Below are 57,671 nucleotides of genomic sequence, written 5' to 3' on the forward strand. Positions count from 1 at the left end.
AAGGAAGGTTGTCACCTCTGCACCTTCTTTCTCGGCATAGATAGGCTCGGCAGTGGCATAGGCTTGCTGTACGGTCTTCTTGTCGCTCAGGAACTGCGCAAGACTATAGCCATAAGGACGAAGCTGTTCGTCCTTGAAGCCAAAATCCTTGACCAGCCAAGGCCAGAATGAGAACTGGCCGTCCTTGGAAATCAGAATGGTCTGTGCATTGGCAAGCTCTTTGAAATCCTTGTATTCGCCTTTATGCGCCATTAATGCCTGTGGGTCTTTCTGATAGAAAGCCGCGACAACGGTCGTTGGGACGCCATTGGCGACATTGTTGAAAGACAAAAGCAGATTGCCAGTCAGCAGAAAGTCGAGACGACCGGCGGCAAGCATTGGACGGTTGTTGACTTGCGGTCCACCCATTTCGATATTCACATCAAGGCCGTATTTTTCATAAGTGCCATCAGCAACAGCCTGATAGAAGCCGCCGTGACCAGCCTGCGCCAGCCAGTTGGTGCCAAGTGTTACCTTATCAAGCGCATAGGCCACCTGTGCGGAAAGGCCCATGGAGAGAGCAGCGAGTGCTGTAACGAGTGTCTTTTTCATTTTAGTTCCCCTTAGTTAGTCTTTTGCTACCATGTCGGCTGTCCAGCCGCGCGTTTTACCGGGATTGAGCAGACCATAAGGATCGGCCTGTTTTTTGAATTCGATCTGCACGCTGTCGATCTCCTTCATGCCGCCATCTTCAATAGTGTAGGCGTGAGGATCGTAGATGTCACAGCCGTCTACCTGTTCCAGCTCTTCGATCAGGCGATACATTTCATCTCGGCCTTCAAAGCGTACAAGCGGCAGGGCGAAAATCTGGACTTCACCTTCAAGACGCGCCATTTCATGATGCATATATTGCTTGTCGCCATAGCGTTCGATCTGACGTGTCACCACATCGATGTCGAATGGTCGCGGATAGGCAACCTGCAAATAGGTCCAGCCCGGCTCTGCTTTCAGCGCCTGCAACGTGGTGTGATTCCAGCCACATTCATATGCAGGCTGAAGACCGGCTTTGTGAAGCGCATCCAGTGTCATCGAGAAGGAGACCTTGCCGCCAAATTCAGCGGTAAGTTGCTCGAAACGTGCTACCTCATCGGGAGCAATCATTGCAAAAACGGCGTCCTTGTCAGATGGGAAAAGATCACCAAACTTTGTGTAAAAGCGTGCAAAGCGACGATCAACCGTGGTCAGAAGATAGCAGTCAAGTTTTTCTTCGAGCGCCTTAAGGCAGAATTTTAACGTTGCTTCGTAACTATCGAATAATGCAGCAGTATGTACCCATTCTGTCGCTTTTGTGAGGCCGATTTCAAGTTCAAGAATGATACCATTTGTACCATAAGCATGCTGAACCTTATGAATATCAGAACCTTTGAGTTCGATAATTTTTGGCTCGGCCTCAACGGTCAGAACCTTGACCGAATAGACATTGCCATCGTCACGCAACATACCGTGGCGCAGTGAGCCAATGCCGCCAGAGCCGCCTGAGAAAAATCCGCCAATGGTGGCGATACGACGGGTGGACGGATACATCAGCAGTTCCTGACCGGTTTCACGCACGGCATCGTCGAGGCGTGAAATACGTGCGCCACCTTCAACGCGAACCTTGCCCGGTTCGATTGCGATAATGCGGTCGATCTTGGTCATATCGAGAATAATGCCGCCTTCGAGCGGAACGCACTGGCCATAATTTCCAGTGCCGCCACCGCGAACAGTGATCGGAATGCGAAGCCTTGCGGCAGCGGCGGCTATGCGGCGCACTTCATCCTGATCTTTTGGAATGACAACCAGATCGCCAAGATAATGACCGATATCCTCCGTCAGGATCGGGCTGTACCAGAAATAGTCGCGGGAGCGCAGTTCAACCTGTTTGGGGTCGTCATAAATGCGGATGCCTTCTATTTCGGCGCGAAATGCGGCCCAGTCATAGATGCGCTGTGGTGCGGCAGAATTCATGGGGTTCTCCGATTAAACTGGTTTGCCATCGCGCCAGATGACGCGGCGCGCCTGCGGACGGCTGATAAGGTCGTTAATGTCTGTGGCGTCATGCCAGATAAAATTCGCAGCCCCACCTGCCGACAGTTCCTTTACGCGGTTGCTTCCAATGAAACGGGCGGGCAGGGTGGTGATACTGTCGAGCCATTCATCCGGCTCAAGGTGGCAGACCGGGGCTGCGAGGCGTAGAACCGAAAGCGGATCGTAATCGCCATAGGGGTAGAAGGCGTCGCGCACATTATCGGAGCCAAGCATGGTGTCCATACCAGCCAGACGCGCTTCTTTAAGCGGTGCTATACCGCGAAGACGGGGCGATTTTCCGCCAAGCCTGTTTTGCAGATAAAGATTGGATGTCGGCAGCGATACAAGTGCAGTTCCTGCATCAGCTGCGGCAGTGAGAATGCGTTCCAGTTCTTCGGGTGAACGCAGCGAAAGCGAACAGGCATGACCGCAAAGAACACGGCCTGCCATATTATGACGCTTGGTTACTGCAACAATCAGCGAGAAACCATCGGCCTCGTGTTCAAGTCCTTCATCGACATGAAAGTCGAGCTTGAGATCATGTTTGACTGCGAGGCGAAACATGTCTTCGATCTTGGTTTCAAGATCAGCATTACGATAGAAGAAGGCGCCGAGAACACCATTGTCTTTTGCTACTCTTTCGGCAATGGCTGCACCTGCATCAGGCACAATATCGCCATGGATAAGAGCCGCAAGCTCGAGATCGATGCGGTCTTTCCATTCCTCGCGCAATTCAACCAGAATTGGCCATGCGGTCGGTATTTCTGGCATTGTCCAGTCGACATGGGTTCGCATGGCGCCAACGCCTTGAGCATAGGCAGCTGTCAAGCCACCGGTGGCACGTGTGCGAATGTCGTCGGCGCTCCAGCTTTCACGGTCGATGTTCATCAGATCAATGGCATCGAACAGACATTCAACTTTGGCGCTGCCACGCTTAGCAATGCGGTCAATGGTGAATGTCTTGTCGAGATGCACATGCACATCGGCGAAAAGTGGGGTGATAAAGCCACCATCTGTTGTTTGCGAATTTGTGAATGACACAATGCGTCCGCCATCAATGCCAATGTCATAATGACTGCTCATGCCAGCAATGGCGACGCCTTGGAGTCTATCAGCCTTCACAATCTTATCTTTCACGACGAATCTCGCTTTCATGCCAGCGCCCCAATACAAGGCGCGATAGCCAACTTGTGATCAGAAAAATCACAATGCCGAGCAGCGAAACGAGGAAAAGGGCTGCAAACATGCGTGGGATTTCGTTGCGAAAGCTCGATTCCAGAATGCGTGAGGCAAGGCCTGTGCTTTGGCCAGCACTGCCTGCAACAAATTCTGCCACCACAGCACCGATCAGCGAAAGACCACCTGCGATCTTCAATGCTGCCATAAAATAAGGCAGGGCACTTGGAGCAAGCAGATAGCGCAGGCGTTGCCATGGCGAAGCGCGGTAAAGCTTGAAAAGGTCACGCAGATTATGATCCGCACTGCGCAGCCCGATCACCGTGTTTGACAGGATCGGGAAGAAAGCCACAATCCATGCGCAGATCAGCAGCGCTGAAAACGTATCACGCACATAGATCAGGATCAGCGGTGCAATGGCAATGACCGGCGTCACCTGCAAAATGACGGCAAATGGAAAGAAAGCCATTTCGACCGGTCGTGACAGCGCGAAGATCATACCAAGCAAAACGCCGCCGACAATCGCACAGAGCAGCGAAATCAGCGTGAGCTTGATTGTGAACCCCATCGATTTCATCAGCGACGGGCCGTCTTTTATCAGCGTTTCACCGATGAGCGAGGGGGCTGGGATCAGGTAATGCGGCACATTATAATAGCGCACCAGGCCTTCCCAGATACCAAGAGCGATAATGATCGCCAGCGTTGGCATAATGATACGCAGATTGCGCTCTCTGCGGGCAAGGCGGTGTTGTTCAGAATTCAGAATGGGCAGCTCATTTTGCATCTGGCTCATTTTCCCACCTTCAATGATCAATGTCTTGCGACGAAAGCGTTGCGGTAAGCGCATCGGAAACCCGGGCACAGTCTTTTGCATAAGCATCCGTCGCACGATAATTTTCAGCGCGTGGATAACGACCTTCAATCCCAATATCCGCGACTACCCGACCGGGCCGGGCGGCCATGACGATAACGCGGTTGGAGAGATAGACAGATTCATAAACGCTATGCGTGACAAAGATCACGGTGAGGCCGTGTTCCTGCCAGAGCCGCAGCACATCATTGTTGAGTTTGAAGCGCGTCATTTCATCAAGCGCTGCAAATGGCTCATCCATCAACAGAAGGCGAGGGCGTGTGACCAGTGCACGGGCAATCGAAACGCGCATTTTCATGCCGCCGGAAAGCTCACGCGGATAGGCATTGGCAAAACGCGACAAACCAACCTGTGTGAGCACTTCTTCGACGCGCGGCGTGGCTTGCTTGCGGGAAATACCGGAAAGGCGCAGCGGCAGATAAACATTGTCAAACACGCTGGCCCACGGCATAAGTGTTGGCTCCTGAAACACAAAGCCGATGTCCTGCGCCCCGGCGGGACCCTTTCCCGGCATGTGGCCATTGACACGAATATTGCCTGCGGAGATGGATTCAAGGCCTGCGATCATCCGCAAAGCCGTACTCTTGCCACAGCCTGATGGGCCGAGAAAGCTTACGAACTGACCTTGTTCAATCTTGAGCGACATATCGCTGACTGCAATAACGCCCGTGCCATATTGCTTGTAGACGCCGTCAATATTGATCAGGGAAGATTGGGGTTGCGAGTTGGGGGCCACGCTCATCGTCCTTACCAGGCGGGTTGGTTATCAAGCCACGAGAGCGGCACGCGTTCGATCTCGGCCAGCACTTCGACCAGCCGTTGCGCAGCAAAGTCGATGGTCTTGCGGCCCTTTTCGGCAGTAGCAATCGATGCATCGCCTGCTGCACCGTAACTATTGATGTCCTGCACCTGCCAAGCGGGTTTTGCACCCCCACTCAGCGACAAATGCTTGTAATCAGAGGCAAGCGTTTCAGTCAGTGTATGAAAGTTCTGCGCTTTTGACATGTCCACCAGATCAGGGTGGAATTCGAGCATGACAGATGTTTCCATATCGCCTGCATGGATGCCGTGCTTAAGCTCGTGATCGCTATAAACGCCTTGTGGCATACCAAGGCCAAACCAGTTGACACTGAAGACCATCATATTGTGCTTGATACGCAATTCGCGAGCGACAATATCCATAATGGTGATCTGACCGCCATGACTGTTCAAAAGTGCCATTTTGCGCACGCCAGATGCTGCAACGCAGGCGCCGATTTCACACCACATGCGAATGAGTGTCTCGGCGCTAAATGTCAGTGTGCCGGGATAAAGGCTGTGCTCATTGCTCTTGCCGATGGCCTGAGTCGGCAGAAAAAGCGCATGGCTCTCCTCTGGCAGACGAGAGATAGTCTCTTTGACCATGCCGTCCACGATTGCAGCATCGACTGCAAGAGGCAGATGGGGACCATGCTGTTCAATTGCGCCGACGGGCAGAACCGCCACGATCTTATCACGCTCGAGGCGGGAAAACGCTTCGCTCGTGTATTCAGACCAATATCTTTTCAAGGTGGTGGCTCCTAATTCGTTGGGAGGCGGCAAAGCTTTTTACTAGTCAATCTGACCGATTGGTCAAACTAAATGTTTGAAAAATTGACGATGCGTGTAAATAAGATGTGAATCCGTGACGAATTCGCCACGCGACAGCCTGCCTCATGTTTATGATGCGCGGAAATTTCCGGAGGTCCTATGGACAACAGATGTATTATTATCGGTGCTGGTCATGCCGGTTCGCAAGCGGCAATCAGTTTGAGACAAGAAGGCTATGCAGGTGAAATCATCCTCATCAATGATGAGAAGGATATTCCCTATCACAAGCCGCCGCTTTCCAAATCCTACCTGAAAGCGCCGGAAGCCGGCATTCTCGTTCTGCGCCCGGAAAGCGCCTATCGCGATAATAATATTGAGATAGTTTTTGGCCACAGCGTTGAACATGTTTCGCCTGATAACAAGACCGTCATGCTTGATGATGGCAAAAAGCTGCAGTGGTCGGAACTGGTTTTTGCAACCGGTGCCCGTGCACGAATCCCCGATCTGGCGGGCGTTGATCTTGATGGCGTTGTCACGCTGCGCCGCCTTGATGATGCGCGGCGCATTGCTAAAATGATGCCAGATGTTGAAAATGTGGTGATTATTGGCGGTGGTTTTATTGGTCTTGAAATGGCGCATAGTGCTGTTGCGCTTGGCAAGAAAACCGTCCTGATTGAAGCTGCACCCCGTGTTCTGGGCCGTTCGGTTGCAACCCATATTTCTACACATGTTGAAACACGTAGCCGCGCGGCAGGAATTACGCTTCTCACAAATGTGGGAGTTGAATCCATTGAAGGAGAAAACGGTCGCGTTGCAGGGGTGAGAACGGCCAATGGCACAGTTTTCCCGGCTGATATGGTGGTGCTTGGTACAGGTGCTGTTCCGAATGTGGAGCTGGCTCTTGAAGCCGGGCTTGTTGTTGATAACGGCATTGTGGTGGACGCGCATATGCGTGCATCAAGTGAGCATATCTATGCGATTGGTGATTGCGTGAGTTATGATCATTTTCATGCAGGTCGTCGGGTGCGACTGGAATCGGTGCAGAATGCCACCGATCAGGCCAGGCATGTTGCACGCTCAATCGTTGGTCGGGCTACGCCGTTTCGTGATGTCGCATGGTTCTGGTCGGATCAGGGTGACATGAAGTTGCAGACCGCCGGACTATCCTTTGATGCCGACCGCCATATTCTGTCTGGCAATCCAGAAGACAATGCTTTTTCTGTTTTTCATTTTGCAGGTGATAAACTGGTGGCGGTCGACTCTATCAATCGTCCGGCTGATCATATGATGGCACGCCGGTTGCTTGCGGCTGGTATCAGCCCGAGTGAAGACGATATTGCAGCAGGCAGTATACGTTTCAAGGAATTGCTCGCAGCTGCGCCGAAAGTCTGAGGATATAAAATGACGGTTTTAAAACATCTGCTGCCTGACGATATGGCAGCTCCCTTTGCTGCCTATAGCCATGGCGTGAAGATAAGCGCTGGCACTGAACTCGTGTTCTGCTCTGGTCAGCTTGGTATCGCACCAGACGGTTCGGTGCCCGAAGATGCAGGCGAACAGGCTGCACTTTGCTTTGATAATATCCGTCGTATCCTGCGTGATGGCGCAATGGATCTTTCCAATGTTGTGCGTATCAACGCCTATGTAACGGATCGCGCTCATATGCGTGCTTATATGGACGTGCGCGACCGCTTGTTTCCGCAGCCTGCACCGGCTTCGACGCTGATGATTGTTTCCGGTTTTACGCGCGAAGAATTTAAAGTCGAAATTGAGGTTGTAGCAGCTAAATAGCTTGCTTATGTCCGGACCGATTGCACAAAAAAATAGCACCCGGCGCGGGAGGAGCGACGGGTGCCATTTAGGGGAAGACCGAAATGGGAGGAGGAATTTCGGTCTTTATATCACCGAGGAGAATGGGAGGAGGAAATACCCCGGTGAAAACTTTGAAACTTTATAACCGCATGGATCAAGCATTGCGGTTCATGCCAAAGGCAGAAGCCTTGTGGGGCGCGCTGTTAGCGAGCGGCAGCCTTGCGTGCAACGAATGGAATTTCCGAAGGCATAATGCCGAGGTCGTTCAGTTCGCGTGGGCTCAGGCGGCTCAGTTCGTTTACAGTGTTACGGTAACGGCGCCAGTTGTTGTACGAGCGGATCAGGTTCATTTCTCTCACCTAGTCAAAAATCAAATCTCTTTGTTACCCACAGCATATAGGCTTGAAGGATCGGGAAGTGGAGAGACAGATTTGCATAGCTGCTGTGCAATTAAGATCGATAATTGCATGTATTTTGCGCAGTTCGGCCATTTTAAAATCACAATCATGATTATAGTTGGCAGACAGCTCATTTTTTAAGTTGAATTTCTTGTCGTAAAAAACCGTTAAATTGTCGGCTACAGGCGATAATTCGGGATGACTCATGGGCTGGTTTCCTTTATGTGACTTATGTCGAGCGTCGAAGCATAATGCTTTTGCGTAGTCTGTCTGCGGGAGAGTGCCATTTGGCCGCCGAAGGGGAAATCGCCCGAAATCTCTCAGGTACAATGAACCGCAGACAGGGAAGGCAACTCTGGAAAGTCAGGGGAAACCCTGCGCCGAAGGTGTAAGTATAGCTTTATGGCTATGCGAGTCTCTCAGGCTTGAGACAGAGGGGCACGAAGCAGCCGCATTTTGCGGTTGTATACGTGCGACTCTGGAGTTGTTATGGGCGATACCGCACAATTGAATACTTTGCTGAATACCCTGCCATTGCAGGATCTGCATGAGAAAACTGGCGCACGCTTTGGCGGTTTTGCTGGCTGGAATATGCCGATCACCTATCCGCTAGGCGTGATGAAGGAGCATCTTCACACGCGTGAGCATGTCGGTCTTTTTGATATTTCACATATGAAGCTGATTGAAGTTTCAGGCAAGGATACAATTGCGCTTCTTGAGCAAACCTGTCCGCTTGATCCATCGGTTCTGAAAACCGGTCAGTCGAAATACACTTTCTTCCTCAATGACAAAGGCGGCATTCTTGACGATCTTATCGTCACTCGTCTTGGCGAAGACCGCTTTATGGTTGTTGCCAATGCGGGCAATGCGGATGCCGACATTGAGCATCTTGATGAAGCCGCAAACGGCAAAGACGTCATCGTCAATCCGCTTGATCGCGTGTTTCTAGCGATTCAGGGCCCGGAGGCTGAAAGCGTCATTAATGATCTTGGTCTTAAAGGTGCAGAACTCTCTTTCATGTGTGGCTTTGAGCCAAAGGCTGGCTGGTTCATGACCCGCTCGGGCTATACTGGCGAAGACGGTTTTGAAATTGGCTTGCCTGTTGATGAAGCACGCGCACTTGCCACAAAGCTTCTGGCTGATGAACGTGTCGAATGGATCGGCCTTGCTGCGCGTGACAGCTTGCGCCTTGAAGCCGGTCTTTGCCTGCATGGTCAGGATATTACACCGGAAACCGATCCGGTCTCTGCTGGTCTCACATGGGCAATCAGCAAGCCTGTGCGTGAAAAGGCAGCGTTTAATGGCGCCAAAGCTGTTCTGGATGCGCTTTCCAAGGGTGCAACCGCCAAGCGCGTTGGCCTTAAGCCGGAAGGCCGTCAGCCGGTTCGTGCCGGAGCAGAACTTTTTGATGAATCCGGTTTTCAGATCGGAACAGTCACATCGGGTGGCTTTGGCCCATCCGCAGCTTGTCCCGTTGCCATGGGTTATGTCGAGGCAAGCCTCGCAGTCCCCGGCACCCGTATTTTCGCTGACGTCCGCGGTAACAAGGTTCCCGTTGATGTGTCGGCACTTCCCTTCATACCGCATCGCTATCGCAAAGGATGATTTCCATGGCCAATATCCTGTTTACCGAAGATCATGAATGGATCAGCATCGAGAGTGGCATTGCCACTGTCGGCATCACGATCCACGCACAGGAACAGCTAGGCGACCTCGTATTTGTAGACCTGCCGGAAGTTGGTCGCACCGTTTCCAGAGGCGAAGGCGTTGTCGTCGTTGAATCGGTCAAGGCCGCTTCGGATGTTTATGCACCGGTCGATGGCGAAGTTGTTGAAGTTAACGAAGCCGTGTCGAGCGATCCGGCCCTTGTCAATCAGGCCGCAGAAGGCGAAGGCTGGCTGTTCAAGCTCAAGCTTTCCGATGAAGGCCAGCTCTCGGGGCTTCTCGATAAAGCCGGTTACGACAAGCTTGTAGGATAAACAAATGACGGAAACTGTTCTTCCCTTTGTTGCCCGTCATATCGGGCCTCGGGTGGACGACGAGCGTGCAATGCTTGCAGCGCTCGGTCTTCCTTCCATGGAAACGCTGATCACGCAGGCCGTTCCTGCCTCGATCCGCCTTAATCATGCGCTTGATCTGCCAGCCGCTTTGAGCGAGCACGCAGCTCTTGCAGAGCTTAATGAAATCATGGGCCGCAATGTGGTGAAGAAGAGTTTCATCGGTGCGGGTTATCATGGTGTGTATACGCCGCCAGTGATCCAGCGAAACCTGTTTGAAAACCCGGCATGGTACACGGCTTACACGCCTTACCAGTCGGAAATCAGTCAGGGTCGTCTGGAGCTTCTGTTCCACTTCCAGACGCTTGTGGCCGAGCTTACCGGTCTGCCGGTTGCCTGTGCATCGCTGCTGGATGAAGCTACTGCCATTGCCGAAGCTGTGGGCGTCGCGATCCGTCATCATCGCGACAAGCGCTCGCGCATTTTGCTTGCAGGCGATCTGCATCCGCAGAGCGTGGATGTGATCAACACCCGCGCAGAACCGCTTGGCTGGCAGGTTGACGCTGGAAGTGCTGTTGACGACAACACCGCTGCCGTCATCATACCATGGCCGGATACCCGCGGCGTCTATGGCGATTTCACCGCCTTGATTGCCGATGCAAAAGCCAAGGGAGCTCTGGTCATTGCGGTGGCTGATCCGCTGGCGCTCACCATTCTGGAAGCTCCTGCCAAATGGGGCGCTGACATGGCTGTCGGTTCCATGCAGCGCTATGGCGTTCCAATGGGCTTTGGTGGTCCACATGCTGCATATCTCGCAGTATCTGAGCCGCTGACCCGCATTATTCCGGGCCGTATCGTTGGTCAGTCGGTTGATGCACATGGGCGTGCCGCCTATCGTCTGGCGCTCCAGACGCGTGAGCAGCATATCCGTCGCGACAAAGCGACTTCCAATATCTGCACCGCGCAGGCGCTGCTTGCCAATATGGCTGCATCCTTTGCCATATGGCATGGGCCTTCAGGTCTTCAGGCTATTGCAACACGTGTCGCTACTCTTGCGTCGCGCTTTGCAACTGGCCTCAAAGCTGCGGGTATCGAAATCGCGGGCGATAGCCTGTTCGATACCGTCACAATTAAGGTTTCCGGCAAGGCGCAGGCCATTGCAGATGAGGCTGACAAGGGTGGGCGTCTCATCCGCGTCATCGATGCGGATTGGGTTGGCGTTACCTTTGACGAAACTTCAACCGAAGACGATCTTGCAGCACTCGCCGTTCTGTTTGGCGCAAAGCCGGTCGGCAATGATGATCTGCTTGTGCCATCCAAGGGGCGTGGTAAAGGCTTCCTGACACAGGATGTGTTCCATTCGCACCGTTCAGAAACTGAAATGATGCGCTTTCTGCGTCGTCTGGCGGATAAGGATCTGGCGCTTGACCGTGCGATGATCCCGCTTGGTTCCTGCACGATGAAACTCAATGCGGCAGCGGAAATGATGCCGGTGAGCTGGAATACGGTTGCCAATCTGCATCCATTCGCACCTGCGGAACAGACGACCGGCTATGCCAGAATGACCTCGGACGTCGAAGCATGGCTTTGCGAAATCACCGGCTTTGCAGGTGTATCATTGCAGCCCAATGCTGGCAGTCAGGGTGAATATGCGGGGCTTCTTGCAATTCGTCATTATCATCAGGCGCGTGGGCAAGGGCATCGCAATATCTGCCTGATCCCATCATCTGCACATGGCACCAATCCTGCCAGCGCATCGATGGCAGGCATGAGTGTTGTGGTCGTCAATTGCCGCCCGGATGGCGATATCGACATTGATGATCTGAAAGCCAAGGCTGAGAAGCATCGCGATAATCTTGCGGCGTTTATGATCACCTATCCATCGACCTATGGCGTGTTTGAAGAAGGCATCAAAGCTTTCTGCGAGATCATCCATGACAATGGCGGTCAGGTCTATTTCGACGGTGCAAATCTCAATGCACTGGTTGGCCTTGCGCGTCCATGCGATATTGGCGCTGATGTTTGCCACATGAATCTGCACAAGACATTCTGTATTCCGCATGGCGGTGGCGGTCCGGGTGTTGGTCCGATTGGTGTTGCAAAGCATCTTGTGCCTTACCTGCCGGGCCATATTGATCTTGGTTCCAAACATGCGGTTTCGGCCGCACCATTTGGCAGCGCATCCATTCTGGTCATTACGTGGATGTATATCCGCATGATGGGGGGCGCGGGTCTCAAGAAGGCAACCGAGGCTGCAATCCTCAATGCTAACTACATCGCGCATCGCCTGAAGGGCGCTTACCCGATCCTTTATACCGGTGCACATGATCGCGTGGCGCATGAATGTATCGTGGATACGCGCATACTCAAAGACAAAGCAGGCATCAGCGTGGAAGATGTTGCAAAGCGTCTCATCGACTATGGTTTTCATGCGCCGACCATGTCCTGGCCTGTTGCCGGAACATTGATGATCGAGCCAACCGAGTCTGAGCCGAAATCGGAAATCGACCGTCTATGCGATGCGATGATTGCCATTGCCAGTGAAGCGAAAAAGGTTGCCGATGGTGTCTGGTCAAAGGATGATAATCCACTGGTCAACGCTCCGCACACGGCGGGAGATACGCTGGCATCAGAATGGAATCATCCCTACACGCGTGAAGAGGCAGTATTCCCGGGAAGTGCCTTGAGTGGTGATTTTGACAAGACTGCAAAATATTGGCCGCCAGTCAGCCGCGTAGATAATGTGGGTGGGGACAGAAATCTCATCTGTTCGTGTCCGCCGGTTGCATCTTACGGCTGATAAGACTTTATTAAGCAACAGAACGGAGCGGTACTATATCGCTCCGTTCGTAATAAAATTTCCGTCCATATATGCCCGTTTTGTTTGTCGGCAATTGCATAATAATTATTTTTAAAGAGCGTCGTTGAATAGGAAATCCGTTTTCAGAGAATTGCTTTCAGCGATGTAAACCTATGCCTGTATAAAAGCGCTGTGATGATGTGGCGCAATTAAATTTTTTCTCTAAGTTTTTGAAATTTAGTCAAAAAAAGAGCCGGACTAAAAAGTCCGGCCAAGTTATGAAGGTGCCATAAAGGCTAACCTCCAGAGGGGAACACCTACCGCGCGCAATGGGAGGAGGCGCAAGCGGTAAGCACCTGTCATATGGACCTGTTGCGACCATTCTTCAAGCCCTAAAACACGAAATTTTTGATCATTTCGGAAAATTGTGAAACTTTTCACGATCATGTGTAACCGGTTCATCGGTTAATGCGTCGCTGTTTTGCAATTTTTGATCTGTCTGACAGATTTAAAGCGATAAAATTTCGGTAAATTATAGCTGCCTCCCCAAAGCGGGGGCCGGTTTTGGCGTAAAGACATATGTGAAAACAAAAACTTAAGGACTTTTTTCTGAATATGATATGATGCGGCATAGATTAGACATAAATCAGTTGTTTATCGACAATGCCTTTCCTTCATATCCCTATTAATTGCCAAGTAAATATATGAAATTATTAGAATAATTCTAAAACTTTACTGTAATATTCATGTTCATTTTTGTTGCGGTGCCACAGATAGAGTTATAAAAGACAGGTAATCGATAATGGCCTGATAATCTTCTGCAGGTGCTTAATGGCATTTCCTGCAAAGCATCTGGCGGTTTCATCCGGGGCGTATGTGACGGGGTAAAAACCAAAAGCGATTCCCTGCAAATGATTATGTCGGGCAATGTTCTGGTTACTGCATGGAGATGTTTCACATGCAGTTACAAGCGTACTGGATTGTTTTATAATGCTCGTGCCATTTTTAATTATGTTCCGTGAAGGCGTGGAAGCCGCGCTGATTGTTGGTATTATTGCAAGCTATTTACACCAGACCGGGCGCAGTGCGTGGATGCCGGTGGTGTGGATCGGCGTTTTTCTGGCGCTTGCATTGTCGCTGTTTGTGGGTGCCGTTCTGCAATTATTGAGTGCTGAGTTTCCGCAAAAGGCACAGGAGCTGTTTGAAGCTGTTATCGGACTGATTGCTGTTTTTGTGCTGACATCCATGGTTTTCTGGATGCGCAAGGCAGCGCGTTCTATCAAGGCTGAATTGCACCACTCAATTGACGCAGCCTTTGAAACGCCAACACATAAAGGATTCGGGCTTATCCTGATGGTGTTTTTTGCAGTGGCGCGTGAAGGGCTTGAGTCTGTCTTTTTCCTGCTTGCAGCTTTTCAACAAAGCGAAGGTGGCGCCGCTCCATTAGGTGCTTTGCTTGGTGTCATTCTCGCAGCACTTGTCGGTTATGCTATTTACCGCGGTGGGCTTAAGCTTGATTTGCGCCGGTTCTTCCGCTGGACAGGTGTTTTCATCCTGATCGTCGCAGCTGGAATTCTCGCAAATTCCGTTATGGCCTTGCATGAAGCAGGTATCTGGAACCACTTTCAGACGGTCGTTTTCGACACGAGTGAGGTGCTTCCACTCGATAGCACATTCGGTTCAATATTGGCTGGAATATTTGGCTATATTGCCACGCCGACTATCAGTGAAGTGGTCGCTTATCTGGCCTTCCTTGTGCCCGCTCTCATTCTGTTCCTGATGCCATCATCCGCACCGGCGCAAAAAGCGTCTGCCAAAGGTTCCGCGTAATTAAAGAGATTTCTCATGACCAAGACGCAAGACTCAAAGCCAGCCGCACCATTCTCCCGCACCCTTGTGCGAGCGGTGTTGGTGCTTGCCATTTTGTTGGTATTGGCAGCAGGAGCTGCTTTTTACTATGCATCCAAGGTTTCGGATAAATCGCGTCATGCAGATTATGACGATAAGATCCAGATTGTTATAAATGCCAGAAGCTGTGACCCGAATGAGCTGACAGTTCCTGCCGGGCGTAGCGTTTTTGAGATTTTCAACAAGTCAGATCGTTCGGTCGAATGGGAAATTCTCGATGGCGTTATGGTACTTGAAGAACGTGAGAATATTGCACCGGGTTTCAGGCAAACGCTTTCCGCCAAGCTTTCACCGGGTGAATATCAGATTACATGCGGGCTTCTTTCCAACCCGCGTGGCAAGCTTATTGTAACGCCTTCAGCAAGCAGCGAGGCTGAAAAAGGCAAGCTTCCATTGACCGCTTTCCTCGGGGCACTGGCTGAATATCAGATTTATCTTGCAAGCGAAGTGGCGGAATTCCAGAAAGCGGCAGGAGCATTATCTGATGCCGTCGCATCTGGTAATCTTGATGCAGCACAGGCCGCTTATGCCCCGGCACGCGAAACCTATGCCCGTATTGCTCCCGTTTCTGAATCTTTCTCCGATCTTGATACTGCAATCAATGCACGTGCAGATTTCTTTGAAAAACGCGAGCAGGATCCGGCATTTGGTGGATTGCATCGCATTGAGTATGGTTTGTTTGAACAAAAGTCGCTTGATGGTCTTAAGCGTGTTGCAGCAAGGCTTGTAGTGGATGCCGCAGGCCTGAAAGATCGTATTCGTGCGCTGCGTATTTCGCCTGACCGCATATTGGCAGGCACAGCATCAGCGCTCAATCGTTTTGCATCAACAGCCGGTGACACGGGCGATGATCGCTATGCGCATACCGATTTGCAGGGTTTCGCAGGGCTTGTTGCAGGCTCACAGAAAACGGCAGACATTTTGCGCCCGATCATTGTCAAAGTCGATCCCGGGATACTGGATGATGTTGATGCACAGCTGTCTGCGGTGAAGTCGCTGCTCGCGGCACAGCATGGCAAGGCATATGATACGCTTTCCATTGAAGAGAAGACAAAAATCAAAGTTGGCGCGACAGCTCTCGCTGACCAGTTTTCTAAACTCCGCGATCAACTTGGAGTGGATTAATGACCAAGAAATTTTTCAAAAAAGATAATGTAAAAGACAATCCGATATCGCCAGAGCGCCGTGCACTTTTGCTCGGTGCGGGTGCGGCAAGTGTTGCAGGTGTTTTGGCATCTCCGGCAGCCAATGCGCACTCGTCGAACAACACGCTATCGTCCGAAAGCGTGACCAATGCGCCTGAAAGCGACAAGCTAAATGAAGCGCAACCATTTTATAGCATTCACCAGCCGGGTATCGTAACTCCGCGTCCGGCTGCGGGACTTGTTGCGTCGTTTGATGTGCTTGCGCGTGACCGTGCCGATCTTGAGCGCATGTTCAGGCTTTTGACTGAGAGAGCTGCCTTCCTTATGAAAGGCGGCGAACCGCCCGCGCTTGATCCTAAATTTCCACCATCAGATTCCGGCATTCTCGGCCCACATGTGACGCCTGACAATTTGACCATTACGGTTGGTCTGGGTAATTCGCTGTTTGATGATCGGTTTGGGTTGAAACCGCACAAGCCGAAACAATTGCAGCGCATGACCGCTTTTCCAAATGATGCGTTGCAAAAAGATCTCTGCCACGGTGATCTGGTCATTCAGTTCTGTTCGAACACTGCTGATACCAATATCCACGCTTTGCGCGATATTGTGAAGAATATGCCAGATCTGCTCATGATCCGCTGGAAACAGGAAGGCTCGGTGCCTGTTCAGCCACCCCACTCGCCAAAAGCCAAAGAAAGTGCGCGCAATTTCCTCGGTTTCCGCGATGGTTCAGCCAATCCAGATGCGGCTGATAAAGCCTTGATGGATCGCATTGTCTGGATACAGCCTGGCAAGGATGAGCCGGAATGGGCGATCAATGGCAGCTATATGGCGGTGCGTCTGATCCGTAATTTTGTTGAGCGTTGGGATCGTACGCCACTACAGGAACAACAGACGATCTTTGGTCGTCTCAAGGATAGCGGTGCGCCCTTTGATGGCAAAACCGAAGCTGATGTACCTGACTATTCAAAGGATCCGGAAGGCAAGATTACGCCGATGGATTCACATATCCGGCTGGCCAATCCGCGAGACGCCAATGCCGAACAACATTTGATTTTGCGCCGTCCGTTCAACTATTCCAATGGCGTTACCAAAGCAGGACAGCTTGATATGGGACTGTTGTTCATTGCTTATCAGGCCGATTTGGAAAAGGGCTTTATCACTGTTCAGAAGCGTCTCGATGGCGAGCCTCTGGAAGAATATATCAAGCCAATCGGCGGCGGTTATTTCTTCACGCTACCCGGCGTGAAAAATCAGGATGACTTTTACGCAAGTGCTCTTTTGCAGGCGAGTGGGCCGCAGAATGCACGTGGGTGAAAGTTGTATCACAACGGAGAGGCAACTATGAAATATCGTCTTCCAATGCTCGCGTCAGTTTGTGCTGTCGCTCTTACCCTTGGCTTTGGCGTTGCCAAGGCTGAAGTTTCCCCACTCGATCTCGTTCAGCCAATTGCTGATTATAAGATCTATGTTCAGGATAATCTCGACGTACTTGTCAAAGATACCAAGGCTTTCACCAATGCGATCAAGGCTGGCGATCTGGCAAAGGCGAAAGAGCTATACCCATCGACGCGCACTTCTTATGAAAGAATCGAGCCGATTGCCGAGCTTTTCGCTGATCTCGATGCATCGATTGACAGTCGTGCAGATGACCATGAAGATGCTGAAAAATCAGAGGATTTCACTGGTTTCCACCGTCTTGAATATGGTCTTTTCGATCAGAACTCGACTGAAGGTCTCGATAAATATGCCGACAAGCTCTATGCCGATGTGGTTGAGCTGCAAAAGCGTATCAAGGATATGACCTTCCCGCCTGAAAAGGTAGTTGGTGGAGCGGCAGCTTTGATGGAAGAGGTGGCCGCAACCAAGATTTCCGGTGAAGAAGACCGTTATAGCCATACCGACATCTGGGATTTTCAGGCCAATGTTGATGGTTCGCAGAAGATTGTTGAACTCTTCCGGCCATTGATCGAAAAGGAAAATCCAGAGCTTTTGAAGAAGTCCGACGCCAATTTCAAAACCGTCAATGATATTCTTGTTAAGTACAAGAAGGGCGATGGTTATGAATTATATGACAAACTGACAGAGCAAGACCGTAAAGTCATGGCTGGCGCGATCAACACGCTGGCGGAAGATCTTTCGACATTGCGCGGTACTCTCGGTTTAAACTAAGCTTGATAAAATTCATGAAAATGGCGGGTAAATCCCGCCATTTTTTATTGATATTCCATGATCTTTTTAAAGAGATGTTGCTCGTTGAAAGAGGAGGTCATAGGCTGGGTTGTCTGAATTCATTGAGGAGAATGAGCCCATGACCAAGCTTTCAAGAAATACGTTAAGAGGCTTTAATAACGTAGATAAGCCTGGTTATGACCCGGCGCAATTAACACCGGGTATTGTGCATTTTGGCGTCGGTAATTTCCATCGTGCGCATCAGGCCATCTATCTCGATGACCTGTTTGGTCTGGGCCTTGATCACGACTGGGCTCTGATTGGCGCAGGTGTGCGTTCTGGCGATGACGCGATGCGTAATATATTGAAAACTCAGGATTGGCTGACGACGGTTGTCGAACAGGAGGCTGAGCATTCCAGTGCACGTATCACCGCATCGATGATTGATTATGTCACTATTTCGACTGAAGAGGGCAGGACGGCGCTGCTTGCCTATTTGACTTCTCCAGATATCCGCATCGTTTCCATGACGATTACAGAAGGCGGCTATTATATTAATCCGGCAAGCCAGAATTTTGACCCCGCGCATCCTGATATTGTTTATGACAGTGTTCATCCCGACAGGCCAAACACGGTTTTCGGCCTTATTGTGCAGGCGCTGAAACTGCGCAAGCAAGCCGAAATTGAGCCTTTCACGGTCATGTCCTGCGATAATATTCCTGGTAATGGCCATGTTACTGAAGATGCTGTCGTGGGGCTTGCCAAACCCAGTGATCCGCAATTTGCCGAATGGATCAGAGCCAATGTAGCTTTCCCGAATTCAATGGTTGATCGTATCACGCCTGCGACAGGTGAACGCGAACGCGAAATTGTGCTCAAAGAATTTGAAGTTAAAGATGCTTCGCCGGTCTTCTGCGAAAGTTTCAAGCAGTGGGTGGTCGAGGACAAATTTCCGACCGGGCGTCCGCGATTGCATAAAGTTGGCGTCATCTTCTCCGATCAGGTCGATGCTTATGAACTGATGAAAATCCGTATCCTCAACGGTGGACATGCGGCGATTGCCTATCCGGGAGGGCTTCTCGATATCCATTTCGTTCATGAAGCGATGGAAAATCCGCTGATCCGGCAATATCTGGCAAAACTCACCAAGGAAGAAATCATTCCTGAGGTGCCGCCGGTTCCAAATACCGTTCTCGATGACTATCGCCTGCTCATCGAAAAGCGTTTTGCCAATCCGAAGATCGGTGACACAATCCGCCGCCTGTGCCTTGATGGTTCAAATCGTCAGCCAAAGTTTATTTTGCCAACAGTCTCGGATCGTTTGGCACAAGGGAAGTCGGTGACTGGCCTTGCTCTGGTATCGGCATTTTGGTGCCGTTATTGCTATGGTACGACCGATAGCGGTGCTGTCATTGAAGCCAATGATCCTTTATGGGAGCGTCTGGTACAACAGGCGTCCCTTGCCAGAGATGAACCTGTCAGATGGCTTGAAATGAGCGATATTTTCGGAGCATTGGCCACCAATTCCACTTTTATCGATGCCTTCTCAGCAGCGCTCAAACGTATCTGGCAGGATGGTACAGCCAAAACACTTGAGCGCTATCTGGCAAATGAAGCTTTGTGAGATTTATAAAGCGCCCGGATAGACTCTGACCGGACGATTGTCCTTGACTGACTCCATCACAACAAAAGTCGAGGTACTTGCCACATTGGGCAGGCTCGATATTTTTTCGCCCAGCACCTCGCGATAGCGCCGGATGCTGGGTGTTCGTACTTTCAAAAGATAATCGAAAGAGCTTGCGATCATGTGGCATTCTTCGACTTCACGTATCTTGCGTACAGCAACATTGAAGGCAGTGAGGGCCGTTTCCCGCGTATCCGACAATTTCACAGTCGTAAAAGCAATATGATCAAGACCCAGTTTTTCGGGATCAATCGCTGCGCGAAAACCAAGAATATAGCCTTCTTCTACCAATCTTTTAACGCGTGCCTGACACGGCGTTTTGGAAAGTCCGACTTTTTTTGACAATTCAGTCATGGCAATGCGGCCATCATCGCTTAACACTTCAAGAATGCGGAGATCAAACTGATCCAGATCGTCTACACTATCTATCTTTCGCATTCTTTTTTCCCTTTGTACTCTTAATAATAAGATCATATTTCCTTTATAATAGCCAAACAAAGACAGAATGCAATTTGCACTAATGATAGGGTGCCATCATATAAGAACATAGTCGAACTGGGCTTTGAGCCTGTTTTTGCGAGCATTGCACCATGACTGAGAAATTATCCGCTCACACCACCCCTGTTTTCCAGAATTTCGCGCCCCCAATTCGCGAGCAAACGCCTCTGCGCAAGGCAATTACCGCCGCCTATCGCCGATCTGAAATTGCATGCGTGACAGCTCTGGTAGAGCAGGCAACCCTGCCTGAAGAAACGACAAGGCAGATCAAGGCGACCGCTCGCAAACTGATTGAAGCCCTGCGTGCCAAACACAAGGGTACGGGCGTTGAAGGTCTGGTGCATGAATATTCGCTGTCCAGTCAGGAAGGTGTGGCGCTGATGTGCCTCGCCGAAGCTCTGCTGCGTATACCGGATATGGCAACGCGTGATGCGCTGATCCGTGACAAGATTTCCACTGGCGACTGGAAATCGCATGTTGGCGGTGGTCGTTCGCTGTTCGTCAATGCTGCAACCTGGGGTCTTGTTGTCACCGGCAAGCTCACCAACACCGTCAATGACAGCGGTCTTTCGGCAGCGCTTACGCGCCTGATCGCCCGTTGTGGTGAACCGGTCATCCGCCGCGGCGTGGATATGGCCATGCGCATGATGGGTGAGCAGTTCGTCACCGGCGAAACCATCGATGAAGCATTAAAACGTGCAAAATCGCTTGAAGAACGCGGTTTCCGTTATTCCTACGATATGCTTGGTGAAGCAGCCACGACTGCGGCCGATGCAGAACGTTATTACAAGGATTACGAGACCGCGATCCACGCCATCGGTCGCGCTTCGGCTGGTCGTGGCATCTATGATGGTCCCGGCATTTCAATCAAGCTTTCAGCTTTGCATCCGCGTTATGTGCGTGCGCAGAGCGAGCGCGTCATGAGCGAACTTTTGCCAAAAGTGAAGGCGCTCGCAGCGCTTTCCAAGAAGTATGATATCGGTCTCAATATTGATGCTGAAGAAGCTGACCGCCTTGAGTTGTCGCTTGATCTTCTGCAAAGCCTGATTGAAGATCCAGACCTTGCTGGCTGGGAAGGTATTGGTTTCGTGGTGCAGGCCTATGGCAAGCGCTGCCCGTTTGTGCTTGATTTTATTATTGATCTTGCTCGCCGCAATAATCGTCGTGTCATGGTTCGTCTCGTTAAAGGCGCCTACTGGGATGCTGAAATCAAGCGTGCGCAAGTTGATGGTCTGGAAGATTTCCCGGTTTGCACCCGCAAGGTTCATACCGACGTTTCCTACATCGCTTGTGCCCGTAAGCTGCTTGGCGCCCGCGACGTGATTTTCCCGCAATTCGCAACGCATAATGCGCAGACCCTTGCCACGATCTATCATCTGGCCGGCCCGGACTTCAAAACCGGCTCTTATGAATTCCAGTGTCTGCATGGCATGGGCGAGCCACTTTATGACGAAGTTGTCGGACCATCGAAGCTGGGTCGTCCAGCCCGTATTTATGCACCCGTTGGGACGCATGAAACGCTGCTGGCCTATCTGGTCCGCCGTCTGCTCGAAAACGGTGCGAACTCTTCCTTTGTCAATCGCATTGGCGACAAGAGCGTATCGGTTGATGAACTGATTGCCGATCCTGCGCAAGTCGTTCGTTCAATGGCCGTGGTCGGTGCACCTCATGACCAGATCAGCCTGCCGGAGGACCTTTATGACATTCGTAAAAACTCGGCAGGATTTGACCTCTCCAATGAAGAAGAGCTGGCAGAATTGAGCGAAACGCTCAAAGCCAGTGTTTCACGTGTCTGGACTGCGGAACCGCAGATTGCGGGAAACAAGGCCAAGGGTGAAAGCCGTCCGGTTCTGAATCCCGGCGATCATTCAGATATTGTGGGTACGGTTACAGAAATTGCAGAAGCGGATGTTGCAGCCGCAATGACGGCAGCTCAACAGGCTGTTGCAAGCTGGTCCAAAACTTCGCCTGCTGATCGCGCAGCCTGTCTTGATCGTGCGAGCGACATCATGCAGCGCGAAATGGCAGAATTGCTCGGCCTCATCATGCGTGAAGCCGGCAAATCCATGCCTAATGCCATTGCAGAAGTGCGTGAAGCCATTGACTTCCTGCGCTATTATGCGCAACAGACCCGCCGTACGCTGGGCGCTGCGCATAAGCCACTGGGTCCGATTGTCTGTATCAGCCCGTGGAATTTCCCGCTGGCGATCTTCACAGGCCAGATTGCAGCAGCTCTTGTTGCAGGCAATCCGGTTCTGGCAAAGCCTGCTGAAGAAACCCCGCTGATCGCAGCACAGGGCGTACGTATTCTGCATGAAGCCGGAATTCCTGCTGATGTATTGCAGCTTCTGCCGGGCGATGGCCGCATTGGTGCGGCTCTTGTTGCAGCAGAAGAAACCTGTGGTGTAATGTTTACCGGATCGACCGAAGTTGCTCGTCTCATTCAGGCACAGCTTGCCTCGCGCCTGTTGCCAAATGGCAAGCCGATTCCGCTGATTGCTGAAACCGGTGGCCAGAACGCCATGATCGTGGATTCATCCGCTCTTGCCGAGCAGGTTGTATTTGACGTGATTGCTTCTGCTTTCGATAGTGCCGGTCAGCGTTGTTCGGCTCTGCGTGTACTCTGCTTGCAGGAAGATGTTGCCGATCGCATTCTGACCATGCTCAAGGGTGCGTTGAAAGAACTGTCAATTGGCCGCACCGACAAGCTGAAAGTGGATATTGGCGCCGTAATTACTGCTGAAGCTAAGGGCATTATCGAAAAACACATCGAGACGATGCGTGATATGGGCCGTAAGGTGGAGCAGATTCCGCTTGGAGCTGAAACAGGAAAGGGCACTTTCGTTGCTCCAACCATCATCGAAATCGACAGCCTGCGCGATCTCAAACGTGAAGTGTTTGGTCCGGTTCTGCATGTTGTGCGCTACAAGCGTGATGATATGGATCGTCTGATCGATGACATCAACGCAACCGGTTATGGTCTGACCTTTGGTCTGCATACACGCCTTGATGAAACTATTGCGCATGTTACTGAGCGTATCCGCGTTGGTAACATCTATATCAATCGCAACGTTATCGGTGCGATTGTGGGCGTCCAGCCTTTCGGTGGTCGTGGTCTGTCCGGCACGGGACCGAAGGCTGGCGGTCCGCTTTATCTCGGTCGCCTTGTTGAAACCGCGCCAATCCCGCCGCGCATGGCATCTGTTCATAGTGATACAGCGCTCAATGATTTCGCAAAATGGCTTGGCAATCGCGGCATGAACGAACTGGCGCAGGCCGCTCGTGAAACCGGCAGTGCTTCTGCACTTGGACTGAATATCGAGCTTCCGGGTCCGGTTGGTGAACGAAACCTCTATGCGCTGCATGCACGGGGCCGTGTTCTTTTGGCACCAGAGAGCGAAACCGGCCTTTATCGTCAGCTGACAGCCGCACTTGCCACCGGCAATGAGGCTGTGATCGACGAGACTTCGGGACTGCGCAATGTTTTGAAAGACTTGCCTGCGAGCGTCGCTGCGCGTGTTGTCTGGACAAAGGACTGGCAGTCAGATGCTCCTTTCGCCGGTGCGCTTGTTGAAGGGGAAGGGGATCGCCTCATTGACATCAACAAGAAACTGGCAGCATTGCCTGGGCCGCTGGTTCTGACGCAGGCAGCCAGTTCAGCGCAACTGGCGGCAAGCGCTGATTGCTATTGCCTGAGCTGGTTGCTGGAAGAGGTTTCGACCTCTATCAACACAACAGCCGCAGGCGGCAATGCAAGCCTGATGGCAATTGGCTGACAGCTCTCAAATGATTTATAAAGAGGCGGCCTTAGGGTCGCCTTTTTTAGTTTTCACGTCTGGTTGCATTGCTGTGCAAAACCGGCGCTGATATTTTTTATTGCTTTAAAAGCAAAATTTTTAAATCAAGATTGACACATAAGTTTTAAAAACAAAGACTATGCACAGCTTTGCAAAATACAATATTTTGTCTGTATCAGCCCCATGGGCCATGCATCTTCATTCCTGCTGACTGGAAAACACGCATGACGTTAGACTTTTCAAAAGAGCTTGCTGCACGTTTTAAGCTTGCGCAGGAAATCGCGCGTGAAGCGGGAGCGATGGCGCTCGATTATTTCGACAGTCGCGAAACACTGGTGATCGAAACCAAGCGCGATCCGCAGGATGTTGTGTCCATCGCCGACCGCAATGTCGAAAAACTGATCAATGATCGTGTATCGAAAGCTTTCAGTGACGACGGTTTTCTGGGCGAGGAATATGGCCTCAAGGCCGGCAGCTCAGGCTATATATGGGTGGTTGATCCCATTGATGGAACCAGTCCCTTTGTAAACGGAATGCCGAACTGGTGTGTTTCGATTGCGGTTCTCAAAGATGGCGAGCCCGTGATTGGTGTTATCAAAGCCCCATGTTTTAACGAGCTTTACGCATCTGCCAAGGGGCAGGGGGCAACGCTTAATGGCAGAAAACTTGTGCTTGATGAAACGCGCACAATTCGCAATGCAGTGACAGGAATTGGCGCCAATAATTACGTAACGCCGCAGGTGGTTGCGAAGGTTGTTGAAGATTTGCTTGAAGCAGGCGGCACATTCATCCGCAATGGCTCTGGGGCATTAATGATTGCCTATGTGGCCGCAGGGCGTCTGGTCGGTTATTTCGAGCCCTATATGCATGCATGGGATTGCATGGCGGGCTTCTGCCTCGTCCGCGAAGCCGGTGGCTATACGCATCCATTCCCAACACAAGGTGAGCAACTGACCAAAGGTAGCAAGGTTTTGGTTGCAGCACCCGGTGCGGTGGATGATTTGAAACAAGTGGCCCGACTGTAAATCACAAGCCCCGAAATCCCCATAGCTGAAAATCCGGGGCTTGTTTTTATGTGGATGGATTATCGCGCTTATAAATCCAGTCATGATCGGGGTGGTTTTTAAACCGCCATTTGCGGATCGGACCGGCCATGACGTTGAGATAATACATCTCATAACCATAGGGTGCGCCGCATGGATGATGCCCCTTTGGCACCAGAACAACATCGCCGTCAGCAACCGCCATGGTTTCATCAAGACTGCCATCTTCGGTAAAGACCCTTTGAATGCCATAGCCCTGCGATGGATTAAGGCGATGATAATAGGTTTCTTCCAGATAGGTCATATCAGGGAAATTATCTTCATCATGTCGGTGCGGCGGGTAGGAGGACCAATTGCCTTGCGGTGTGAAAACTTCTGTTACCAGGAGGCTGTCGGCAACGTCGCGGCCTTCCATTGCTATGTTGAATATATTGCGGGTATTTGCACCCTGTCCACGTGTATCAAAAGTCAGCCCTTCCGGTCCGAGCTTTTGCGCTTTGCGCCCCGGCTTGCCCGGCGCTGAGCAGACAGCAAGCACGCAATCGGTCGTAGCCACAGCATCCCATTCACTCTCAGCAGGCACATAAAGACAATGTGGAGCGAGTTTTTCAAACACGCTCATTCGTTCGCCCATTTCACCAAAATCCTCACCAGAGGCTTTGAACTTTGCCTTGCCCTCGACCAGCACCAGAATGACTTCCCGATCGCCGGTTGTCTCCGTTGCCGTTTCACCTGCTTTCAGACGATAGAGGCCAAAGCCGACATAGCCCCAATTGGCGCTTTCCGGTGTGATGTCATGAACCTTGCCATGCTTGCCATTGGGTTTGTGTAACAGATTGGCCATTGATCAGTTTCCCTTGTCTAACCCTGCTTCACGCGCAAATGCCTTGAGTGATTTCAGCCCCAGTGACTGATATTCAAATGGATTGCGCAGATCAGGATCCTGTTCAGCTTCAATGACCAGCCAGTCCTGATAGCCGTGCTGGGCCGCGATCTTTAGAACCGGTACGAAATCGACGCCGCCTTCGGAATCGCCCGGAACCGTGAATACGCCGCGACGCACAGCTTCCAGAAAGGACAGGCGCTGCTCGTGCACCTGTGCTGCAATCTCCGGGCGCACATTCTTTGTATGGATATGGCAAATACGTTCCATATGTCTCTTTGCAATGCGTTCAGGATCGGCGCCACCAAACAGGCAGTGACCCGTATCGAGCAGCAATCTGGCATGTGGGCCACTATGTTGCATCAGAAGGTCGATCTCGTCTTCGCTCTGAACAATCGTACCCATATGATGGTGATAGACGAGTGTTATACCTTGTGCGGCCGCATATTCTGCCAGTGCTTCTACGCCTGCGCCAAACTCTGCCCAGCGTGCTTGTTCCAGCACCGGGCGCTCTGAGAGCGGTTTGCTATCAATGCCATGAATGGCGTTTGATGTTTCGCAAACGATGATGACCTTGCTGCCCATGGCGTTCAGAAGATCAAGCGCCGGCTGCATTGCAGCCTTCTCATCCTCAACGGAACTGATAAGAAGGTTGAGCGAATGCCAGCCTGAAATGTAACGCAGATTACGAGGTTCGAGTACTGCTTTAAGTTCCGCTGCAACTTGCGGAAATTTATGACCTTTTTCGATTCCGTCGAAGCCGGTTTTTGAGGCCTCATCAAGGCATTGATCAAGGCCTATATGTGCGCCAAGGCTGCGATCATCATCGTTTGACCAGGCAATCGGGTTGGTGCCATAGAGGATCATCGGTCAGTTTCTTTCTCTGATCTGGGCTTCATAATTTTCACGTGCTATGCGTACCTGACTGCGGCTTGAGACTTCCGGCACAGCCACATCCCACCACCAGCCGCCTGTGTCAGGCGTAGAATAGGGATCGGTATCAATGACGATAACTGTCGTGCGGGCGCTGTTGCGAGCATTGGCCAGGGCATCTTCAAGTTCAGCAATTGAACCGACTTTTTGTGCATCAGCTCCCATCGCGGCCGCATGGGCTGCAAAGTCGATATTCGATGCATTCACATGGGTTGTGTGATCGAGCAGATTGTTAAATTCTGCACCGCCTGTTGCCATTTGCAAACGGTTGATGCAGCCATAACCGCGATTGTCGGTCAGTATGATCGTGATCTTGATGCCCATCATCACAGAGGTCGCAAGTTCGGAATTGGCCATCATATATGAGCCGTCACCAACCATAACGATCACATCACGATCAGGTTCTGCCATCTTGATACCGAGGCCACCTGCAATCTCATAGCCCATGCAGGAGAAACCATATTCCATGTGATAGGACATCGGGCGCCCGGCTTTCCAGAGCTGGTGCAGTTCGCCCGGCATGGTGCCAGCCGCGCACATGACGACGGTATTTTCTTTCGACTGGCACTGAACCGCACCGATCACCTGCATGTCGGTGGGAAGTGCGTTTGCATCACCGGGAGCAGCGGTAAACCGGTCTGCGGCTTCAAACCAGCGCGTTTTCAGCGTCATGTCGAGCGTTTTGCGTCTATAGTCCTGCAAGCCATTGGAAAGCGCTGCCAGTCCAACCTTTGCATCTGCGACAAGCGAGATCGCGCCGTGCTTGTGACTGTCATAGGGCTGAACATTCAACGATAGCAGCTTGTGGCCCGGTTGTTTGAACAATGCCCATGAACCAGTCGTGAAATCCTGAAAACGGGTTCCGACGCCGATAACCAGATCTGCACTTGCTGCTATAGCATTGGCACTGTCTGCACCTGTAACACCAACGGGGCCAAAATTAAGCGCATGATCCCATGGCAATGCAGACTTGCCGGCCTGTGTTTCAATAACCGGAATATTGTGGGTTTCTGCAAAGTTTTTCAGCGCTTCATGCGCAGCTGAATAATGCACGCCACCACCTGCAACGATAACCGGGCTCTTTGCCGCCTTGATCTCCGCAATGGCCGTTATAAGCTCATGTTCATCGGCTGGCGGTCGCCGCCAATGCCAGACTTTTGGAGCAAAAAACTCCTCCGGCCAGTCATAGGCCTCTGCCTGCACGTCCTGACACAAAGACAGTGTTACGGGTCCGCAATCGGCGGGATCCGTCATTGTGCGAAAGGCGCGGGGCAGGGCAGTCAGTAACTGTTCGGGGCGGGTGATACGATCAAAATAGCGGCTTACCGGGCGGAAACAGTCATTGACGCTCACTGTTGCGTCATTGAAATCCTCAAGCTGCTGCAAAACCGGATCGGGACCGCGATTGGCGAAGACATCGCCGGGAATGAACAGAACCGGCAGACGGTTTACATGAGCGAGTGCCGCCGCCGTGACCATATTGGTTGCGCCCGGGCCAATGGAGGAGGTGACAGCGCAAGCGCGTTTGCGACCGAGTTGTTTGGTATAGGCAATGGCTGCATGAGCCATGGTTTGCTCATTATGACCGCGCCACGTTACGAGCTCATTGCGGATGTCATATAATGCCTCGCCAATCCCAGCCACATTGCCATGGCCAAAAATGGCCCAGACACCGGCGATAAAGGGAACGCCTTCCGGCGTCATCTGGTTGGCCACATAGCGCACAAGAGCCTGTGCTGCTGTCAATCGAATGGTCTTCATTTTTCCTCCCAGAAAAATCTTTAACGCTTACGCAACCGGTCCCACAGATCGCAGAAACCGCGATAGCGCCTTGCCATTTCAGAAACAGCGTCTGCATCGCTTATTTTGCCTGCAAGCCACTGACGGGCGACTTCGCCCAAAATGGTGCGGCCAATGGCAAAACCTTTGACGAGATCAAAAGCTGCTGCAACTTCAAGGCTTGCTTCAAGCTCTTCGGCTGGCGCATCAAGGCCCAGCACGACAATGCCGCGCGTATGCGGATCATTGCGCATGATAGCGTCACATGTATTTTGCCAGGCTTGTTCTGTCGTCAGAGGCTCAAGTTTCCACCAATCGGGATAGACGCCAATCTCATAGAAACGCTCGATGACTTTTGCTGTGCTCATATCATCTACAGGCGCGACTTTTGACGGTATCACCTCCAGCAAGAACTCAAGTCGATTGCGCCGTGCAGCCGTATAGAGACGTTTTACCGTGGCTTCCTGTTGCGCTTTCACTTCGTCGCTATCATCAGGATGATAGAAGGAAAGCACCTTTACGACGTGCTCAAGCGGCCATTCAACAAGGCCACCGCAATCGGGGCCGAGTTCAGGTTCAAGCTCCAAGGGCCGTGACCCTGGCCATTCTGTCGGGCGTCCGATCCAAAGGCCAGTTCCAGCAGCGCGATAGAGTGCGTTGCGACCGAGCCGACTATCACAAAGGATGCCATAGCCGTTTTCTCCTCCTGAAACCTCTAATGCAGCATTGAGGCATAATTCTTTGAATTCACCTATTTTTTCATCGCTCGCACCAGCTTCACGTGCCATTTCTTCAAGCTGAATACGATGGTCAAATGCGAAGACCCGCATATGCGGCCAGTCGCCATTGCGGGTCGTTGACCAATGTATCTGTTCCAGTGCCTGATCGTTGCGCAATGCTTTATTGCGTATGCCTGTTTTGAAGAAATATTGCAGCTCTTCCCAGCTCGGATAAGCGGGTGTGCATCCATGGCGTGATACGGCGAAGGCGCCACAGGCATTGGCGAATTTCAGGCTGGTCGGCCAGTCTTCTCCCTTGAGCCAGCCACGCAAAAGACCAGACATGAAACCATCACCCGCACCAAGCACATTGAACACTTCAATGGGAAAACCTTCGCCGGGTTGTCCCTTGTCCAGACTCTCAGGAATGTCGCCTTCAAAGACCACAGCGCCCATTGGTCCCCGTTTGCAGACAAGCGCTGCTTTGGTGACTTTGCGAACTGCTTTGAGTGCTTCAAGCGTGTTGGTTGAACCGCCAGCAATATGAAACTCTTCTTCCGTACCGACGATGAGATCAAACAGGTTCAATGTTGATTGCAGCTTTGTGGTGACTGCGGCGGATTCGATGAAACGGTTCTCGCCATCTCCGTGGCCGGAAAGCCCCCAGAGGTTCGGACGATAATCAATATCCAGCACCGTGCGGCTGCCATTTTCCCGCGCAAGCCTTAAAGCTTTAAGCACAGCAGCTTCGGTGCGCGGGTGCGAAAGATGGGTTCCTGTTGCCAGCACACATCGTGCCTGAGCAATGAAATCAGGGTTAATATCATCTTCGCAAAGCGCCATATCGGCGCAGTTTTCACGATAAAAGATTAGCGGGAAATGTTGCTGATCGCGAATGCCCAGAATGACAAGGGCAGTCAGACGCTCGCGGTCGGTGACAATGCCACGTGTATCAACACCTTCCCGCGCCAGTTCGCGCAGCAGAAAGCGCCCCATATGCTCATCGCCAACACGGGTAATGAGTGCGGATTTAAGGCCAAGACGCGCAGTGCCCGCTGCGATATTTGTAGGCGAGCCTCCGACATATTTGTTGAAAGATGACATATCTTCAAGAAGGCCGCCAATCTGCGCACCATAGAGATCTACCGAAGATCGGCCAATTGTAATCAAATCCAGCCGCTTCATGCATTCCTCCATTGCGATACGCGCCATTCATTCTATTTCGTATTAAAATAGATTTATTATTCTATTTCAACCCAAAAGTAGAATATTCCATATTTTACGATGTTCGCCCTGTACCAACGGCGACGGCAAGCGTGATCGCGAGACATAGGGTTGCTGAAAGTGAACGGAATGCGCCGAAATCAACCTCAGAAACAAGCAGCGTGTGCTGTACGAATTTGTTCATTGGACTAACAATCGTGTCTGTTATGGCAACAACATCTATCCCGCGCTGGCTTGCATTTTCCGCCATGGCAATGGTTTCTGGTGAATAGGGTGAAAAAGAAATCGCAAGCAGTACATCTCCTTTGCGGATGGCATGCTGATTTTCCAGCTTGCCGACGGCGCTGTGCAACATTGCCGGAACCTGCATCTTTTCAAAAGCATAGGCCAAATAACTCGCAACCGGGAAAGCACGGCGGACCCCAATGATGTGAATTGTTTGGGCCTCTGCCAGCAGTTTGACAGCCTTTTCGAGCGTCTCAGCTTCAATCGTTTTCAACAAGCCTTCAAGGGAAGTGCGTCCTGCTTCTGTAAACTCTGCTAGCAAAGCTGGTGCGCTGCCGGATTCTGTTTCTCGTAAATGTTCAAGCCGGGTGGAGTAGTCCGGCCAGCCGCCTGCATAGGAATCGCGAAAAAGCTTCTGCATTTCCGAGAAACCGGAAAAGCCAAGTATCTGGCAAAACCGCATAAAAGCCGAACTCTGCACACCTGCGCCTTCCGCCATTTCCGCCACAGTCGAAACCGCAATCCGGTCCTGATAGGCGGCGACATAATCGGCGCATTGTTTGAGACGCTTGGGCAATTGATTTGCGACTTCAAGCAATCGAGATTCAAACTCTTTGATTGTACTGGGCGCTGTTGGAGCTGGCTGGGCTTCCATTGCTGTCCTTTCAGAAACGCTCTCTTGACATCCACTATATCACAATCTAGCAAAATAGAACAAATATTCTATTGCATGTGATGCCACTGCATAAGTTTGGAATAGCGAAACTGTTTTACCGGTCAATCAGGAGTTGGCCTTTCGGGAGGATAAAGGCAAATGGTTACACGTCTTGCTCTGCTTGGTGCTGGTCGGATTGGCAAGGTTCATGCAGGCGCTATTGCTGCTGATAAACGCGCAAAACTTGTTGCAATCGCAGATGCCAATCAAGAAGCGGCACAGGCCATTGCCGATGCGGTTGGTACAGAAATACGCAGCATTGAGGAGATTGAAAAATCAGCAGATATTGATGCAGTGCTGATCTGCACACCAACCAATACCCATGCGGATCTGATCGAACGTTTTTGTCGTGCCGGCAAAGCAGTTTTTTGTGAAAAGCCGATTGATCTGAATATCAAGCGCGTCGGTGCGTGCCTCAAAATTATCAATGAGACAGGTGGCAGGGTTATGCTTGGATTCAATCGCCGCTTTGATCCACATTTTGCCGCTGTTCGCAAAGCGATTGATGATGGACGGATCGGCAAGGTTGAAATGGTCACAATCACCAGCCGCGATCCGGGTGCACCGCCTGCTGAATATATTAAAGTGTCGGGCGGTATTTTCCGCGATATGACAATTCATGATTTTGACATGGCGCGTTTTCTGCTGGGCGAGGAGATTGAAACAGTTTCCGCATCGGCATCAGTTCTCGTCGATCCAAAGATTAGTGAACTGGGTGACTATGATAGCGCCAGCGTAATTCTGACCACGGCGTCCGGTCGCCAATGCGTGATTTCCAATTCGCGCCGGGCATCTTATGGCTATGATCAACGCATCGAAGTGCATGGATCCGAAGGCGCTGTTTCGGCTGAAAACCAGCGTCCGGTCTCTATCGAAATTGCATCAAAACATGGTTACACACGTCCGCCGCTGCATGATTTCTTCATGACGCGCTACACGGATGCTTATGCTGCTGAAATTGCCTCTTTCATTGATGCAATTGATAATGACAAGGCGCCAGCACCTTCTGCCGAAGACGGATTGCAGGCCTTGGCTCTGGCAGAAGCCGCACTTCTTTCGGTCAAGGAAGGCCGGGCTGTAAAAGTTGCGGAAGTTTTCGCATAAGCAATGCTTTTCGGTTGCCTTTTCTGGCAATCGACGGCGATATGCGGATATGGCTTATGAATTCAATACCTTGCCGCTCGATGAGCTTTTTATGCCCGTGGTACGTTCCACGGCTGCATTGACGAGGCTTGACGAACGGCTTGCGCAATCGCCGATCCGCGAGGGGATACTGGAGCGCATGCATCTCAATGATGCCGTTGCCTCCATGTGGCTTGAGGGCGAATTGGTTCATCTTGAAGATCTGGTTTTGCATGATGCATTGATGAATACGCATATGCCAAGTCATGCGCTGACGATTGCGCATTCTATGCTGCGGCTGCGTCGACAAATTGCAGGCCATGCAGCAGAATGGGCACTAAGCAGCGCAGGAATGCAACATTTGCTGGGGCGGAGCGTCGATTTTCAAGCTGAAGCGGCAAGGCAATATGATGAGCCTGAAGAAGGCGAAGCTGACCCATTGCTGGATGATGTTGATGCACTTCTTGCACGCACTGATGCACTTTTGAAGGGGCTTGTTCCGACGAAACCCAAGCCTCAGCACATTGAGGTTGATGCCCTTCTTGCCGATGATGACTGGAATGAGGATGAACGTCTGCAGGAATGGCGTGATATTTTTGAACAAACAGCACATTTGCCTTCATTGATGCGTGCCGCGATCATGCATGACAGCTGGTTTGATCTGGAGGTGGTGCAGCGTTCTTCATGGATAGGGCGCTTACTCACTGCGGCTTATCTGCGCCAGTCCGGCATTGCCGGCGCTCATTTACCGGCTTTGAGCATAGGTCTAAGAAGTAAAAGGCCTGATGATCGCCGCTCCAAAAACAGTTTAGTGCGCCTCAAAACCTTTTTCGCTTCGATTGAAGAAGGGGCAGAGGCAATTATGAAGGAACATGACCGCTTGATGCTGGCGCGTGAACAGATGCAACGTAAGCTTAAAGGGCGCCGTTCCAACTCCCGTTTGCCACAACTTGTTGATATGATGATACGCTATCCTCTGGTTTCAACGCAGATGATCGAAAAAGAGCTGGCCGTTACCTCACAGGGGGCGCTCAAACTGATCCTTGAGCTTAATCTGCGGGAAATGACTGGACGTGGGCGTTTTCGCGCATGGGGTATTCTCTAGATTTATTTTTTCATACAATGATCACGCAGATGAGTTGCAAATAGCTGATATTCGTTACGCCGCGCTGCATTTGCACGCCATACCAAAGCGAGAGAGCGGAAATTATGCTGTCCTTCATAAGGAACAACACTGATTTCGCTGCCACGTGTTACACCAGCTTTAATCGCCACTTCCGGCAAAAGAGTAACGCCCATGCCAAACTCTACAAGCTGCACCAGCGTCATAATACTGGTGGCATGAACGTCGCCACCAGTATGGGCGGGCTTTGACCCGATCGCCGCCATGACATGTTCGCGCAGGCAATGGCCGGTTTCAAGCAACAGGAAAGGCTGATCCTCAAGATCACTTGCGTCAACATGGTCACGATTGGCGAGTGCGTGGTCCCGGCGTACGGCCAGAAAAAATGGATCTTCACCGATTTCGGCGATTTCAAAATCATCTAGGTCATAGGGATGGGCAACAAGCGCAACATCCAGTGAACCAGAACGCAAACTGTCTAGCAATGTGCGTGTCAGGCCTTCACGCACGCTCAATTGCAGCTCTGGAAAAGCCTTTGCAGTCGTCGGTAACAGCTTTGGCAACAAGAATGGAGCAATGGACGGTATAACACCTAATCGCAGGCGTGTTGTAAGTGGTCGTTCTGCCTGGCGGGCATGTTCCGGCAGTTCCTGGAACAAAGCTACAATTTCTTGCGCACGGTTGAGAAAATCTTCGCCAGCCGGAAGCAACTGCATACGTCGCCCGGCGCGATCAATTAATGCAGTGCCAAGCTCTGTTTCCAATGCTTGTATGGCAGCACTCAAAGTGGATTGTGTAACCCCGACAGCCTCTGCTGCACGCGAAAATGAGCGGGCATTTACGAGGGCGATAAAATAGTGGAGTTGGCGAACACTGATATTCAGCATAATCTGACAGGTACTTATCATTATCGTTTAAATCGATGTATTTGATCGTTTTAATCGCTTTGACCGATCAGTCAAGAGTGACTATATATGAATCGCAGGCAGAAAGTTCTGAAACTTCTGGATTTTCTGCAAAACACGAATTTACAGGCAGGTATAAAATGCTCGGTATCGGTGACAAGCTTCCTTCTTTCAAAGTAACAGGCGTAAAGCCAGGTTTTAACTTCCACGAAGAAAACGGCGTTTCGGCTTTTGAAGAAATCACCGAAGCAAGCTTTGATGGCAAGTGGAAGGTTATCTTCTTCTATCCAAAGGACTTCACGTTCGTTTGCCCGACGGAAATTGCTGAATTTGCGCGTTTGGCTTCGGATTTTGAAGACCGTGATGCTGTTGTTCTTGGTGGTTCGACGGATAACGAGTTTGTAAAACTCGCATGGCGCCGTGATCACAAGGATCTCGACAAGCTGCCAATCTGGTCATTTGCTGATACCAATGGTTCGCTGGTTGACGGTCTTGGTGTTCGTTCTCCAGACGGCGTTGCTTACCGTTACACTTTTGTTGTCGACCCGGACAACGTAATCCAGCACGTCTACGCAACCAATCTTAATGTTGGCCGCGCTCCAAAGGACACGCTGCGCGTTCTCGACGCGCTCCAGACCGATGAGCTCTGCCCTTGCAACCGCGAAGTCGGTGGCGAAACACTCAAAGCTGCTTGATCAGCTTCCAATGGCTTAAGACAAGGCGGGTTAAGGCCCGCCTTTTGTTTATCCAGAATAACAGTGAAAGAGAGTTCCATGTCCATTGATGATCTGAAGTCAAGAATCCCGGATTTTGCGAAAGATGTTCGTCTTAACCTCTCCTCCATGGCGAGCGACGAAACACTGACGCCACAGCAAAAATATGGCCTGTTCATTGCCTGCGGCATTGCTTCGCGCAACGCCGATGTGCGCAAGGCACTTTCTGCTGAAGCGGTGAACAAGATTGATGCTAGTGTTGTGCAGGCTGCAAAATCTGCGGCTGCCATCATGGGCATGAATAATGTCTATTATCGTTTCGTACATCTTGCCACCAACAAGGATTATCGCACCATGCCTGCAAAGCTGCGCATGAATGTGATTGGCAATCCAGGTGTGGACAAGATCGATTTTGAACTCTGGTCGCTGGCCGTGTCGGTAATTAACGGTTGCGGCATGTGTATCGATGCCCATGAGGATGTGTTGCGCAAAGCCGGTGTATCTACAGAAGTCATCCAGACCGCAGCACGTTTCGCTTCCATCATTCAGTCGATTGCGATTGCTCTGGAAGCTGCTGATACTGAGTGAGGCTCACTCGATCCGCATATTAAAAAAGCCTGTATGGATTGCTCCATGCAGGCTTTTTGATTCTGGATATTTAATTCACAGCGCATTCAACCATCGGGATAATGGCTTTAGCTGAATGCCCACACGTCTTCGCAATATATACCAATATCGTAACCGGCAGCCTTCAGCTTCACAATGACATTGCCAATGTCAGTGGGTGATAAAGCGCCAATCTCGACTTTGATCAGGCCAGGACGATAGCGTTGCAGATCAAGCTGGTCGAAGACAATCCAGTCTGCCCCTTCACAATCCACCAGGAATGCATCGATAAATTCAACAGCATTACGATCAAGGACCGCCTGTAATGTGTCCGATTGAACAACAATTTCCTTTAGAAACGGGGCGAATTTTTCAAAATTCGGATCATCCGGGCCCCAGACATTTTTACCGGACATCAAATTTGTATCAGTGACAGAAGAGCAACCGATAAATTCTATCGGCAAAGTACCTTCTTCAAGGGCTTTTGCATCAAAAGTCTTGACAGTAATGGAACCGGGTTCCCGGGTGACGGCAATCGGCTCGATCTTGAAACGTTCCGTATCCTGATAGTTTTGACGTAATCTGAGCAAGTTATAGGGTACAGGTTCGACCAGAACTGCTTTGGACCGTGGAATCTTGTGGAGCCAGGGTGTCACATCGTCAAAAAGGACGCCGTCGCATGCTCCAATATTGACCATCTGAAAAGGGCGCTGTTTTCCTGATTTGGCAGCACGGGCAGCATGGGCAAGATAACGCGTTCCACGAAGTGCTGCACTACGACTTAAAATGCTTTCAGGAACACTGCGTGCAGCCAATGTGCGTGCGTAGCCTCTGAGCTTTGAGGATTCTGGAGCATCCATGCTCTTACCCTTTCATATGGGCTTTGAATTATAGATTTTGAAAATCTTAAGAGAATGCCGGGCTTGTTCATCATAGATAAGCAAATGATTTTCTGAACATGCGGGGCAGGTGTTTGTGTTTGGCGTGCCTGAAAATATAGTGGTCAATCGGTTTGGTCGTCTCCGTTGTCAAATACAATGCGCTTTCAGCTTAACCAACTGTCAAAGCTGACATTTTGTATAACGACTTTAACGATAAAACGTCTATAGATCCTTATGCTAACAACCTCTAGTTATTAAAAAACAAACTTATTCTAACGAAAGGCATGTACATATCAGGCCATGTCGATATTTGCTTGTTTTGGGGATCGATATCGTTTTCATAAGAGCCATTGTCAGTGATTAAGTTGTGATTCATGCCAAGATTCCACATCAGAAATTGGGGGAACAAGCTGGCAAATAAACTCGGGGCTAATCAAAGGGGAATTCCAGCTTTCCTTTATCTGCCTTAAACCTTTATTATCATCAGGCTTATGCTTGATATTGGTGGCATGCATTCGATTTGGAAAATCGATAATGGGAGTCAAAGAGTACTTATGACAAAACTGCTGAAAACCGGGCTGATAACAGCCATGATGCTTGCATCGATCAACGGGGCCTTTGCAAAGGATATGCTGGTGGTCGGTCAGGTGCTGGAACCGCCCGGTCTTGATCCAACGGCAAATGCTGCTGCTGGTATCCGGCAGGTTACTTATGCCAATCTCTATGAAGGCCTTGTGCGTATCGTTGAAGACGGAACGGTCAAGCCGCTTCTGGCAGAAAGCTGGACTGTTTCGGATGACAACAAGACCTATAGTTTCAAGTTGCGTGAAGGCGTGAAATTTCACGATGGCACAGCTTTTGATTGTTCCGTCGTAAAGTTTTCCTATGAACGTGCTGTTGCGCCAGACTCTACCAATGCACAAAAGGGGCTTTTTGAACCGATTGCCAGCACTGAATGTCCTGATCCCTCGACTGCCGTTGTGACACTCAAGCGTCCAAGCTCGAACTTCCTGTTCAATATGGGCTGGGGAGATGCGGTTATGATTGCTCCCAATTCTGCGTCCGGGAACAAAACCAAACCAGTTGGCACAGGACCGTTCAAGTTCAAGCGTTGGGTTCAGGGTGATCGTGTTGAGCTTGATCGCAATCCTGAATATTGGGGGGAGCCAGCAAAGCTTTCCGCCGTGACATTTCGTTTCATCAGCGATCCATCTGCCGCGGCTGCGGCAATTCTGGCTGGTGACGTTGATGTATTTCCGATGTTTCAGGCACCAGAGCTGATCAGCCGTTTCAAGAGTGATGACAAGCTTCATGTCGAAATAGGCGATACTGCCGGTAAAGTTCTGCTCTCTCTTAACAATGCCAAAGCGCCCTTTGATAATGTTAAGGTGCGCCAGGCACTGGCTCATGCCATAGATAACAAGGCGCTGATTGAAGGTATTTCTTCCGGTTTCGGGACGCCGATCGGCTCGCATTATGCACCTGTCGATCCGGGTTATATCGATCTGTCAGAGACTTATACTTATGATCCGGCCAAAGCCAGACAGCTGCTTGAGGAGGCAGGTGTTCCCGTTGGCACGCAGATCACAATTACGCTTCCTCCACCGGCTTATGCACGACGTGGCGGCGAAATCATTGCTGCTATGCTTGCAGAAGTTGGCATTCAGGCCAATCTTGTTCCAATCGAATTTGCGCAATGGCTGGATCAGGTGTTCAAGCGTTCGGATTTTGATGCCACGATCATTGCACACACGGAAGCGCGTGATCTCGATATCTATGCCCGGGACAAATATTATTTTAACTATAACAGCCCGGAATATAAGGCGCTTTACAAAGCCTATGCAGAGGCTGGAAGCGACGAAGAACAGCTCGAACTGGTAAAGAAACTGCAGGAAAAACTTGCCGCCGACGAGCCGAATATTTTTCTTTATGCGCTGCCAAAAATCGGTGTGTGGAACAAGAACGTCAAGGGATTATGGAAGAATATGCCAATCCCGGCGGATGATATGACACGGGTTTACTGGGCTGAATAAGAAAATTTCCGTCCCTGAGCGTCTTCGCGAAGGGACGGAAAACAACACGAATGGCTGTGCAGTCTACAAATGTAACAGGACGCACAATGCAGCCCGAAAAGTCGAGAAACTTTTCGGAATTGCGCTTAGGTCAGGACACCAGGAGGTCGCCTTGTTGGCTTATATTTCCGGGCGAGTGGTTTCGCTCCTGCTCACAACACTTGCGGCCTCCGTTATCGTCTTCTTGTTGATGCAGGTGCTGCCCGGAGACCCTGCCGCAGTCATTCTTGGCATTAATGCGCAACCTGAAACGCTTGCAGCAGTCCAAAAACAACTTGGTCTCGATCAGCCGGTTTGGTGGCGGTACCTTTCATGGATTGCAGGTTTTCTGAAGGGCAATTTCGGCACGAGTTACACCTATTCGGTGCCGATCAGCGAATTGCTTGGACCGCGCATCATGGTAACATTACCACTTGCACTTCTCTCCATGATGCTTTCGGTTGCAATAGCTATTCCGGTTGGCGTTTATGCAGCCTCCCGACGAGGAAAGACAGGCGATGTGCTGTCCATGGGGGTGGCGCAGGTGGGGGTCGCTATTCCGAATTTCTGGCTTGGTCTATTATTGATCCTGTTGTTTGCATTACAACTGGGCTGGTTTCCTGCTTCCGGGTTTGCAGGTTGGGAAAGCGGCTTCTGGAATGGTATGCGTTCGCTGTTTTTACCGGCATTGGCTCTTGCCTTGCCGCTTGCAGCAATTCTGGCCCGAGTAACACGATCCGCAGTCATTGAAACACTGGGAGAGGATTTCGTGCGTACTGCTCGCGCCAAAGGTCTCTCACGCAAGGCTGCATTATGGCACCATGCGGTTCCCAATGCGCTCATCCCGGTGGTTACTATTATTGGCCTGCAATTTTCATTTTTGCTGGCGGGAACGATCATCATCGAAAATGTCTTCAATCTTCCCGGCCTTGGACGGCTGTTGTTTCAGGCAATTGCCCAGCGTGATCTTGTGACAGTACAGTCGCTGGTGACGCTGCTTGCAGCCTCTGTGATTATTGTTAATTTCATTGTCGACCTCGTCTATGGATTTATCGACCCGCGCCTTTTGGCAGGGGGGAACCGATGAGCGAGGTTGGCAAAGCCGCAAAGCCAAGCCGCCTTCGGTCGTATTTCCTCAGTCGCAGCCTTGTGATTGGCTCTCTCATAACCGCTATTTTAGTGGCTATGGCTGTAATCTCCTGCTTCTGGACGCCTTATTCACCCACAGCAATGGTCTTCCGCGACAAATTGCAGGGGCCGAATATCAATCATCTATTCGGTACCGATAATTTTGGTCGTGATGTATTTTCCATGATTATGGTTGGCGCTCGAAATTCCATTGCCGTATCGATCATCGCGGTACTGGTCGGTGCGGGTATCGGCATTCCCTTCGGAGCCTTTGCTGCTGCGCGGGGCGGCTTTATCGATGGTTTAATCATGCGCATGACCGATCTGGCCTTTGCATTTCCGGCATTGTTAAGCGCTGTTATCATTACCGCACTATTCGGCCCCGGCACAGTCAACGCCATGATTGCTATTGGAATTTTCAATATTCCGGTTTTCGCCCGTGTCACACGTGGTGCATCCCTTGCTCTATGGAAGCGTGAATATGTACTGGCCGCACGATGTGCAGGGCGAGGCGATATTGCGATTACGCTGTTGCATGTGCTGCCAAACATCAACCATGTATTGATCGTACAGGCGACAATTCAGTTTGCGCTGGCCATTGTCGCTGAGGCAGGCCTCTCCTATGTCGGATTGGGTACGCAGCCGCCAATGCCCAGTTGGGGCAAAATGCTCAACGATGCCCAGACCTTTATTTATGATGCGCCGTGGCTGGCGATCTTCCCGGGCCTTGCTATCACAATTGCGGTTCTTGGCCTTAACCTGCTTGGTGACGGTTTGCGAGACGTGCTTGACCCGCGGGTGAGGAGGCTTAGATGATCGCTCCTTTGCTTGAAATGGGCAATATGTCCGTCAAATTGCCTTTTGGTGAGCGTTTTGCGGATATTGTTTCTGACATGACGCTCACTCTTGATCGTGGTGAACGCTTGGGCATTGTTGGTGAATCTGGCAGCGGCAAGTCGATTACTGCACTTGCTGCCATGGGCTTGTTACCTGACCGGATGCGTGTGCAAGGCATGTTGCGCTTTGATGGTCAGGATCTGGCAAAAAAGTCAGAAACTGAGCTTTGCAAATTGCGCGGTCGTCGTATGGCAATGATCTTTCAGGAGCCGATGACTGCCCTTAATCCAATTAAAACCATTGGTGCACAGATTGCCGAAGGTCGCCGTCTGCACCTTGGCGAAAACCGTAGCGATGCAGAGCGCAAAGCGCGTGATTTGCTGGATCGCGTGGGATTGCCTGCGCCGCAGTTTAATCTGGATCTATATCCCCATCAGCTTTCCGGCGGGCAGCGCCAGCGCGTATTGATCGCCATAGCAATTGCCTGCGAGCCTGATCTGTTGATTGCTGACGAGCCAACAACGGCACTCGATGTCATTGTTCAGGCTCAGATACTTGATCTTATCGATGAACTGATCGCTGAGAGCGGAATGGCGTTAATGCTCATTACCCATGATCTTGGCGTGGTATCGGAAATGACTGATCGTATTGCTGTCATGTATTCAGGCCGTATCGTTGAAACCGGATCAACAGAAGCTGTGCTTGGACGCATGGCGCATCCTTATACACGGGGGCTTTTTCAGGCTTCCCCCCATGGCATTCATCTGCTTCGCGAACATTCAAAACCACGGCAGCGGCTTGCAGCCATTCCAGGCGTTGTGCCAGACCCGCTGGCACGTCCGCCTTATTGCAGCTTTGCTGATCGTTGCACATTCGTTGAAAATGATTGTCGCCAGTTTATTCCACCACTCGATCTCATTGGTGAAAACAAAGGCATCGAACACCGTAGTGCATGCCTGCATCCATGCAATGATGAGGTTATGCTATGAGCAGGGCGATTTTACAGCTTCGCAATGTCGTGCGTGAATATCAGCTTCCCCGCCCGTCATTGCTGTCAAAACCACGTTCGCTACGGGTTCTCCACGGTGTCAGCCTTGAGATCGAAGCGGGCCAAAGTCTCGGTATTGTTGGTGAGAGCGGCTCAGGGAAATCCACTCTGGCCCGTGCAGTGATGGGACTGGAACGTCCACAGTCTGGCCAAATTCTTATCAATGGCCAGGATATTTATGCTCTCGCCCCTTCAGCTTTGCTTGAGGCTCGTAAAAGTTTTCAGGCGATCTTTCAGGATCCCTATGGTTCGCTCGATCCGCGCCATACAGTCAGGCGGATTATTTCTGAGCCGATTGTTTCGCTGGAGGGCAGGGCAAACAGCAAGCAACGCGAAGAGCGCGTGATGGAAGTGCTGGAAGCGGTTGGTCTTCCATCAACGGCTGCGGGAAAATATCCGCATGAATTTTCCGGTGGGCAACGCCAGCGCATCGCCATCGCTCGTGCTCTGATTACCAGACCGGCATTAATCGTTGCCGACGAACCAGTTTCAGCGCTTGATGTTTCCATTCAGGCGCAGGTTCTTAATCTTATGATGGACCTGCAGGAAAAATTTGGTCTTTCCTATCTTTTCATCAGTCATGACCTTGGTGTCATACGGGCAATTACTGATAGAGTCGCGGTGATTTATCAAGGTAACATCGTCGAGCAGGGAGCGACCAGTGATGTATTTGATCACCCGCAACATGAATATACACAAGCACTGGTTGCAGCCGTTCCAAAGCCATTTTCGGAACGCCGTAAACGTCCGCAAGGATTTAATTCAGCTATCAGGGCGCCAGAATAAAAGAAAAAAGCATTTATTTATTTGGGTCTAAGGACTGCACGCTCTTTATAACGATCAACGGCAGTAACCTTCTGAATCAATGGTTCAGCGTCGCGCCAAGTATAAATCTCTGTACGAAGATATTTGAGTTCGGCATCAAGTTCATCTTCGCCGACCTCTGTCCACCATGATTTTGGACGCCCGTCACTGCCATCAGACCAGCGGTAACGGCGCTCTTTCAGCTTGTCTTTCATTTCAAAAGGACTGTTCTCTGCGTAAATGCGCAGACGTGATTTTTGGCTCTCTTTCAGAAGTTCTTCAAATGGTGTCGTTTTGCCAGATTGTTCCCTCAGCACTGCGAGCAATGCCTGGCAATCATCCTCTGCGCGATGACCATTGTGAAAATAACCGCTCTGGCCAATGAGATAGCCAAGCTTGGCGCCTTCAAAACCACGGGCTGCCCAATTTATCTCTTTGACCGAACATGCCCATGGCTTGCTCTCGAAAACCGGTGAGAAACGTTCCAGAAATGGACGGTCAAAACCCGCATTATGTGCAATGATAATATCAGCTTCAGAAATAAGCGCTTCAAGTTTGGCACGCGGGATCATCTGCCCGGCAACCATTTCGTCAGTGATACCTGTTATACGGGTTATGTCAGCCGGTATCGGTTTTGATGGCTCCTGCAATGCTCCGAAGGTCGCACAAACGTCTCCGATTGAACCGTTATCGGCATAACGAAAGGCGACAGCACCAATCTCGATGATTTCATCTTGTGCTGCATTCAAACCGGTTGTTTCTGTGTCCACAATAACACCGAGCCGGGGGTAGGTGGTCTTATCGGCATCCGGTACTGTTGGTGGCGGATCAAGCCGTCTTAAAATACGATAGCGCCCACTGTCTTTGAGGCGTTCTATCATCTGCGCTTCATCAATGGCTGCTGTTTTTCCGGTTTTAATGCGGGCAGGGCGCGGCTCTACCTGTTTCTCCCGATCCAGTGAGGGTGGGGCAAAAAGGTCGAACTGATGGCGCATATCGTGTCTCCGCATTAAGGGCCGTAGGGATAAATGTCATTTCATTGCCATGCAACCAAGATATTAATAGGCTTGATAACAGGAATTAACGTCAGGCTCCGTCCCTGAGACGCTTTTCGCATTAGAGTTTCATGAAGTAATATACACAATCGGTCAGCTTCGATTAACGGGCGGCTGGCTTCTGGCTGAAAATCATCTGTGGAAAACTCCCTTTCGGAATTATGCAATCCATCACATGCTCAGCATGAGCGCCCGTGATGACGATATTGTTTCTTATTTATTATTAGACTTTGCTTATGTAACAATAAAAAATTGCGAAGTCCTGGTGAGGTCAAAATACTTAAAATTTATCTTGACTTTATAAGTGGTTTATCATTCAAGATAAGGTTCTATTAAGAATTTCTATAAATATTTATTAAGCTGACTTGGGGCCGGGTTGTGAAGTTTGTTCCACCATTGGTAGTGCTGCTGTTTTCGGCCACGATGTTGAGCGTATGGACACTCGACACGAAGCGCAGGCATGTCCTTTTGTTTGGTCTTGGCTTTTTATGTTTTGCGATAGCGCTTCTGGTACCTATATCGCTTTTATCTAATAGTCTTAGTCTGACATCTCCAATAGCAACCACCTTTTACTATCTTGGTGGTGTGCTGCTGTGCGAAGGTGTTATGATGCGGATGGGAGCACACTATTCTCGTATTATGGCCGGTCTGGTAGGCTTGGGTCTGGCTGGCGCAATGATCTGTTTCATTGGTTATGACCTTGGATATGTTTGGATTGCTCCGAGCGTGCATATTGCGTTAGGCTTATTATTTGCCGTTCTTTGAATACAGTCTCGCGCACTCATGGATCAAAGCTGGGTTGAACGCCTGCTTTGGAGTACTGTAGCATTGCTCAGTGTTCAGTTTTTTGCACAATCGATTGTCGCGGCACAGCTTTCTACGAACATTTCAAATCCGGCAGATCTTATCCGTTCTGCCTATTGGCAGGGCGTCATGATATCCGGAGCCTTTGCAGGGGTGATTGCCGGACTTGTCATATTGGTTGTTGCAACTTTCGATGTTATCAAAGAGTTACAGCTGGAGCGGGATATCGACCCTTTGACGGGCCTTTTCAATCGGAGGGGCTTGGAACGCTATGCTTGTCAACACCTCAGTCTGGCCAATAGGCCACCTTTTGCAGTCATAATTGGTGACCTTGATCATTTTAAACTTATTAATGATGAACTTGGTCATGCAGTGGGCGATCAGGTTTTAAATGAATTTGCTGCAACATTACGCTCTACCGTTACAAATGACAGCGTGATTGCACGCATAGGAGGAGAAGAGTTCGTTATTCTCGTACAGAATGATGCGGATGATGCTGAGAAGCTTGCCAGGCATCTTTGTCGTATTGTTGCCCGTAAAAGCTTTACAAGCCTGCCAAAAGGGCGCCGGATGACGTGCAGTTTTGGTGTTGCTATGGTGCGTGAGAATAACGATCTTTGGGATTCAATACAACGTGCAGATATGGCTCTTATGCGGGTAAAGAAACGCGGCCGCAATCGTGTTTCTGTTGAAGGTGATGAGTTTCAAAAATCTGATTTTGCAGCCTATCTTCTCACGGCCTGAAACAATTGCTGAAACGCATTTTCAGTTTCAATAGTATCATATTTCTTATTATCAAAACTGTTCTCCAATTATCATAATGACGTTGAGCATTTGGATCGAGAACCTTAGGTTTAAGTTCCATAAGATACCTTATGCGATCTCGAATTTTATAACAATGAGTTATCCAGTGCAAAGAACCTGAAATAGAATGCACCTACTCACATATTGACGAATTCCGGTTAGTGTGTACACGCAATCCATATTGATGCGCTAAGCTATAGGGCTAAAAAGACAGTACGGATAAGCCTTGGCGACATGAGTCAGCCTGACAAACTTGATATGTTGGTCGATGAGCTTATTTTCGGCTTTGCTTAGGCTGATTCCCTCAAATGCCCTGCCCGTAAGATGAATTTTCCCTAATAATTATATCTAAGCCTACGTCAAGCCGCTGACGTTGCGGATTTCAAGATGGACGGTCGATGTCAATTTCCTGTCAGTCATATTTGCCTCCCGATCATGAAAGCAGGCTAACAGTTCGGCTCTCTTTCAATAGCAATGATATTCTATATCTAAAGAGCAACGTGAATTTTTGTCATACTTATTGCCCCTATCCTGAGGGCTGGACGTGCAATCCGGCTGCAATGTGCCACAAACAAAATATCCTTTAATGCACTGAAAGATTTTAGTGTTTTGTCACCACCAGCCGCACGCCTAGGGTAAGTAATCTCTTCATGTATTCCGGCTGCTTCTGCCGCTTTCCTCAGGATAACAAAATGAGTCACAGAAATTTGCCCACCCGTTCGATCATTATCATAGGTGGCGGTTTTGCCGGTGCGGTTGCGGCTCTAAAACTAATCAGTCATGCCATGGAACCGCTTGATATCACCATTATAGAACCGGCGCAGGATCTCGGACGCGGCGTGGCCTATAACACGACGGAAGAAGTGCATCTCGTCAATGCTCCGGCGAACCACTTTTCGCTTCATCCCGAAGATCCCGAGCATTTCAGCCGCTGGTTCGAGCGCAATGCCGGAGATTTTCCAAGCCAGCCGGGGGGCTTTTCCCAAACCTGCGCACCACGCTGGCTTTATGGCAGCTATGTCGGCGAAGAATTGGCACGGGCTATCGCTATAGCGTCCTCACGTGGCGTGAAATTTCGTCATATACGCGGGCGTGCTGCGAATGTGGTGCGCGACGGCGACAGGCTTGAAGTGGTGCTTGAAGATGGTTCAGCTTTAACCGCAAATGAGGCAATACTTGCATTGGGTGTATTCAAGGCCCGCCCCCGTGCACAAGAAGCGGAAATAACAGGCCATCCACGTTTCGTCATAAATCCTTGGGATCCTGCGGCATTAGACCGGATTAAGAATGCACGCGACATATTGCTGATCGGCACCAGTCTCAGCATGGTCGATGTGGTCGCCAGCCTTGAGAACCGGGGATATAAAGGCCGCTACAGTGCGATCTCGCGACGCGGGCATCTGGTGGAGGCGCGGCGGAGCGAGCCGCCGGAGCGCCCTGATTTTCTCAATGATGACGCATTGCCGACCACCACACTGGAATTGTTGCGATGCGTAAACCGGGAACGGCGTGCCATTGAACTGGAAGGTGGTGATTGGCGCAGCCTGCTCCCTCACCTGCGCCCACGACTTGCAACGCTTTGGCAGCGTGCTTCAATAACAGAGCGTCTGCGCTTTACGCGTCATCTGCGTTCATTGTGGGACGTCACGCTTCATCAGGCTGCCGGTGCATCACGTATCTGGACCGAAAAGGCTGAAAGTGAAGGCCGCTTTTCAAGCGCCGCCGGACGCGTTCTCGGTCTTAGTCACGATGGCGAGCGTTTTGTAGCGCATATACGCTGGCGAACCGACGGCCGTGAAGAAACGGCGCGTTTCGATGCTATTGTTGATTGTCGCGGGCATCAAGAACACGACTGGCGGCGCATCGATGATCCATTTGTCCGCCGCTTGCTGGAACAAGGCTTAGTGCGCCCGCATGCCACCGGCTATGGTATCGACGCAACGCGGGATGGCAAGGTGATCGATAGCGATGGTCATATTGTGCCGGGACTTTACGCTATCGGCCATCCATTACGCGGCGTGGCGTGGGAATCCAGCTCGATCCCCGAGCAACTGTCGCAAGCCATCGCACTTTCGGAACAACTGCTCAGAGATCAGGCGACGCCAGTTGCGGCCGAATAGCGGAAGTCGGTTGCAAGCCGCCAATATGCAGCGCAGCGTTGCCGTGCTGTGAAGGTGTAGATAGCCCTGTATCGGACAACATGATCGCCTGACTACGCAGCCAGGAGCGAAACAAATCAACAGGAGACAGCTTCGCCTTATATGGAAGGGTGGCGAAATAATAGGAAAACCCTACCGGGCGCGGGGTGCCGAATGGCACTACCAAGCGTCCTGCGGCAAGATCAGCCTCGCAGAGGCGTAATTTGCCAAGAGCCAGCCCGTGCCCCGCCAGCGCCGCATCAATCGCCAGCGAAGACATGTTCATGCGAATGCCGCCTTCATCATTTTTTATCCGCATTCCCTCACTTCTAAGCCAATCGTTCCAGTCCGGGCAGCTTTTATCATGCTCCGGTCCGCTTTCATGGATCAATGGCACATCATCAAGCGAGATGGTGTCACACCCAAGCCCGTACCGACGCGCGAAATCTGGGCTGCAAATCGGCGCTATAGCTTCGGCAAAAATCGGATCAGCCACCAGATCCGGCGTCATGTCCGCCCCATAACGAATGACACAATCGATATCTTCGGATTCCAGATCGACAAGTTGAGTGGTCGCTTCCAGCAAAACCTGCACATTGGGTGCAGCCTTACGCAATGCGTCAAGTCGTGGCACCAGCCATTTGCTGGCAAATGACGGAGAGACTGAAACACGCACCACGGCGGGTCTGTCAACTTCTGACAATGTCGCAATGGTTTCGATCATTGTGATGAAAGCCTCGGAAAGTCCAGGCGCCAACTGTCGCCCCTTGTCAGTCAATTCTAGCTGACCACGGTTGCGATGAAACAGTGGCGTTCCAAGATGATCTTCAAGCAGACGCACCTGCTGCCCGATCGCCGCCGAGGTAACATGCAATTCATCAGCTGCAGCAGTAAAGCTCAGATGCTTTGCGCTCACAACGAAAGCACGCATCGCAGTCAGCGGCGGCAATCGCGCGAGTGTTGGCCTTATCATGCGTGATCGTTCGAATGAATAATTCCCGTTCATATATCTATTTGAACGTATAGGCAGGTCGCATGCGAGAGACATAGTTGCCCTTTCATCGACCTTGAAGAAGCGGATATTTCATTTGCCGGACAGCTTCAGGCACAAATATCTAATCTTCATAAAATCGATATGACGACACCTGTTACAATGTATGCAAAAAAGCAATCAGTGCCTCGCGCTCGTCATCTTCGAGATCGAGTGGCCGGATATGGGGGGAAATCCTCGCCGCGGCACGACGCAGCGGTTCATTTGCTTCTGTTTCGTTGCGCAGCCAGACGTCACCACCACCGCGCATATAGAAATTGACCACGCTTTCAAGCGTCTTGAAATGGCCCGTATGCATATAGGGTGCGGTGCGGGATACATGCCGGAGCGATGGTGTGCGGAAACGTCCGACATCGTCTTCATTGCCAGTGATGTTATAACGGCCAAGGTCCTGAGATGGTTCTCCAAATGCTGAAAGACCAAGATTATGAAAGCCGTCATCACTCAATAAAGGGCCGGAATGGCAAGTGCCGCATCCGGCCTTGTCAAAGAAAACCCGCATACCCATCAGTTCGTGATCCGTTAATATGTCACGTTCTCCATTGGTGAATCTGTCGAAACGAGACGGTTCGTCAAGCCGACTTATGAAAGCACGCAATGCATCCCCAACATGATGTGCCTTGACTGCAACAGAACCATAAACCGAACGGAATGCGGCTGCATAATCCTTGTCGGCACTCAATTTCCTCAAAAGTGAATCAATGTCCTTATTGGCCATTTCCTGAGGGTCAATCAATGGTGCAAGAAGCTGGACTTCGAGATCGGTCTTGCTCCCGTCCCATGACCAGAGACGGCGATGTGCAACACCGAACAAGGAAGGTGCATTACGGCCCTTACGGATCAAGGGATCGCTCCATCCATGATCGGGCCGGTGACAATCTATGCATGCAAGGTCGCCTTTGGCCGACAAGGCGCGATCACTGAATAATTGTTCGCCAAGTTGCTGTTTGTGCAAAGATGCAGCCGATCCGGCAAAGTCCCCACTCATAGCAGCCGGAGGTGTCGCGCCTTGAAGCGACAACATTACAGTACCAAATATAAATGCAATGCCGAGCCAACGGGCAGGACTTGTCTTAGAGCATGTCCCCCAAAAGTGGGAACCGGTTTTGGGATAAAGACATGCGTGAAAACAAAAGCTTAAAGCGCGTCTTCCGAATTGGATAAAATGCGGCACGCTTTAATGGCCGTGATGGTTGTTATCGCTGCCATGCTGCATTTTGCGTCCATGTTCTGTCAGGTGTGGTTTAATATCGAAAACAGTCGTTATCGCCCCTGCTCTCTCAAAAACCAGCTTGATTCTCACCTTATCCCCGACCTTAAGCGGGGCATCCAAATTGAAAAGCATGAGATGCTTGCCGCCGGGTTGCAGATCAACGCTTGCACCTGCCGGCAGCGCAATACCTTCATCCAGCAAACGCATGGTCATTACACCGTCAGTCACTTTCATTTCATGAATTTCGATATGACCTGCCTTCGCGGAATGGGCTGCAATGAGCCGATCCGGTTCTCCGCTCCGGTTGAACAGCGTGACATAGCCTCCCCCCGTACTGACTCCGGGTGGCGTTTCCAGCAGCCATGGACGACTGATAACAATATTTATCTGATCCGCCTGTTCGCCATCTGTCACATAATTTTTATGGCCTTTATGATTTTGATGATCAGCATGCTGCGTTTCATGTGCCTGAGCTGCCTGCAAAACCGCGGCAAACGTTAACAAGAATAGGACTGACCGAAGATAAAGTCTCATCGTCATTCTCCCTTCTGTCAGTTTTCGCCGCCAACTCGATCGGCTTCTATCAGGCGACGGTATTTTTCAAGCTGGACATCCGAGGTCTCGCGATAATCAATCTTGTCAAAGAAAGTCCCCTCGCCGTCAATGAGGTAGATAACGGCGGTATGATCAACCGTGTAGTCGCCATCTGTCAGCGCAACTTTTTTGTAAGTCGCGCGAAAGGCGCGTGCCACCGATGCAATCTCCTCTGGTGTTCCGCGCAATCCGACGATGCGCTTATCAAAAAAACCGAGATATTCTTTCAGCGTTTCCGCTGTATCGCGCTCAGGATCCACAGTGACAAAAACCGTGGTCAGCCTGTCTGCGTCGCTCCCCAGCTCTTGCAAGCTGAAGGCAATCTCGGAAAGCGTTGTCGGGCAGACTTCCGGGCAATGGGTGAACCCAAAAAAAAGCGCATAGGGCTTGCCTTTAAGGTTCTCACTGCCAAATGGCTGGCCCTCGATATTTGTCAGCCGGAACTCGCCGCCAATATCCGCCCCTTGGGCGTGAGTTGAAACAGGCAATGCCAAAGTGAGCCAAAAAGCTGACAGCAAGGCAAAAATTGGTTTTATCAGTGACAATCGGGTGCATCCTGTTCAAGATAGACTTCAAAAGAAACATTGCGCGCCCAGCGCGCGCGTCGTGCCTGCCAAAGCTCTTCGCGAGCAAGCAAAGCCAATGCCGACTGCACTTTGACTTGCAGCTCAGGGTTCTCTGCCACCTCTACCACCAGAGATGACGTTTCAACGGGTGGCAGCGTGGCGGAAAATTTGTGCCAGTTCCTATCCGCAAAAAGCATGGCCAGCAGTTCGGCATCATGCAATGCGGCATCACATTCGCCAGTGCGCACAAGCATCAGTGACAGCGCCGGTGCGCGTTGAATTTTCAATATCGCGCCATGATGAGTGGCTATTCTCTGCTCGTTAAAGCCCGCTTCAGAAACACAGACTACGCGCCCGGCGAGATCGTCCCATGTGCGAATATTTGTATCGCTACGCATTGCCACCGATAGGGGTGAACGAAAACCGGCTTCGATGATATTCTTCTCCTTGATGAGATTATCGGTCGCCTTTCGCTCTACAATCACATCGACACCGCCTTTTTCCAGCAGCTCTTTTCTCCCACTGGGAGTGACCTGCACGAAAATCGGTTGCAGGCCGAGCGAGCGGGCAAGTTCACGACCGATTTCCTGCTCAAATCCGTCTTCGGTATAGACCCTGAATTCCGTCGAACGGGGTTCAGGCGTTACATAGGCCACTCCGATACGCAATTGCTGCGATTCCGATAGCAAGAATCCTGATGCCTTAGCCTGAATGCAGGCCACAGTGGCGAAGACGACAAGCAGGGCATAGAGATAATTTCGGCGCATATTCCCGACATTCCTTTCATATGCCTTCCCTAACCCTAATAGGGCTTCGATCAGGTTTTGAAGAAAGAATGATTTGTGTGAAGCGAAAGAATTTCTTTTTTATCGCGAGGCGATCTTTGCAATGATCAAAACGTCGAATTGATTTCGAGTAATCTGCCAGAGAGAGAAAAAATAAACCATTATTTTAAGTAAAATAGCAAACTTCTACAAAAGCAAAGAAAAGTTTCCGCCATTGATAGAAATATTTTCTCCATGTTTATTCTTCCCCTCTGTAAAAGTGAGAAATCATTTACAGCGCCCTTTACCGGAGATTGACATGAAAAAGAACCTGATCAAGCAGGCTCGCAACGCCCTTCTTGGTGCCATTATCACAGTATCGGGCATCACGATGGGTGCGAATGCATCGCTTGCAGAAAGTGCAAAAGAACCACTGCCATTTATCAACCTGCAACTACGCCCGTGGACAGTGGTCGCCGAGAAGCTCGGTATACTGAAAGAAGAATATGACAAGGTCGGCATTTCCCGCGTCAATCTCATCGCTTCCGGTGCAGCGGAGCTGATCGGGGCGGAATCGGCAGCGGTTGATAATGGCGCCATCGCCGTTGCACAGCGCATGGTCTATCCGGCAACCGTGCATAAGGCCAATGGTCTTGATGCCGTCATCGTCTGGCTATCCGAACCATCCGATGAGTATCGAACGCCCATTCTGGCACGCGTCAATGACACCTCTATCAATAATGTAGAGGATCTTGATGGCAAGATTTTTGCCTCCAGCCGTATCAGTTGCTATTTCACTTCGCCATTCGAAATCCTCAACAAAGCAGGGTTGCCGCTTGATTCACGGCTTCAAAAAGGTCGTGTCCGTTATCAGTCCATCGACAATTCGGCAGCCGTCAATGCAGCACTTCTGAGCGGCGCAATCGACGCCACCGCAGCACATCTGGCCGTCAACAATGCCGCAGCCCTGTGGCTTTCCGGCGAAGTCAAGATCGTCGGGCGCTCCCCAAATGATGGCGTCTATGTCAATGGCGCCGGGCGGGTCTCCTATTTCGCCAAACGCGAATTCGTCGATGAATATCCGGAAGCCATCCGCGCATTTCTCCTTGCCCATGAACGCACCAAGAAATGGATTTATGCGAATATTGATGAAGCGGCTGAAATTATCGCAGAGGGCACCCGCGTTCCTGTCGAAATCGCCAAGTTCCAGATCACTGATCCTTCGACATTTGAATTCATGGCTGGCGAGCATAATGCTGATGCCGCACGCAAGAACATCAAGGAGTTCCAGGCCTGGTATATTGCCAATGGCGACGACATCCTGGTGGAGCGCGGCTTGAGCGAGAAACAGATCGACGAATTCGTTGATGGGCGTTTCTTTGCCGGTGGTGAATATTCAATCTACTAATTGTTTAATGAGGCCGCTTCCACACCGTTGGAGCGACCTCTTTCCTTTTACCCGGCCCTTTTACCCGGCAGGAAATGATATCCATGAGCACAACCAATATACTTGCCGATACACCGCCGATCGGTCGCCGCACCTCCTTTGTAACGAAGCTTACAAGGTTCTTCAGCGGCGCCAATGTCATCGGTCTGATCCTGCCTGTCACATTGCTTATCCTGTGGCAAACGGCCTCGTCGCAGAAATGGATTCAACCGGTATTCCTACCCTCGCCATGGACCACGGTCGAGGCCTTTTGGAAAATGGCAACACGCCAGAATCTGCACATCGATTTTCTCTTTTCTATCTCGATTGTCAGTCAGGCCTTCATCTATGGCGCGGTCGTTGCAGTCGCGCTTGGCATTGCAGCAGGACTGTCGCGCCGGGTCGAGCAGTTTTTTGGACCGACCTTCGATACGGTCCGCCATATTCCGGGGATTGCATGGCTGCCGCTGATCGTATTGTGGTTAGGCATTGGTGCGCCGGCCAAAATTCTGGTCATTGCAAAATCGGTTTTCTTTCCGGTGTTTCTCAATACACTGCAGGGCATACGTGACGTCGAAAAACGCTATATCGAACTTGCAGACGTCCTGACATTGACGCGCTGGCAGTTGGTACGAAAAGTTATACTGCCAGCCGCCGTACCCTCAATTATGGTCAGCCTTCGATATTCAGCCGGTGTTGCCTGGGCACTGGTCGTAGTGGCTGAGGGTCTTAGCGGCCTGGAAGGGATCGGCTATCTGATCTTCCGTGCGCAAGGCCTTTTGATGACGGATCAACTCGTTGTCTGCATGATCATCATCGGTTTTGTCGGCTTTTCCATCGATCGCCTCATGCTCGCACTGCAGCGCTATGTACTGCGCTGGAAACAGGGATTTGAAGGCTGAAGCCTGCCCCTTTTATCGATAATTCAAGGACAAGATCATGGTACAATGCGGCAGCCTCGATATTCACAAAGTCAAGAAACACTACGACGTCGAGGGTAGACGGCTTGAAGTGCTCCACAATGTCGATCTCAAGGTCGAACCGGGTGAATTCATCAGTCTCGTAGGTCCTTCCGGTTGCGGAAAATCAACATTGCTACGGTTGATCATAGGTCTTGACGCCGATTTCCAGGGCGACATTCTACTCGATGGCAACCCTGTTTCCGGCACAAGCCTCAACCGCGGCATCGTCTTTCAGGACCACAGGCTGTTACCCTAGCTGACGCTGGAGCAGAATGTCAGCCTTGCGCTGGAAAACGCCCCATTGTCGGAAGCGGAAAAAAAGAAGACCGTGACCGAACATATCGGACTGGTCGGTCTAAAGGGTTTTGAGAAATCCTTTCCACATCAGCTTTCGGGCGGTATGGCGCAACGGGCCGCAATCGCACGCGGTCTCGTTACCCGCCCGGAAATTCTGCTTCTCGATGAACCGCTCGGCGCACTTGATGCGTTAACGCGCGTACGGCTGCAAAAGGAACTTCTCCGCATTTGGGAAGTGGAAAAAGTAACGATGATCCTCGTCACCCATGATGTCGACGAGGCGATTTATCTCAGCAATCGCGTCGTGGTGATGAATAGCGGCCCCGGCCGGATCGTGAAGGAGTTGGAAGTCGATCTACCCTTGCCACGTGACCGTGCCAGCCATGAATTTGTCGATCTGAAACGACAGGTTCTGGAACATATGGGGGAATATGTTCATGCCCGCAATCATGCCGATGCCGCCTGATGAAGGGATATTCCATGCGCCTGTTCCCGACAATCGCGATGGCCCTTTTCCTTGCAACCGGCCTGAGCGCCCCGGCACAAGCAATAGACACGCCACCATCTACAGATTTGCCCGATCTGTCGCAGATCCGGGCTCAGATTTATTCCGGCGATTATAAACCGGCCATTGCCGCACTGCTTGATCTGTCGAAGAGCGTCAAACATGCCGATCTCTATAATCTGCTGGGCTTCAGCCTGCGTAACATTGGCCGTTATGATGAAGCAGGTCGCTGGTACAAAGAAGCGCTCTACTACGATCCGACCCATAGGGCGGCAATCGAATATCAGGGCGAACTTTATATCAAGACAGGTGATCTGGAAGCCGCGCAAGCCAATGTCCAATTGCTGAAGCTTCTGTGCCCCAAGGGTTGCAAGGAACTCGACATACTCTCCGCGGCACTCGACAAGAATGATGCATCATCCGACAGTTCAAAGCCCGGAAGGGAACATCCATGACGACATCATCGCTTCGGGTCATTGATTTTCACAGCCATTTCGTTCCATCAGGATGGGAATTGCCGCAACCAAGCGGCAGCACGCAACACAATCAGCACTGGAACGCCATCCATCGTCGCATTGTCGATGAAGCGGCACTGCTTGAAAGCATTCGTGAGGGCGACATTGCCGGACGTGTGGTCAATGCACCCACAGCCCTGTTTGCTCCCGATGCACAAGCGGATGCCTATCGCCGCATTAACGACCAATTGGCAGAACTCTCTGCAAGGCATCAAGGTCGCATTCATGCGCTTGCCAGCGTTGATGCCTGGTCGGGGGAAGCAGGGGCACGTGAATTGCATCGTGCAGTATCGGAACTTGGCCTGCGCGGCGTATTCGTGGATAGTGCCAAAGGTGATCTGCTGATTGATGCACCTCAGGCTCGACCCGTGCTTCAGGCAGCAGCCGAACTTGGCGTCGTCGTCTTCTTGCATCCTGTCAATCCGCAACCGCTGACGTCGCAGCTTGCGCCCTATGGCCGTTTGGGCACGCTTCTGGCACGCGGCACTATCAATGCTGCGGCCCTTGTCGCTCTCATCGAAGGCGGCGTTTTCGATGAACTCGACAATCTCAAAGTTGTGGTCACGGCGCTGGCCGCAAGCGGGATCATCCTTCCTTCGGCATTTGGTGAGGAATTCAGCCAGCGCTCCGATGTTCGCAAGATTCTGCGCAAGCATGTGCATGTCGATACGATGGGGTTCGATCCGGCCCTGATCCGCCCCTTTGTTGAGATACTCGGCCCCGATAATGTAGTCGCAGGCAGCGACTGGCCGATCATAAGCGACGGCCCCATCAGCCCTAAAGTCGAAAAAGCACTGTCTGCCGCGGGCCTCGACGCAGAGAGCCGCGCCAAGGTCGCAGGCCTCAACAGCTTGCGCCTAGTCGGTGCAAACAAGATCAACTGACAATCCCGGAGGTTTTGCCATGTCGAGACGCGGCGAACAAATCAGACTCAATGCATTTCTTTATTTCACCGGTCATCATGTCGCTGCATGGCGACACCCTGCAGCCTGGACCAATGTGGAACTGGAAGATTATATCGGACTTGCACGTATCGCAGAGGCCGCAAAATTCGATGGTCTGTTCCTCGCCGACGGCGTGAGCGTGCGACTGCGTAATGTCGAGGCGGCAAGCCGCAAGGCGCATAGTGGCGTAACCCCTTTCGAGCCGCTCACATTGCTCTCGGCCCTTGCCGCCGTCACCAGCAATATAGGCCTCATCGCCACGGCTTCGACCAGTTTTTCCGACCCTTACAATCTGGCAAGACAGTTTCTGTCGCTGGATCGCCTGTCAAAGGGCCGCGCGGGATGGAATCTTGTAACCTCTGGCGAGCCGGAATCGGCCTTTAATTTTGGTCATGGTGCGCCAATCGTCCACGCTGATCGCTACGAGCGTGCGCAGGAATTTGCCGATGTGGTAACAGGACTGTGGGACAGTTTCGATGATGATGCCTTTTTGCGTGACAGGGAAAGCGGGCGCTATTTCGACCCCGAAAAGCTCCGTGTACTGAACCACAACGGCAAGCATTTCAAGATACGTGGGCCGCTCAACATTCCCCGCTCGCCGCAAGGCCGGCCGGTCATCGTGCAGGCAGGTGCTTCGGAACCCGGCAAAGAACTTGCAGCACGCACGGCGGAAGCGGTATTCGCCGCCGAAGTGACACTGGAAGATTCGGTCAAATTCTATGCCGATCTCAAAGGCAGGCTGGCGCGTTATGGCCGCTCGGCAGATGAATTGAAGGTCCTGCCCGGTATCTTCCCAGTCGTCGCCCCCACACTTTCGGAAGCTGAAGAGAAATTTGAACAGTTGCAGGAACTGATCCAGCCGGAAGTCGGGCTGGACTTGCTTTCCGGCATGATTGGCACCGACCTTTCATCATGGCCATTAGATGGTCCGGTCCCTGACTTGCCAGAAACCAATGGCGGCAAGAGCCGGCAGGAATTGCTTTACAAGTTGGCGCGACGCGAAAACCTGACGATCCGCCAGCTTTACAAGCGCATTGCAGGTGCGCGCGGCCATTGGCAGGTGGTGGGCACGCCAACGCAGGTCGCTGATCTGCTCGAAGAACGCTTCCAGAATTACGGTGCCGACGGTTTCAACGTCATGTCACCGATCAAGCCCGGCGGTCTGACCGATTTCATAGACCTTGTGGTTCCAGAACTTAGACGTCGTGGGCTGTTCCGTACGAAATATGAGGCAAATACATTACGCGGCAATCTTGGTCTGCCAATCCGCCCATTGCTCCATTCTGCGTCTGTAGCGGCCGAATAGGAGCGAATCCAGACGATTATACTAACGCAACTCAATATCCTGTACGATTTTTCTCAGGCTCAAGAGGGCGAACGCTCACTTTGAGTGATCGGATCAAAATCCATCAAGGAATCGA

The 57,671-nt window shown here is 51.1% G+C and carries 48 protein-coding genes, 2 pseudogenes and 1 riboswitch (1 of these 51 running past the window's edge); of the genes and pseudogenes, 29 read left to right on the forward strand and 21 right to left on the reverse strand.

Annotation, left to right across the window (positions count from 1 at the left end; all coding sequences use genetic code 11):
* The 6 genes in view from FHY56_RS00785 to FHY56_RS00810 are tightly spaced (at most 15 nt apart) and all read right to left on the reverse strand, a layout consistent with a single transcriptional unit that may run on beyond the window.
* Positions 1-591, reverse strand: partial view of an ABC transporter substrate-binding protein gene (locus FHY56_RS00785; RefSeq protein WP_140903276.1) — the 5' portion only. The gene continues 420 nt to the left of window position 1, outside the view; the window shows 591 of its 1,011 coding nt (coding positions 1-591); the start codon lies at positions 589-591; its stop codon lies beyond the left edge, outside the window.
* Between the two features lie 15 nt (positions 592-606).
* Complete coding sequence (locus FHY56_RS00790; RefSeq protein WP_140903277.1) at positions 607-1,986, reverse strand: FAD-binding oxidoreductase; 1,380 nt, start codon at positions 1,984-1,986, stop codon at positions 607-609.
* 12 nt (positions 1,987-1,998) lie between these two features.
* On the reverse strand, positions 1,999-3,201 hold the full coding sequence (locus FHY56_RS00795) for an amidohydrolase family protein (protein WP_140903278.1): 1,203 nt from the start codon (positions 3,199-3,201) through the stop codon (positions 1,999-2,001).
* Positions 3,173-4,015: an ABC transporter permease gene (locus FHY56_RS00800; protein ID WP_193556741.1), complete on the reverse strand. Its 843-nt coding sequence runs from the start codon at positions 4,013-4,015 to the stop codon at positions 3,173-3,175. The genes FHY56_RS00795 and FHY56_RS00800 overlap by 29 nt, the downstream gene beginning before the upstream one ends.
* 10 nt (positions 4,016-4,025) lie before the next feature.
* A complete protein-coding gene (locus FHY56_RS00805; RefSeq protein WP_140903279.1) occupies positions 4,026-4,835 on the reverse strand; it encodes an ABC transporter ATP-binding protein in 810 nt (269 codons plus the stop codon).
* 5 nt (positions 4,836-4,840) lie between these two features.
* Positions 4,841-5,641 carry a creatininase family protein gene (locus FHY56_RS00810; RefSeq protein ID WP_140903280.1) on the reverse strand — a complete coding sequence of 267 codons (801 nt, stop codon included), beginning with the start codon at positions 5,639-5,641 and terminating at the stop codon, positions 4,841-4,843.
* A gap of 180 nt (positions 5,642-5,821) precedes the next feature.
* Between FHY56_RS00810 and FHY56_RS00815 the strand changes: the two genes are divergently transcribed.
* Positions 5,822-7,054, forward strand: coding sequence for an NAD(P)/FAD-dependent oxidoreductase (locus FHY56_RS00815; RefSeq protein WP_140903281.1), 1,233 nt, complete (start codon positions 5,822-5,824; stop codon positions 7,052-7,054).
* A 9-nt stretch (positions 7,055-7,063) separates the two neighbouring features.
* A complete protein-coding gene (locus FHY56_RS00820; protein WP_140903282.1) occupies positions 7,064-7,453 on the forward strand; it encodes a RidA family protein in 390 nt (129 codons plus the stop codon).
* Positions 7,454-7,677: 224 nt separating this feature from the next.
* Here the strand turns inward: FHY56_RS00820 and FHY56_RS00825 are convergent, their stop codons facing one another.
* A complete protein-coding gene (locus tag FHY56_RS00825; RefSeq protein WP_084486680.1) occupies positions 7,678-7,824 on the reverse strand; it encodes a DUF1127 domain-containing protein in 147 nt (48 codons plus the stop codon).
* A 311-nt stretch (positions 7,825-8,135) separates the two neighbouring features.
* A riboswitch (glycine riboswitch) is annotated at positions 8,136-8,219 on the forward strand.
* Positions 8,220-8,361: 142 nt separating this feature from the next.
* On the opposite strand from FHY56_RS00825, the gene gcvT reads away from it, so the two are divergent.
* The 8 genes from gcvT to FHY56_RS00865 all read left to right on the forward strand — a co-directional run bounded on the left by gcvT (position 8,362) and on the right by FHY56_RS00865 (position 19,518).
* Positions 8,362-9,477, forward strand: coding sequence for a glycine cleavage system aminomethyltransferase GcvT (gcvT, locus tag FHY56_RS00830; RefSeq protein ID WP_140903283.1), 1,116 nt, complete (start codon positions 8,362-8,364; stop codon positions 9,475-9,477).
* Between the two features lie 5 nt (positions 9,478-9,482).
* On the forward strand, positions 9,483-9,851 hold the full coding sequence (gene gcvH / locus FHY56_RS00835) for a glycine cleavage system protein GcvH (RefSeq protein WP_140903284.1): 369 nt from the start codon (positions 9,483-9,485) through the stop codon (positions 9,849-9,851).
* A 4-nt stretch (positions 9,852-9,855) separates the two neighbouring features.
* Positions 9,856-12,669: an aminomethyl-transferring glycine dehydrogenase gene (gene gcvP / locus FHY56_RS00840; RefSeq protein WP_140903285.1), complete on the forward strand. Its 2,814-nt coding sequence runs from the start codon at positions 9,856-9,858 to the stop codon at positions 12,667-12,669.
* 990 nt (positions 12,670-13,659) lie between these two features.
* Positions 13,660-14,499 carry an iron uptake transporter permease EfeU gene (gene efeU / locus FHY56_RS00845; RefSeq protein WP_140903286.1) on the forward strand — a complete coding sequence of 280 codons (840 nt, stop codon included), beginning with the start codon at positions 13,660-13,662 and terminating at the stop codon, positions 14,497-14,499.
* A 15-nt stretch (positions 14,500-14,514) separates the two neighbouring features.
* Positions 14,515-15,702 (forward strand): iron uptake system protein EfeO, encoded by a 1,188-nt coding sequence (gene efeO, locus FHY56_RS00850; protein ID WP_140903287.1) that lies wholly within the window; start codon positions 14,515-14,517, stop codon positions 15,700-15,702.
* Complete coding sequence (gene efeB, locus FHY56_RS00855) at positions 15,702-17,039, forward strand: iron uptake transporter deferrochelatase/peroxidase subunit (protein WP_140903288.1); 1,338 nt, start codon at positions 15,702-15,704, stop codon at positions 17,037-17,039. The genes efeO (FHY56_RS00850) and efeB overlap by 1 nt, the downstream gene beginning before the upstream one ends.
* Positions 17,040-17,066: 27 nt before the next feature.
* Positions 17,067-17,894 (forward strand): iron uptake system protein EfeO, encoded by an 828-nt coding sequence (efeO, locus tag FHY56_RS00860; RefSeq protein WP_140903289.1) that lies wholly within the window; start codon positions 17,067-17,069, stop codon positions 17,892-17,894.
* A 139-nt stretch (positions 17,895-18,033) separates the two neighbouring features.
* A complete protein-coding gene (locus FHY56_RS00865) occupies positions 18,034-19,518 on the forward strand; it encodes a mannitol dehydrogenase family protein (protein ID WP_140903290.1) in 1,485 nt (494 codons plus the stop codon).
* A gap of 3 nt (positions 19,519-19,521) precedes the next feature.
* Here the strand turns inward: FHY56_RS00865 and FHY56_RS00870 are convergent, their stop codons facing one another.
* Entirely contained in the window at positions 19,522-20,016 is a 495-nt protein-coding gene (locus tag FHY56_RS00870; protein ID WP_140903291.1) for an Lrp/AsnC family transcriptional regulator, read from the reverse strand.
* A gap of 152 nt (positions 20,017-20,168) precedes the next feature.
* Here FHY56_RS00870 and putA point away from each other — a divergent pair, with 152 nt between their 5' ends.
* Positions 20,169-23,852, forward strand: coding sequence for a trifunctional transcriptional regulator/proline dehydrogenase/L-glutamate gamma-semialdehyde dehydrogenase (gene putA / locus FHY56_RS00875; RefSeq protein WP_140903292.1), 3,684 nt, complete (start codon positions 20,169-20,171; stop codon positions 23,850-23,852).
* A 245-nt stretch (positions 23,853-24,097) separates the two neighbouring features.
* Positions 24,098-24,898 (forward strand): inositol monophosphatase family protein, encoded by an 801-nt coding sequence (locus FHY56_RS00880; RefSeq protein ID WP_140903293.1) that lies wholly within the window; start codon positions 24,098-24,100, stop codon positions 24,896-24,898.
* 46 nt (positions 24,899-24,944) lie between these two features.
* On the opposite strand, the gene iolB is transcribed toward FHY56_RS00880, so the two are convergent.
* From iolB to FHY56_RS00905, 5 genes are all read right to left on the reverse strand, one after another.
* Positions 24,945-25,760 (reverse strand): 5-deoxy-glucuronate isomerase, encoded by an 816-nt coding sequence (gene iolB / locus FHY56_RS00885; protein ID WP_140903294.1) that lies wholly within the window; start codon positions 25,758-25,760, stop codon positions 24,945-24,947.
* A gap of 3 nt (positions 25,761-25,763) precedes the next feature.
* Positions 25,764-26,666 (reverse strand): myo-inosose-2 dehydratase, encoded by a 903-nt coding sequence (iolE, locus tag FHY56_RS00890; protein WP_140903295.1) that lies wholly within the window; start codon positions 26,664-26,666, stop codon positions 25,764-25,766.
* Between the two features lie 3 nt (positions 26,667-26,669).
* Positions 26,670-28,493, reverse strand: a complete 1,824-nt coding sequence (gene iolD, locus FHY56_RS00895) for a 3D-(3,5/4)-trihydroxycyclohexane-1,2-dione acylhydrolase (decyclizing) (RefSeq protein ID WP_140903296.1) — start codon at positions 28,491-28,493, stop codon at positions 26,670-26,672.
* A gap of 20 nt (positions 28,494-28,513) precedes the next feature.
* Positions 28,514-30,415 carry a bifunctional 5-dehydro-2-deoxygluconokinase/5-dehydro-2-deoxyphosphogluconate aldolase gene (locus FHY56_RS00900; protein ID WP_140903297.1) on the reverse strand — a complete coding sequence of 634 codons (1,902 nt, stop codon included), beginning with the start codon at positions 30,413-30,415 and terminating at the stop codon, positions 28,514-28,516.
* Between the two features lie 94 nt (positions 30,416-30,509).
* Entirely contained in the window at positions 30,510-31,334 is an 825-nt protein-coding gene (locus tag FHY56_RS00905) for a MurR/RpiR family transcriptional regulator (protein ID WP_140903298.1), read from the reverse strand.
* Between the two features lie 159 nt (positions 31,335-31,493).
* Between FHY56_RS00905 and iolG the strand changes: the two genes are divergently transcribed.
* Positions 31,494-32,498: an inositol 2-dehydrogenase gene (iolG, locus tag FHY56_RS00910; RefSeq protein WP_140903299.1), complete on the forward strand. Its 1,005-nt coding sequence runs from the start codon at positions 31,494-31,496 to the stop codon at positions 32,496-32,498.
* A 49-nt stretch (positions 32,499-32,547) separates the two neighbouring features.
* Entirely contained in the window at positions 32,548-33,621 is a 1,074-nt protein-coding gene (locus tag FHY56_RS00915) for an RHE_PE00001 family protein (RefSeq protein ID WP_140903300.1), read from the forward strand.
* A gap of 2 nt (positions 33,622-33,623) precedes the next feature.
* Here FHY56_RS00915 and FHY56_RS00920 read toward each other — a convergent pair whose 3' ends face one another.
* Entirely contained in the window at positions 33,624-34,526 is a 903-nt protein-coding gene (locus tag FHY56_RS00920; RefSeq protein ID WP_140903301.1) for a hydrogen peroxide-inducible genes activator, read from the reverse strand.
* Between the two features lie 158 nt (positions 34,527-34,684).
* Between FHY56_RS00920 and FHY56_RS00925 the strand changes: the two genes are divergently transcribed.
* Together FHY56_RS00925 and FHY56_RS00930 are read left to right on the forward strand one after the other, a co-directional pair.
* Positions 34,685-35,239, forward strand: coding sequence for a peroxiredoxin (locus FHY56_RS00925; protein WP_140903302.1), 555 nt, complete (start codon positions 34,685-34,687; stop codon positions 35,237-35,239).
* Between the two features lie 78 nt (positions 35,240-35,317).
* A complete protein-coding gene (locus FHY56_RS00930) occupies positions 35,318-35,845 on the forward strand; it encodes an alkylhydroperoxidase, AhpD family (RefSeq protein WP_140903303.1) in 528 nt (175 codons plus the stop codon).
* 107 nt (positions 35,846-35,952) lie between these two features.
* On the opposite strand, the gene FHY56_RS00935 is transcribed toward FHY56_RS00930, so the two are convergent.
* Positions 35,953-36,723 (reverse strand): FkbM family methyltransferase, encoded by a 771-nt coding sequence (locus FHY56_RS00935; protein WP_140903304.1) that lies wholly within the window; start codon positions 36,721-36,723, stop codon positions 35,953-35,955.
* A gap of 575 nt (positions 36,724-37,298) precedes the next feature.
* Between FHY56_RS00935 and FHY56_RS00940 the strand changes: the two genes are divergently transcribed.
* From FHY56_RS00940 to FHY56_RS00960, 5 genes are all read left to right on the forward strand, one after another.
* Complete coding sequence (locus tag FHY56_RS00940) at positions 37,299-38,777, forward strand: ABC transporter substrate-binding protein (RefSeq protein ID WP_140903305.1); 1,479 nt, start codon at positions 37,299-37,301, stop codon at positions 38,775-38,777.
* A gap of 151 nt (positions 38,778-38,928) precedes the next feature.
* Positions 38,929-39,882 carry an ABC transporter permease gene (locus FHY56_RS00945; protein WP_140903306.1) on the forward strand — a complete coding sequence of 318 codons (954 nt, stop codon included), beginning with the start codon at positions 38,929-38,931 and terminating at the stop codon, positions 39,880-39,882.
* Positions 39,879-40,739, forward strand: a complete 861-nt coding sequence (locus FHY56_RS00950; RefSeq protein ID WP_140903307.1) for an ABC transporter permease — start codon at positions 39,879-39,881, stop codon at positions 40,737-40,739. The genes FHY56_RS00945 and FHY56_RS00950 overlap by 4 nt, the downstream gene beginning before the upstream one ends.
* Positions 40,736-41,749, forward strand: a complete 1,014-nt coding sequence (locus FHY56_RS00955) for an ABC transporter ATP-binding protein (RefSeq protein WP_140903308.1) — start codon at positions 40,736-40,738, stop codon at positions 41,747-41,749. Before FHY56_RS00950 ends, FHY56_RS00955 begins: the two co-directional genes overlap by 4 nt.
* The gene (locus tag FHY56_RS00960) at positions 41,746-42,594 is read left to right on the forward strand and encodes an ATP-binding cassette domain-containing protein (protein WP_140903309.1); all 849 of its coding nucleotides are present in this window, start codon (positions 41,746-41,748) and stop codon (positions 42,592-42,594) included. The genes FHY56_RS00955 and FHY56_RS00960 overlap by 4 nt, the downstream gene beginning before the upstream one ends.
* Positions 42,595-42,611: 17 nt before the next feature.
* Here the strand turns inward: FHY56_RS00960 and FHY56_RS00965 are convergent, their stop codons facing one another.
* Positions 42,612-43,607, reverse strand: a complete 996-nt coding sequence (locus FHY56_RS00965) for a 3'-5' exonuclease (protein WP_140903310.1) — start codon at positions 43,605-43,607, stop codon at positions 42,612-42,614.
* 438 nt (positions 43,608-44,045) lie between these two features.
* Here FHY56_RS00965 and FHY56_RS00970 point away from each other — a divergent pair.
* Together FHY56_RS00970 and FHY56_RS00975 are read left to right on the forward strand one after the other, a co-directional pair.
* Positions 44,046-45,215: pseudogene (locus tag FHY56_RS00970) on the forward strand (GGDEF domain-containing protein).
* 752 nt (positions 45,216-45,967) lie between these two features.
* Entirely contained in the window at positions 45,968-47,395 is a 1,428-nt protein-coding gene (locus FHY56_RS00975; protein ID WP_140903311.1) for an FAD/NAD(P)-binding protein, read from the forward strand.
* On the opposite strand, the gene FHY56_RS00980 is transcribed toward FHY56_RS00975, so the two are convergent.
* The 5 genes from FHY56_RS00980 to FHY56_RS01000 form a co-directional block, all read right to left on the reverse strand.
* Positions 47,361-48,386, reverse strand: coding sequence for a LysR substrate-binding domain-containing protein (locus FHY56_RS00980; protein WP_235889389.1), 1,026 nt, complete (start codon positions 48,384-48,386; stop codon positions 47,361-47,363). The genes FHY56_RS00975 and FHY56_RS00980 overlap by 35 nt on opposite strands.
* Positions 48,387-48,561: 175 nt before the next feature.
* Positions 48,562-49,488, reverse strand: coding sequence for a cytochrome-c peroxidase (locus FHY56_RS00985; RefSeq protein ID WP_140903313.1), 927 nt, complete (start codon positions 49,486-49,488; stop codon positions 48,562-48,564).
* Positions 49,489-49,641: 153 nt separating this feature from the next.
* Entirely contained in the window at positions 49,642-50,217 is a 576-nt protein-coding gene (locus tag FHY56_RS18325) for a copper chaperone PCu(A)C (RefSeq protein ID WP_140903314.1), read from the reverse strand.
* A gap of 11 nt (positions 50,218-50,228) precedes the next feature.
* Positions 50,229-50,816 (reverse strand): SCO family protein, encoded by a 588-nt coding sequence (locus FHY56_RS00995; RefSeq protein ID WP_140903315.1) that lies wholly within the window; start codon positions 50,814-50,816, stop codon positions 50,229-50,231.
* Positions 50,807-51,604, reverse strand: a complete 798-nt coding sequence (locus FHY56_RS01000) for a substrate-binding periplasmic protein (protein ID WP_140903316.1) — start codon at positions 51,602-51,604, stop codon at positions 50,807-50,809. Before FHY56_RS01000 ends, FHY56_RS00995 begins: the two co-directional genes overlap by 10 nt.
* A gap of 316 nt (positions 51,605-51,920) precedes the next feature.
* Here FHY56_RS01000 and FHY56_RS01005 point away from each other — a divergent pair, with 316 nt between their 5' ends.
* The 6 genes and pseudogenes from FHY56_RS01005 (at position 51,921) to FHY56_RS01030 (ending at position 57,556) form a co-directional block, all read left to right on the forward strand.
* Positions 51,921-53,009: an ABC transporter substrate-binding protein gene (locus FHY56_RS01005; protein WP_140903317.1), complete on the forward strand. Its 1,089-nt coding sequence runs from the start codon at positions 51,921-51,923 to the stop codon at positions 53,007-53,009.
* 83 nt (positions 53,010-53,092) lie between these two features.
* Entirely contained in the window at positions 53,093-53,929 is an 837-nt protein-coding gene (locus FHY56_RS01010; RefSeq protein WP_140903318.1) for an ABC transporter permease, read from the forward strand.
* Positions 53,930-53,966: 37 nt separating this feature from the next.
* Positions 53,967-54,752, forward strand: a pseudogene (locus tag FHY56_RS01015) (ABC transporter ATP-binding protein).
* Positions 54,753-54,766: 14 nt separating this feature from the next.
* Positions 54,767-55,246, forward strand: a complete 480-nt coding sequence (locus tag FHY56_RS01020) for a tetratricopeptide repeat protein (RefSeq protein WP_140903536.1) — start codon at positions 54,767-54,769, stop codon at positions 55,244-55,246.
* Positions 55,243-56,190, forward strand: coding sequence for an amidohydrolase family protein (locus FHY56_RS01025; RefSeq protein WP_140903319.1), 948 nt, complete (start codon positions 55,243-55,245; stop codon positions 56,188-56,190). Before FHY56_RS01020 ends, FHY56_RS01025 begins: the two co-directional genes overlap by 4 nt.
* Positions 56,191-56,209: 19 nt before the next feature.
* The gene (locus tag FHY56_RS01030; protein WP_140903320.1) at positions 56,210-57,556 is read left to right on the forward strand and encodes an LLM class flavin-dependent oxidoreductase; all 1,347 of its coding nucleotides are present in this window, start codon (positions 56,210-56,212) and stop codon (positions 57,554-57,556) included.
* Positions 57,557-57,671 lie beyond the last annotated feature (115 nt).

The organism is Brucella gallinifaecis (assembly GCF_006476605.1).
Taxonomy (GTDB): Bacteria; Pseudomonadota; Alphaproteobacteria; order Rhizobiales; family Rhizobiaceae; genus Brucella; species Brucella gallinifaecis.

Excerpts from the sequence above, each read along its gene's own strand:
- FHY56_RS00960 (WP_140903309.1), top strand. The coding sequence starts at position 41,746 with ATGAGCAGGGCGATTTTACAGCTTCGCAATGTCGTGCGTGAATATCAG.
- FHY56_RS00805 (WP_140903279.1), bottom strand. The coding sequence starts at position 4,835 with ATGAGCGTGGCCCCCAACTCGCAACCCCAATCTTCCCTGATCAATATT.
- efeO (WP_140903289.1), top strand. The coding sequence starts at position 17,067 with ATGAAATATCGTCTTCCAATGCTCGCGTCAGTTTGTGCTGTCGCTCTT.
- FHY56_RS00905 (WP_140903298.1), bottom strand. The coding sequence starts at position 31,334 with ATGGAAGCCCAGCCAGCTCCAACAGCGCCCAGTACAATCAAAGAGTTT.
- efeU (WP_140903286.1), top strand. The coding sequence starts at position 13,660 with ATGCTCGTGCCATTTTTAATTATGTTCCGTGAAGGCGTGGAAGCCGCG.
- FHY56_RS00980 (WP_235889389.1), bottom strand. The coding sequence starts at position 48,386 with ATGATAAGGCCAACACTCGCGCGATTGCCGCCGCTGACTGCGATGCGT.
- FHY56_RS00975 (WP_140903311.1), top strand. The coding sequence starts at position 45,968 with ATGAGTCACAGAAATTTGCCCACCCGTTCGATCATTATCATAGGTGGC.
- gcvH (WP_140903284.1), top strand. The coding sequence starts at position 9,483 with ATGGCCAATATCCTGTTTACCGAAGATCATGAATGGATCAGCATCGAG.
- FHY56_RS00865 (WP_140903290.1), top strand. The coding sequence starts at position 18,034 with ATGACCAAGCTTTCAAGAAATACGTTAAGAGGCTTTAATAACGTAGAT.
- FHY56_RS00915 (WP_140903300.1), top strand. The coding sequence starts at position 32,548 with ATGGCTTATGAATTCAATACCTTGCCGCTCGATGAGCTTTTTATGCCC.
- FHY56_RS01030 (WP_140903320.1), top strand. The coding sequence starts at position 56,210 with ATGTCGAGACGCGGCGAACAAATCAGACTCAATGCATTTCTTTATTTC.
- FHY56_RS01000 (WP_140903316.1), bottom strand. The coding sequence starts at position 51,604 with ATGCGCCGAAATTATCTCTATGCCCTGCTTGTCGTCTTCGCCACTGTG.
- FHY56_RS00900 (WP_140903297.1), bottom strand. The coding sequence starts at position 30,415 with ATGAAGCGGCTGGATTTGATTACAATTGGCCGATCTTCGGTAGATCTC.
- iolG (WP_140903299.1), top strand. The coding sequence starts at position 31,494 with ATGGTTACACGTCTTGCTCTGCTTGGTGCTGGTCGGATTGGCAAGGTT.
- FHY56_RS00940 (WP_140903305.1), top strand. The coding sequence starts at position 37,299 with ATGACAAAACTGCTGAAAACCGGGCTGATAACAGCCATGATGCTTGCA.
- FHY56_RS01025 (WP_140903319.1), top strand. The coding sequence starts at position 55,243 with ATGACGACATCATCGCTTCGGGTCATTGATTTTCACAGCCATTTCGTT.
- FHY56_RS00950 (WP_140903307.1), top strand. The coding sequence starts at position 39,879 with ATGAGCGAGGTTGGCAAAGCCGCAAAGCCAAGCCGCCTTCGGTCGTAT.
- FHY56_RS00790 (WP_140903277.1), bottom strand. The coding sequence starts at position 1,986 with ATGAATTCTGCCGCACCACAGCGCATCTATGACTGGGCCGCATTTCGC.
- FHY56_RS00795 (WP_140903278.1), bottom strand. The coding sequence starts at position 3,201 with ATGAAAGCGAGATTCGTCGTGAAAGATAAGATTGTGAAGGCTGATAGA.
- iolB (WP_140903294.1), bottom strand. The coding sequence starts at position 25,760 with ATGGCCAATCTGTTACACAAACCCAATGGCAAGCATGGCAAGGTTCAT.
- FHY56_RS00825 (WP_084486680.1), bottom strand. The coding sequence starts at position 7,824 with ATGAACCTGATCCGCTCGTACAACAACTGGCGCCGTTACCGTAACACT.
- FHY56_RS00920 (WP_140903301.1), bottom strand. The coding sequence starts at position 34,526 with ATGCTGAATATCAGTGTTCGCCAACTCCACTATTTTATCGCCCTCGTA.
- iolD (WP_140903296.1), bottom strand. The coding sequence starts at position 28,493 with ATGAAGACCATTCGATTGACAGCAGCACAGGCTCTTGTGCGCTATGTG.
- putA (WP_140903292.1), top strand. The coding sequence starts at position 20,169 with ATGACTGAGAAATTATCCGCTCACACCACCCCTGTTTTCCAGAATTTC.
- iolE (WP_140903295.1), bottom strand. The coding sequence starts at position 26,666 with ATGATCCTCTATGGCACCAACCCGATTGCCTGGTCAAACGATGATGAT.
- FHY56_RS00955 (WP_140903308.1), top strand. The coding sequence starts at position 40,736 with ATGATCGCTCCTTTGCTTGAAATGGGCAATATGTCCGTCAAATTGCCT.
- FHY56_RS00870 (WP_140903291.1), bottom strand. The coding sequence starts at position 20,016 with ATGCGAAAGATAGATAGTGTAGACGATCTGGATCAGTTTGATCTCCGC.
- gcvP (WP_140903285.1), top strand. The coding sequence starts at position 9,856 with ATGACGGAAACTGTTCTTCCCTTTGTTGCCCGTCATATCGGGCCTCGG.
- FHY56_RS18325 (WP_140903314.1), bottom strand. The coding sequence starts at position 50,217 with ATGACGATGAGACTTTATCTTCGGTCAGTCCTATTCTTGTTAACGTTT.
- gcvT (WP_140903283.1), top strand. The coding sequence starts at position 8,362 with ATGGGCGATACCGCACAATTGAATACTTTGCTGAATACCCTGCCATTG.
- efeB (WP_140903288.1), top strand. The coding sequence starts at position 15,702 with ATGACCAAGAAATTTTTCAAAAAAGATAATGTAAAAGACAATCCGATA.
- FHY56_RS01020 (WP_140903536.1), top strand. The coding sequence starts at position 54,767 with ATGCGCCTGTTCCCGACAATCGCGATGGCCCTTTTCCTTGCAACCGGC.
- FHY56_RS00815 (WP_140903281.1), top strand. The coding sequence starts at position 5,822 with ATGGACAACAGATGTATTATTATCGGTGCTGGTCATGCCGGTTCGCAA.
- FHY56_RS00820 (WP_140903282.1), top strand. The coding sequence starts at position 7,064 with ATGACGGTTTTAAAACATCTGCTGCCTGACGATATGGCAGCTCCCTTT.
- efeO (WP_140903287.1), top strand. The coding sequence starts at position 14,515 with ATGACCAAGACGCAAGACTCAAAGCCAGCCGCACCATTCTCCCGCACC.
- FHY56_RS01010 (WP_140903318.1), top strand. The coding sequence starts at position 53,093 with ATGAGCACAACCAATATACTTGCCGATACACCGCCGATCGGTCGCCGC.
- FHY56_RS00800 (WP_193556741.1), bottom strand. The coding sequence starts at position 4,015 with ATGAGCCAGATGCAAAATGAGCTGCCCATTCTGAATTCTGAACAACAC.
- FHY56_RS00985 (WP_140903313.1), bottom strand. The coding sequence starts at position 49,488 with ATGTTGTCGCTTCAAGGCGCGACACCTCCGGCTGCTATGAGTGGGGAC.
- FHY56_RS00930 (WP_140903303.1), top strand. The coding sequence starts at position 35,318 with ATGTCCATTGATGATCTGAAGTCAAGAATCCCGGATTTTGCGAAAGAT.
- FHY56_RS00965 (WP_140903310.1), bottom strand. The coding sequence starts at position 43,607 with ATGCGCCATCAGTTCGACCTTTTTGCCCCACCCTCACTGGATCGGGAG.
- FHY56_RS00880 (WP_140903293.1), top strand. The coding sequence starts at position 24,098 with ATGACGTTAGACTTTTCAAAAGAGCTTGCTGCACGTTTTAAGCTTGCG.
- FHY56_RS00935 (WP_140903304.1), bottom strand. The coding sequence starts at position 36,723 with ATGGATGCTCCAGAATCCTCAAAGCTCAGAGGCTACGCACGCACATTG.
- FHY56_RS00925 (WP_140903302.1), top strand. The coding sequence starts at position 34,685 with ATGCTCGGTATCGGTGACAAGCTTCCTTCTTTCAAAGTAACAGGCGTA.
- FHY56_RS01005 (WP_140903317.1), top strand. The coding sequence starts at position 51,921 with ATGAAAAAGAACCTGATCAAGCAGGCTCGCAACGCCCTTCTTGGTGCC.